Raw genomic sequence first — 57,671 nt, 5'->3', positions numbered from 1 at the left:
GCGAGTGGTATCTGCACCTGTTCGCGCCCGAGCAGCCCGACTTCGACTGGCACCACCCGGACGTGCACGAGGAATTCCGCTCGGTGCTGCGGTTCTGGCTGGACCTGGGCGTGGACGGGTTCCGGGTCGACGTGGCACACGGCCTGGTCAAGGCCGAGGGACTGCCGGACATCGGCCACGGCGAGCAGCTCGCGCTGCTGGGCTCGGCGCCGATGCCGTACTTCGACCAGGACGGCGTGCACGAGATCTACCGCGACTGGCGGCGGATCCTGGACGAGTACCCGGACGCGCGGATCGCGGTGGCCGAGGCGTGGACGCCGACGCTGCGGCGGGCCGCGCTGTACCTGCGCCCGGACGAGCTGCACCAGGCGTTCAACTTCAAGTACCTGAGCACCCCGTGGGACGCGCAGGCGCTGCGCGCGGTGGTCGACGAGTCGCTGACCGCGATGGGCGAGGTGGACGCGCCCGCCACCTGGGTGCTGTCCAACCACGACGTGACCCGGCACGCCACCCGGTTCGGCAACCCGGCGGAGCTGGGCACCCAGCAGCGCGAGCCGGGCGACCGGGAGCTGGGCCTGCGCCGGGCGCGGGCGGCCAGCGTGCTGATGCTGGCGCTGCCCGGATCGGCGTACCTCTACCAGGGCGAGGAGCTGGGGCTGCCGGACGTCACCGACCTGCCGGACGACGTACGGCAGGACCCGTCGTTCTTCCGCGCCGCCGGGCAGGACGGCTTCCGGGACGGCTGCCGGGTGCCGCTGCCGTGGTCCGGGAGCGAGCCGCCGTACGGCTTCGGGCCGGCGGCCGGCGGGCCGAGCTGGCTGCCGCAGCCGCCGCAGTGGGCGGAGCTGAGCGTCGAGGCGCAGACCGGGGACCCGGACTCCACGCTGGAGCTGTACCGGGCGGCGCTGGCGCTGCGCCGCGAGCACCCGGCGCTCGGCGCGGGCAGCGCGGTGCGCTGGCTGGACGCGCCCGAAGGGGTGCTGGCCTTCCGGCGCGACGCCGCGGAAGGCGGCGCGTCGGCAGCGGCCGGCGCGGGCTTCGTGTGCACGGTCAACTTCGGCTCCGCGCCCGTGACGCTGCCCCGGCCGGGCCGGCTGCTGCTGTCCAGCGGGGTGGCGCCGCAGGCCGGCGGGGCGGCACCCGAGGTCACCGGGACGGACGGGGACGGGACGGGTGATCCGGCCGGAACCGTCGAGATCGCCCCGGACACGGCAATCTGGTGGGCGATCTGACGTGGTGGCCCCGCGTCCCCTAGCATCCGGTGGTGTGACCGCGCGGCTCGCTGACATCGCAGCCCAGGCGGGGGTCAGTGAAGCGACGGTCAGCCGCGTGCTCAACGGCAAGCCGGGGGTCTCCGCGTCCACCCGCGAATCGGTGCTGGCCGCGCTGGACCTGCTCGGGTACGAGCGGCCGGTGCGGCTGCGGCAGCGCAGCGCGGGCCTGGTCGGGCTGATCACCCCGGAGCTGGAGAACCCGATCTTCCCGGCGTTCGCCCAGATCATCGGACAGGCACTCACCCGGCAGGGCTACACCCCGGTGCTGGCCACCCAGACGCCCGGCGGCTCCACCGAGGACGAGCTGGTGGAGATGCTGGTCGAGCGGGGGGTCGCGGGCATCATCTTCGTCTCCGGGCTGCACGCGGACTCCACCGCCGACACCGAGCGGTACGACCGGCTGCGCGGCCAGGGCGTGCCCTTCGTGCTCATCAACGGCTTCTCGGAGAAGATCGACGCCCCGTTCGTCTCACCGGACGACCGGGGCGCGGTCCGGCTGGCCGTCACCCATCTGGCGGCACTCGGGCACCGCAGAATCGGGCTCGCGGTGGGGCAGAAGCGTTTCGTCCCGGTGCTGCGCAAGATCGAGGGCTTCCTCGCCTCGATGAGCGACGTGCTGGGCATGCCCGAACAGGAGGCGCAGACCCTGGTCCAGCACTCCCTGTACACCCTTGAGGGTGGTCAGGCGGCGGCCGCCGCGCTGATCTCCGCGGGCTGCACGGCGGTGGTCTGCGCCTCCGACATGATGGCGCTCGGCGCCGTGCGGGCCGCCCGCCAGCAGGGCTTCTCGGTGCCGGGTGACGTGTCGGTGGTGGGGTACGACGACTCGCCCCTGATCGCCTTCACCGACCCCCCGCTGACCACGATCCGGCAGCCCGTGGCCGCGATGAGCCAGGCGGCGGTCAACGCGCTGCTGGAGGAGATCGGCGGCACCCCGGCCCCGCACAGCGAGTTCGTGTTCATGCCGGAGCTCGTGGTCAGGGGCTCGACGGCGGCCGCGCCGGACGGCCGGAACACCCCGCCGGCGGCGCCGCGGCCCGCCGATCGGAGGACCCCGGGCGTGTCGGACTCGACCTGAACCTGATCGAAACGGCAGCGTACGTCTGGCAGACTGGTATGCCATGGGGGAACTGACCGCAAAGACGATGAATGGCCGTTCGGCCGCCGCGTCGCGCTCCGCCCGAACCGCCGGAACCGACGCCGGCTCCGGCACCGAGGGAGCTACCGGCGTGACCCGGACGGAGGAGAAGTCCACGCTGCTCGCGCGGCTCCGCACCCCGCGCAACCCCCGCCTGTGGTTCGAGATCCTGCTGATCGGCGCGAGCTACTGGCTGTACTCACTGGTGCGCAACGCGGTCCCGGAGCAGCAGTCGACCGCCCTGAAGCACGCCAAGTCCGTCTGGTCCTTCGAGGGCCACCTGGGCCTGGACGTGGAGCGCTCGGTCAACCACGCGATGAACTCCGTGGACTGGCTGATCGTGGGGATGAACTACTACTACGCCACGTTGCACTTCATCATCACGATCGGTGTGCTCGTCTGGCTGTACCTGCGCCATCCCGGGCGGTACGGGCCGGCCCGGCTGGTGCTGTTCGTCACCACCTGGCTGGCCCTGGTCGGCTTCTACGCCTACCCGCTCGCGCCCCCGCGGCTGATGACCAACGGGCACTTCATCGACACGGTGAAGGTCCACAACACCTGGGGCTCGATGTCCCAGGGCAGCCTGTCGCACGTGTCCAACCAGTTCGCGGCGATGCCGTCGATGCACATCGGCTGGTCGCTGTGGTGCGGCATCACCCTGGTGACGCTGGCCAGGCCGCTGTGGGCGAAGATCCTGGGCGGTCTGTACCCGGTGGCGACCCTGCTGGTGATCGTCTCCACCGGCAACCACTTCTGGATGGACGCGGCCGGCGGGGCGCTGTGCCTGGCCGTCGGCTACACCGTGGCGTACCTGCTGTACGGGCGGTGGGTGTACCGGCTGCCGCGGGCGGCCGAGCCGCTGCCGGTGAAGTAGCGGTACCTGCCGGGCGCCGCCGGTAGCACGCGTAACGGCTCTCACCCCTCGTAGAAGATCCGCTCCACCACGGCCCGGGCCCGGCGGGTGCGGCGGCGGTAGTCCTCCAGCATGTCGCCGACGTGGCCGGCCGGGTGGCCGAGGTAGCGGGCGACCGCCGCCAGCTCGCGGGTCTCGCCGGGGAAGGTGTCGCCGGGCCGGCCGCGGACCAGCATCACCGCGTTGCGCACCCGGGTGGCCAGCACCCACGCCTCGTCCAGGACGGCCGTGTCGGACGCGCTCAGCAGGCCCTCCTCGCAGGCCGCGGCGAGCGCCTGCCGGGTGCCGGTGGTGCGCAGCGACGGCAGCCGGGCGGCGTGCTGGAGCTGGAGCAGCTGGATCGTCCACTCGATGTCGGACAGGCCGCCGCGGCCCAGCTTGGCGTGGATGGTCCGGTCGGCGCCGCGCGGCATCCGCTCGGACTCCATCCGGGCCTTCAGCCGCCGTATCTCCCGGACGTCCTCGGCCGACAGACCGCGTTCGGGGTAGCGCAGCGGGTCGATCAGCGCGGTGAACCGCTCCCCCAGCCCCTGGTCGCCGGCCACCGGGGCGGCCCGCAGCAGCGCCTGGCTCTCCCAGACCAGCGACCAGCGCCGGTAGTACGCCTCGTACGACGCCAGGGTGCGCACCAGCGGCCCGCTCTTGCCCTCCGGGCGCAGGTCGGCGTCCACCAGCAGCGGCGGATCGACGGTCGGGATCTGGAGCAGGCGGCGCATCTCGTTGGCGACGGCGAGCGCGGCCCGGCCCGCCTCGCCGGGGTCGGCGCCCTCCAGCGGCTCGTGCACGAACATCACGTCGGCGTCGGAGCCGTAGCCGAGCTCGCGGCCGCCGAGGCGGCCCATGCCGATGACGGCGAAGCGGGTGGGCAGCCGGTAGGCGTCGTTGTCGGTCACGGCGTTGACCGCGGCCCGCAGCGCCCCGGCGAGAGTCGCGGCGGTGAGCGCGTACACCGCGGCGCCGACCCGGTCGACCAGCAGGGACGGGCTCAGCGGGCCGCCGCCGATGTCCTCGCCGGCCGCCGGGGAGGTGTCCCCGCCGTCGTCGCCGAAGGTGTCGATGAGGTCGCCGGCGGTGGTACGGAACAGCTCACGGCGGCGTACCCCGCGTACCGCGGCGATGGCCTGCTCGGGGGTCTGGCCGCGGCCGGCCGCGGCCAGCACCTCCTGCTCCAGGGCGGTGGGGTCGCGCGGAGTCAGGCCGTCGGGCGCGCCGAGCATGGCGACCGCCTCGGGGGCGCGCATCAGCAGGTCGGGGGCGAGCCGGCCGGCGGACAGTACCCGGGCCAGCCGCTGGGCGGCCGCGCCCTCGTCGCGCAGCAGCCGCAGGTACCAGGGGGTGCGGCCGAGCGCGTCGGAGACCTTGCGGAAGTTCAGCAGGCCGGCGTCGGGGTCGGCGGAGTCGGCGAACCAGCCGAGCAGCACCGGCAGCAGGGTGCGCTGGATGGCCGCCTTGCGGGTGACGCCACTGGCCAGCGCCTCCAGGTGGCGCATCGCGGCGGCCGGGTCGGCGTAGCCGAGGGCCTGGAGCCGGACCAGGGCCGCGTCCGTGCTCAGCCGGGTCTCGCCGCCGAGCTGCGCCACCGCGTCCAGCAGCGGCCGGTAGAACAGCTTCTCGTGCAGCCGCCGCACCTCCATGGCGTGCCGCTTCCACTCCCGGTTCAGCTCGGCCACAGGTTCGGCCCGCAGTCCCAGGCCCCGGCCGAGCCGGCGCAGCGACGCCTCGTCCTGCGGCACCAGGTGGGTGCGGCGCATCCGCTGCAACTGGATGCGGTGCTCCATCAGGCGCAGGAAGCGGTAGGCGTCGTCCAGGGCGGCGGCGTCGGCCCGGCCCACGTAGCCGCCGGCGGCCAGCTCGGCCAGCGCCGTCAGGGTGGTGGCGCTGCGCAGCGAGGAGTCGGTACGGCCGTGCACGAGCTGGAGGAGCTGGACGGCGAACTCCACGTCGCGCAGACCGCCGGGCCCGAGCTTCAGCTCGCGGTCCACCTGGGCGACGGGGATGTTCTCCACCACCCGGCGGCGCATCTGCTGCACGTCGGTGACGAAGTGCTCGCGGTCGGCGGCCTGCCAGACCATGGGGCGGATCGCGGCGACGTACTCCTCGCCGAGCGCGGCGTCCCCCGCGACCGGGCGGGCCTTGAGCAGCGCCTGGAACTCCCAGGTCTTGGCCCACCGCTTGTAGTACGCGAGGTGGCTGCACAGGGTGCGCACCAGGGGGCCGTTCTTGCCCTCGGGGCGCAGGTTCGCGTCCACCGGCCAGATGGTGCCCTCGGCGGTGGTGTCGGAGCAGACCCGCATCATGCGGGCGGCCAGCCGGGTCGCGGCCTGCACGGCCGCCCCCTCGTCCCGCGCGGGCTCCTGCCCGTCCGGGCTCTCCGGGGGCTCCGGGACCTCGGCGACGAAGATCACGTCCACGTCGGAGACGTAGTTCAGCTCGTGGCCGCCGCACTTGCCCATCCCGATGACGGCGAGCCGGCAGGCCGCGGCGTCCTGCGGCTGCTCGGCCTCGGCGATGGCCAGCGCCGCCCGCAGCGTGGCGGTGGCCAGATCGGCCAGCTCGGCGGCCGTACGGACCAGGTCGCTCGTGCCGCACACGTCGCGGGCCGCGATGCCGAGCAGGCTTCGGCGGTAGGCGGCGCGCAGCGTGTCCGGGGTCCGCGCGTCGCGCAGCCCGCGCTCGAAGTGCGCGACCCCAGGATGCAGGTCGTCGGAGTCGTACGTGACCAGCGCGTGCCAGTCCCTCGGGTGCCGGGCCAGATGGTCGGCCAGCGCCTCGGAGGCGCCGAGCACCCCCAGCAGCCGGTCCCGCAGCGGCTTCGCGCTGGTCAGCGTGTCCAGCAGCGCGCGTCGCTCCCCGTCCCCCAGCGCCTCGGCCAGCCGCACCAGCCCGTGCAGCGCCTGATCCGGGTCCGCCGTCGCCCCCAGCGCGTCCAGCAGCACCGGGTCCCCCCGCACCCCCGCGAGCTCCGGCTGCTCCAGCAGCCGCTCGGCCGCCGCGGGATCCGTGAACCCGTGCCGCAACAACCGCGTGAACGTACTGCTGCGACGCCCCTGCGGCAACGTCATCTCCACTCCCGCCTCCACGTCCTCCCCACGTTAGCCGTCCGCCAGGCAGCGGCGCCCCTCAGGAACCAGCACGGCAACGCAGCGCAACGGCTCGATGACCGTGCGGCGCCAGGGGTTTCTCGGGAGTTCACCGGGGGCAGGTGCCGCCACATCCACCGGGAACCTAGCTTTTGGCATGCACATTTAAGTGAACCAGCAGGCCCAGGCCGCAAGGCCGCACCGGTCAGGGCCCGGACCAGGCCCGCGACCAGGCCCGAGACCAGGGCCCCGCAGGGGGAAAGCTTCGCACCGCCAAACGCCAACCCACCGGAGGTCTCCGTGTTCGGCTGGAATTCGATCCGTCGCCGTACCGCTGTCACCGCCACGATCGGTCTCGTCGCCGCGTCCGCAGGGCTCTGGGCCGGCCTGGGCAGCCAGGCCCACGCCGCCGGTCCCGTACCCACCCCGGACCACACCGTCGTGGTGGTCATGGAGAACCACGCCTACAGCCAGGTCATCGGCAGCTCCAGCGCGCCGTACATCAACAACACGCTGAAGGCCGGCGGCGCCAACCTGACGCAGAGCTTCGCCATCACCCACCCGAGCCAGCCCAACTACTACGCCCTGTTCTCGGGCGCGACCCAGGGCATCACGGACGACAGCTGCATCACCCCCGGCTTCAGCTCGGCCGCCAACCTCGGCTCCGAGGTGATCGCGGCCGGCGGCACGTGGGGCAGCTACAACGAGTCCCTGCCCAGCCAGGGCTCGACGACCTGCAAGAGCGGCAACTACGCCCAGAAGCACAACCCGTGGTTCGGCTTCAAGAACGTGCCGACCTCGACCGCCAAGACCTTCGCGCAGTTCCCGACCGACTTCACCACGCTGCCGAAGATGTCCTTCGTGACCCCGAACCTGTGCAGCGACATGCACGACTGCTCGGTGTCCACGGGTGACACCTGGATCAAGAACAACCTGGGGGCGTACGCCACCTGGGCCAAGACCCACAACAGCCTGCTCGTTGTCACCTTCGACGAGGACAACAGCCTGAGCGGCAACCGCATCCCGACCGTCCTCTACGGCCAGCCCGTCACCGCGGGCAGCTCGTCGGCCACCACGTACAACCACTACAACCTGCTCCGTACGCTCGAGGACCTCGCGGGCACCTCGACGCACGCGGGCCAGGCCGCGTCCGCGTCCGACATCACCGGGATCTGGGCCGGCTGACACATGTACGTCAGCGAGAGCCGCGGCAGTACGCCCGTGGTGACCGCTCCGACCGCCCGGGGCATGTTCCCCGGGCGGTCGGCTGTCACCCACACGGTGCTCGCGCTCGGCGCGGTGAGCCTGATCACCGACGTCTCCTCGGAGATGGTCACCGCCGTGCTGCCGCTCTACCTGGTCACCGGGCTGGGACTGTCCCCGCTCGGCTTCGGTCTGCTCGACGGCGTCTACAACGGCTTCAGTGCCCTGGTCCGGCTGGTCGGCGGCCATCTCGCCGACCGCGGCGGCCGGCACAAGCAGGTGGCCGCCCTGGGCTACGGCCTGTCCGCCCTGTGCAAGCCCCTGCTGCTGGTCGTGCAGACCCTGCCGCTGATCGGCGCGGTGCTCGCCGTCGACCGCACCGGCAAGGGGCTGCGCACCGCGCCCCGGGACGCGATGATCTCGCTGTCCGCCACCGAGGAGAACCGCGGCCGGGCGTTCGGGGTGCACCGGGCGATGGACACCGCGGGCGCGCTGCTGGGCCCGCTGGTCGCTTTCCTGATCCTGCGCCGGGCCGCCGAGGGCTATCACGCGGTGTTCACGGTGAGTTTCTGCGTGGCCGTGCTGGGCGTGCTGGTCCTGGTGCTGTTCGTGCCGTCCCGCGCGACCGGCCCGGACACCTCGAAGCAGTCCGCGCAACGCCCTTCCCTGCGGGCGGCGGTGGGCCTGCTCGGCCGCCGCGAGCTGCGCGGTCTGACCCTGTGCGCGGTGGCGCTGGGTCTGGCCACGGTGAGCGATTCCTTCGTCTACCTGATGCTCCAGCGGCGGCTCGGCGTGCCCGACCGCTGGTTCGCGCTGCTGCCGCTGGGCACCGCGGCGGCCTTCCTGCTGCTGGCGGTGCCGCTGGGCCGCTGGGCCGACCGGGTGGGCCGCTGGCGGGTGTTCGTCGGCGGCCACTTCGCGCTGCTGGTGGCGTACGGCCTGATGCTGTCCCACCTGCGGGCCGGCGTACTGCCGTACCTGGTGCTGGCCCTGCACGGCACCTTCTACGCCGCCACCGACGGCGTGCTGATGGCGGCGGCGACCGGTTCCGTACCGGCGGCGCTGCGGTCCAGCGGCCTGGCCCTGGTGCAGACCGGCCAGGCGGCGGCCCGGTTCGTCTGCTCGCTCGCGTTCGGCGCGGCGTGGACGGCGTGGGGCGACCGCTCCGCGCTGACCGGTGCGGCGCTGGCGCTGATGGTGAGTGTGGCGCTGTCGCTGCGGCTGCGGCCGGCCTCGCAAAGCGGAGCAAGGAGGGGAGCCGATGGCTGACACGACCGAGGCCGGGGAGGTGTTCGGCGGCGAGACCGGGGAGGTGTCCACCGGCCCGGCCGGCCTGGGCAACCGCGGCAAGCTGCTGGTCCTCGTCGCCGCCGTCCTGGTCCTGGCCTGCGTGGCCGGGGTGTCGGTGTGGCGGGCCGCGGACCGGGCCGACCGGAAGAACCAGGTCCAGGCGGGCGGGCCCGCGGTGCGCTCCGGTACGGTCTCGCTGGCCGCCTCGGGACCGCACCGGATCGTCTTCCGCTCGATGGCGTGGGGCCCGCACCGCGACGAGCTGACCACGGTGCCCGCCAACGCCCCGAACGGCCCGCGCACCGCTTCCGGTGTCAAGTGCCTGCGGTTCTATGCCGCCGGCGGCACCGGGATCTGCCTCCAGGCTGAGCGCGGGGCGGTCACCGACAGCTACCGGGCGATCGTCCTGGACGCCGGGCTGCACGAGGTCCGGCACGTCGACCTGGCCGGTATCCCCACCCGGGCCCGGGTGTCCCCCAGCGGCCGGATGGTCGCCTGGACGGTGTTCGTCGGCGGGGACTCGTACGCGGGCACCGACTTCTCCACCCGCACCTCGATCCTCGACGCCCGCACCGGGGAGCTCCAGTCCACTCTGGAGGACTACGCGGTCGACCGGGACGGCAAGCGGGTACGGGCCGCCGACGTCAACTTCTGGGGGGTCACCTTCGCCGACGACCGGCACTTCTACGCGACCATGGCCACCGGCGGGCACACGTACCTCATCCACGGGGACGTGACCACGAAGACGGCCGTCACGCTGCGGACCAACGTGGAGTGCCCGTCGCTGTCGCCCGACGGCACCCGGATCGCCTTCAAGAAGCGGGTGGCCGGGGCGTCCCCCGACGCGCCCTGGCGGCTGTACGTGCTCGATCTGGCGACCATGCGGGAGCATCCGGTGGCCGAGCACCGCAACGTCGACGACCAGGCCGTCTGGTCGGACGACTCGACGCTGGTGTACTCGCTCCCCGGTGACTACGGGTCCGACCTCTACACGGTCCCGGCGGACGGCTCGGGGGCGCCGCGGCTGCTCACCGCGTCGGCCCTGGCACCGGCCTGGCTCGGCTGACTCACCGCGGCCGACTCACCGGCGGGGGCGGCTGCTCATGGCCGGCCATCGCCCGCACCTGCCGTTCGCTCCAGTGGCCCGCTGCGCCGGGGCAGCGGGCCAGGTAGCGGGCGATGGCCGCCGGGTCCCAGTCGCCGGCCTCCAGCAGACCGGCGACCAGGTGCCGCAGGTACGGGCGGGAGGGCGGCACGAGGTCGACCTCGGACATGCGCCAGGGCGCGGTGAGGGTGAGCAGCGGGTGGCCCTCGCGGCGGCCGGGGCACACCAGCGTCTGGTAGCGGCCGGGGCCGAGCACCTGGCGCCCGGTCTCCAGAGCCTCGGTGAGGTCCAGGTCGGTCCCGGGTGCCGCGTACATCTCCTGGGCGGCGAGGTCGGCGAACTGCCCGGCGGTGATCAGGTGGGCGCGGGCCAGCACCTTCCCGGCCGCCGCGGGGTCGTAGAAGGCCCGCCCGCCGCCCCACACCGGGGAGCGCGTGGCGAAATAGAGCGCCCCGGGCAGTTCCAGCCCCATCGCCCCCCGCGGCGGCCGCGCGTCCCGGCACCCCGGATACGCCCTGCCGCCCCCGGCCGGCCGCCCGCCCGCCAGATAACAGGCCAGCCGGGCGGCATGCATGTTCGACCCGTAGGCCACGTACCAGACCCGCACCGATCCACTGTCCCTCACCCGCCCCCGCCGCCCGCCCCCGACCCGCGGGGGCGGCGCGGGACGGCCCTGCCTACAGGTTCGGCAGGTTCTTGCGCAGCTCGAAGGCGGTGACCTCGGAGCGGTACTCCTCCCATTCCTGCTTCTTGTTGCGCAGGAAGAAGTCGAAGACGTGTTCGCCGAGGGTTTCGGCGACCAGTTCGCTGCGCTGCATGAGGTCGATGGCCTCGCCGAGGTTCTGGGGGAGGGGCTCGATGCCCAGGGCGCGGCGTTCGGCGTCGGACAGGGCCCAGACGTCGTCGTCGGCGCCGGCGGGGAGTTCGTAGCCCTCCTGGATGCCCTTCATGCCGGCGGCGAGCAGGACCGCGTAGGCGAGGTAGGGGTTGGCGCCGGAGTCCAGGGAGCGGACCTCGATCCGGGTGGAGCCGGTCTTGCCGGGCTTGTACATGGGGACCCGGATGAGGGCCGAGCGGTTGTTGTGGCCCCAGCAGATGTACGAGGGGGCCTCGCCGCCGGCGCCCGCGGTGCGCTGGGAGCCGCCCCAGATCCGCTTGTAGGAGTTGACCCACTGGTTGGTGACCGCGGAGATCTCGCCGGCGTGCTTGAGCAGGCCCGCGATGAAGGAGCGGCCCACCTTGGAGAGCTGGAACTCCGAGCCGGACTCGTAGAAGGCGTTGCGGTCGCCCTCGAACAGCGACAGGTGCGAGTGCATCCCGGAGCCGGGGAACTCCGAGAACGGCTTGGGCATGAAGGTGGCGTGCACGCCCTGCTCCAGGGCCACCTGCTTCATCACCAGCCGGAAGGTCATGATGTTGTCGGCGGTGGACAGCGCGTCGGCGTACCGCAGGTCGATCTCCTGCTGGCCGGGCGCGCCCTCGTGGTGGGAGAACTCCACCGAGATGCCCATCGACTCCAGCATGGTGATGGCGGTGCGGCGGAAGTCCATGCCGACGTTCTGCGGGGTGTGGTCGAAGTAGCCGGAGTTGTCGGCCGGGGTGGGCGCGGAGCCGTCCAGCGGCTTGTCCCGCAGCAGGAAGAACTCGATCTCGGGGTGGGTGTAGAAGGTGAACCCCAGGTCGGAGGTCTTGGCCAGCGCCCGCTTGAGCACGTAGCGCGGGTCGGCGTACGACGGCGAGCCGTCGGGCATCAGGATGTCGCAGAACATCCGGGCGGTGCCGGGGGCCTCCGCGCGCCAGGGGAGCACCTGGAAGGTGCTGGGGTCGGGCTTGGCGATCATGTCGGACTCGTAGACCCGGGCGAAGCCCTCGATGGCCGAGCCGTCGAAGCCGATGCCCTCGTCAAAGGCCTGTTCGAGCTCGGCGGGGGCCACGGCGACCGACTTCAGATAGCCGAGCACGTCGGTGAACCACAGCCGTACGAAGCGGATGTCCCGCTCCTCCAGGGTGCGGAGCACGAACTCCTGCTGCTTGTCCATATCCATCCATCCTTGCCGGTCAGGCACCTCGGTCCCCCGCCGCAGCGACAACAGGGGGGATCTTGAGCAGCATTGCACCACACGATTTCGCCCTCGTTGCCGGCAAGGAGCCGGCGGGCGTCGGCTCCCCGTGGCGCTGCTCACCCCCATACTGCCGGTCATGGGCGTCGCGCCGCGAGCGCCTGTCACCCGCCGGTCGTACGCCGGTCCCGCGCCGGTCGCGCTTCGGTCGCACGCCGGTCGGCGCCGCCGCCCCGGGGGCAGTCGGCGCCGACACAACTCCGGCTGTAGCCAACCGGTTTCGGCAATATATCGATACTGTTTCGCAAAAAAAGGATGACTTGCAGAGAATCCGCAAACGGACCGCAAAAAACTTGCGCCACCTGTACTAGAATCGACGCCATGACACGACGACTTGCCGAGGTGGCGAAGAAGGTCGGGGTGAGCGAGGCCACCGTCAGCCGGGTGCTGAACGGGAAACCAGGCGTCTCCGATGCAACTCGCGCCGCCGTCCTCACCGCCCTTGACGTGCTCGGATACGAACGGCCCACGCAGCTCCGCGGTGAACGCGCCCGGCTGGTCGGCATGGTCATGCCCGAGTTGCAGAACCCGATTTTCCCGGCTTTCGCGGAAGTGGTCGGCGGTGCGCTGGCCCAGCAGGGTTTCACGCCCGTGCTGTGCACCCAGACCGCGGGCGGGGTCTCCGAGGCCGATTACGTGGAGTTGCTGCTCCAGCAGCACGTCTCCGGCGTGGTCTTCTTCGGCGGCCTGTACGCGCAGGCCGAGTCCCCGCACGACCACTACGCGCGGCTGGCCGAGCGCAACCTGCCGACCGTGCTGATGAACGCGGCCATCGACCACCTGGACTTCCCCCGGGTCTCCTGCGACGACGCGGTGGCCGTCGAGCAGGCGATGAACCACCTGATCTCGCTCGGCCACCAGCGGATCGCGCTGGTGCTGGGCCCGCCGGACCACGTGCCCTCGCGCCGCAAGCTGGCCGCCGCGCGCCGGGTCGACCCTTCGGTGACCGTGGAGCACGCGCTGTTCACCCTGGAGGGTGGCCAGGCCGCGGCCAGCCGGCTGCTGTCGCGCGGCATCACCGCGTTCATCTGCGCCTCCGACCTGCTGGCCCTGGGCTCCATCCGGGCCGCGCGGCGCCGCCGGCTGTCGGTGCCGGAGGACGTGTCGGTCATCGGGTACGACGACTCGTCGCTGATGAACTGCACCGAGCCGCCGCTGACCACGGTCCGCCAGCCGATCGAGGCGATGGGCCGCGCCGCGGTGGACCTGCTGGCCGGTGAGATCAGCGGGGCCTCGGTGGACCACGACGAGCTGTTCTTCGAGCCGGAGTTGGTGGTGCGCGGCTCCACCGGACCGGCCCCGCACCCGGCCCGCATCCCGCACCCGGAGGCGCGCACGGGCGCCTGACCCGCCGGGCCGGCGCCCGTACCCCGAACCAGCGGCACGACAACAGCACGACCAGCGGCAGGAACACGAGCCGGCGCACCAACGGGGGCGCCGGCCCTGCGGCATGCCCGAAAACCCGCACACCACCCGCGCCCCTGGGGTCGCTCGGGCCACAATGACGCCGGTGCCGGACGCTGCCGCCCGCACCGGCGTTGTTGCGTGCGACCTGCAACAGCCCCGTCGTGACCGAGTCGTGTCTTTGCGAAATTCGCGCGACATCTTGCGGACATCTATCAGGTTAAGTACGTTGCCGGAGTCCCAGATCGCAGTCCAACGACGCGCAGTGGTTCAGGGGAAGGGTTTGATCATGAGCAGAATCGGCTACCGCAGACTGGTGGCAGTCGCTCTGGTCGCCGGCATCGGGCTCACCGGTGCCGCGTGCTCCAGCAGCAAGAAGGACGACTCCGGGAGCAAGTCCAGCAGCGCCACCGCCGGAACCCCGTTGGACCCGAAGACCAAGGTGTCCATCGCGGTCGACTGCGAGCCGCCGACCACCAAGAAGGCCGAGCGCCAGCAGTGGATCGACGACGTGGCCGAGTTCAACAAGACGTACCCGAACGTCACTGTGAAGAGCAAGGACGCGTTCCCCTGCGAGGACCCGGCCAAGTTCACCGCGCAGCTCCAGGCCGGCAGTGAGACCGACACGTTCTACACGTACATGACCGACCTACAGCAGGTGCTGGACGCCGGTCAGGCCGCGGACATCTCCGCGTACGTCAACGACAAGACCGTGCCGAACCTGCAGTACATCGACCCCGGTGTGATGAACGTCCTCAAGGACGGCGGCAAGCTCTACGGTCTGCCCACCTCGAACTACCAGATGGGCCTGATCTACAACCGCAAGATCTTCTCCGACGCGGGTCTGGACCCCAACAAGCCGCCGACCACCTGGGACGAGGTCCGGCAGGACGCCAAGGTGATCCAGGACAAGCTGGGCTCCAAGGGCATCAACGGCTACATGGACAACAGCGCCGGCAACCAGGGCGGTTGGCACCTGGTCTCCGAGATGTACGGCGAGGGCAGCCGCGCGGTCGACGAGAGCGGCACGAAGGCCGCCTTCAACAACGACCAGACCAAGGGCATCCTGCAGACCCTGCACGACATGCGGTGGACCGACAAGAGCATGCCGGCCACCCCGGGTCTGCAGTGGGGCGACGTCCAGAAGGCCATGGGCACCGGCAAGATCGGCATGTACGTGGGCGCGCCCGACGACATCCCGCTGGTCGTCCAGCAGTACAAGGCCAAGTTCGAGGACATCGGCATGGCGCCGATCCCCGGCGGCAAGACCTCGCTGTTCGGCGGCGCCGACTACATGTTCAAGAAGTCGGACAGCCCGGACCAGATCAAGGCCGGCATCGCCTGGGTCAACTTCAAGTTCCTGACCCTGAACAAGGGCCAGTTCAACTACCCGCGCAACAAGACGGACGGCCTGCCGGTCGGTCTGCCGCAGCCGTTCTTCTTCACCGGCAGCGCCAAGGACCAGGACACCGCGGCCAAGAAGGCCAGCGCCACCGTGCCGGTCGACAACTTCAAGAGCTACGTCGACGCCCAGGTCCCGGTCGTGCCCGAGCCGCCGAACGCGCAGAAGATCTACACCGTGCTCGACTCGGTCATGTCCGGCGTGCTGACCAACCAGGGCGCTGACATCTCCAAGCTGCTCTCCACCGCCGAGACGCAGGTCAACCAGCTCCTGGCGGCCAGCCAGTAAGACGCCAGCCGCGCTCGCGGGACCGGCCGCCCCGACCGGGGAGGCGCCGGCCCCGCGAGCGCGGCACCGGACCCCGGCACCACCTTCAGCGGAGGAGCACCCATGGCGGCGACGACCGTCCCCGACAACACCACCAAACGCCATGCCGGTCGGGCGTCAGGGCCGGCCGGCGGTGCCGCGCGCACGGGCCTGGGCCGCAAGGTGCGGCACAACCTCCAGGCCCACGGCTTCCTGATCGGCGCGGTGCTCTGCTTCCTGATGTTCTCCTGGTACCCGATGGTCCGGGAATTCATCATGAGCTTCCAGGAGAAGAAGCGCGGCGTCACCACCTGGGTCGGCTTCAAGAACCTGGACCGGGTCTACCACGACCCGTATTTCTGGACCGCCTGGAAGAACACCGCCGAATTCACCGGGTACGCTCTGGTGATCGGTTTCGCGGTGCCGTTCGTCGTGGCGATCGTGCTCAACGAAATGCGGCACGCGCAGGCGTACCTGCGCATTCTGGTGTACCTTCCGGTGATGCTGCCACCGGTGGCCGGTGTCCTGCTCTTCAAGTACTTCTACAACCCGGACTACGGGCTGTTCAATCACGTCCTGAAGTTCTTCCACCTGCCGACCTCGCAGTGGCTGGACTCCTCGCACACCGCGATGATCTCGGTGGTGATCGCGGCCACCTGGATGAACATGGGCGCGGCCACCCTGATCTATCTGGCGGCGCTGCAGAACATACCCGGCGAGCTGTACGAGGCGGCCGACCTGGACGGCGCCGGACTGCTGGGGAAGATCTGGCACGTCACCATCCCGCAGACCCGGATGGTGCTGTCGCTGATGCTGCTGCTGCAGATCGTGGCGACCATGCAGGAATTCACGAACGTGTTCCTGCTCACCAAGGGCGGCCCGCAGAACTCCACGATGACGGTCGTCTACATGGTCTACCAGTACGCGTTCAACTACAACAATTTCGGCAGCGCCGCGGCGCTGGGCCTCTTCCTGCTGCTCGTGCTGATCGTCTTCTCCGGTCTGTACACGCGGCTGAGCCGGAACGCCGACTAGGAGGGCACGGACGATGGCAACGTACTCCCCGCAGAACCGGACCCTCATTTCCTCGGCCACGCTCAGCCGACGCAAGGGAAAAATCCTCTACCGGACCGTGCTCACCGTGGTGCTGGTATTGTTCACCCTGGTGTTCCTCGGACCGCTGTACTGGATGGTGACCGGCGGTCTGAAATCGGCCTCGGAAGTGGTGGCGAACCCGCCGACGTACTTCCCCAAGCATCCGAAGCCGGGGAATTACCACACCGCCTGGAGTGATTTCACCATTCCGCGGCTGCTGTTCAACACGCTCTACTACGCGTTCGGCGCGCTGCTGTTCCAGCTCATCTTCGACGTGGCGGCCGCGTACGCGATCTCCAAGCTCCGCCCCATCTTCGGCAAGCTGATCCTCGGCGGCATGCTCGCCACGCTGATGATCCCGGCCGCGGTGCTGGTGGTGCCGCAGTACATGACCGTGCTGGACCTGCCGGTGCTGCACGTCAACCTGATCGGCACGCCGTGGGCGATCTGGCTGCCCACGGTCGCCAACGGCTTCAACATCTTCCTGCTCAAACGATTCTTCGACTCGATCCCCGAGGACTTGATGCACGCGGCGGCCATCGACGGCGCCGGCCCGCTGCGCACCCTGTGGTCGATCGTGCTGCCGATGTCCCGCCCGATCCTCGGCGTGGTGTCGATCTTCGCGGTGGTGAACGTCTGGAAGGACTTCCTCTGGCCGATGCTGGTGGAGCCCGACCCGAAGAAGCAGCCGATCAACATCGGCATCAACTCGCTCTCCCAAGGCATCCCGGAGAACGTGATCATCGCCGGCCTGGCCATCGCCTCCGTGCCGACGCTGCTGATCTTCCTGCTCTTCCAGCGCAACATCATGTCCGGCCTGACCGCGGGCAGCCTGAAGGGCTGACCCGAAGGACTGAGCCGCGACCCCGGACAGCCTTCCGTAGCACCACCCCGAAGCACTCCGCCGCCGGCCCTCATGTCCACATCCCCGCCATCCGGGGCCGGCGGCGGGGTCCCACCTGCCCGAAAGGACGTTGACGTGGCAGACACCCCTCAGCCCGAGGCCGACGCGAACTGGTGGCGCGGCGCGGTCATCTACCAGGTCTATCCGCGCAGCTTCGCCGACAGCAACGGCGACGGCACCGGTGACCTGGCAGGAGTGCGGTCCCGGCTGCCGTACCTGGCCGAGCTGGGCGTCAACGCACTGTGGTTCAACCCCTGGTACCCCTCGCCGATGGCCGACGGCGGCTACGACGTGGCCGACTACCGCGACATCGACCCGATGTTCGGCACGCTGGCCGAGGCGGAGAAGCTGATCTCCGAGGCGCTGGCGCTGGGTATCAGGACCATCATCGACATCGTGCCCAACCATGTCTCGGCGGCGCACCCGTGGTTCCGCGAGGCGCTGGCGGCCGGTCCCGGCAGCCCGGCCCGCGAGCGGTTCTGGTTCCGGCCCGGGCGCGGCGAGCACGGCGAACTGCCGCCGAACAACTGGCCGTCCCAGTTCGGCGGGCCGGCCTGGACCCGGACCACGAATACCGACGGGACGCCCGGCGACTGGTTCCTCAACCTGTTCGACTCCGAGCAGCCGGACCTGAACTGGAACCACCCGGACGTACGGGCGGAGCACGAGGACGTGCTGCGGTTCTGGTTCGACCGGGGCGCGGGCGGGGTGCGGATCGACTCCGCGGCGATGGTCACCAAGGACCCGCTGCTGCCGGACCTGACCGACGACCCGGCGGCCCCGCACCCGTACGTGGACCGCGACGACCTGCACGACATCTACCGCTCGTGGCGGCGGATCGCCGACTCCTACCCGGGGGCGCGGATCCTGGTCGGCGAGGTGTGGATGCCCGACGCCGAGCGGTTCGCCCGCTATCTGCGGCCGGACGAGATGCACACCGCCTTCAACTTCGACTTCCTGTCCTGTCCGTGGGAGCCGGAGCGGCTGCGCATCTCGATCGACACGACGCTGGCCGCGCACGAGCCGGTGGGGGCGCCGGCCACGTGGGTGCTGTGCAACCACGACGTGACGCGGACGGTGACCCGGTACGGGCGCGAGGACACCGGTTTCGACTTCGCCACCAAGGCGTTCGGGATACCGACCGACCTGGCCAAGGGCACTCGGCGGGCGCGGGCGGCGGCGCTGCTCACGCTGGCCCTGCCCGGTTCGGTCTACCTCTACCAGGGCGAGGAGCTGGGCCTGCCGGAGGTCGAGGACATCCCCGTCGAACGCCTCCAGGACCCGATGTACCTGCGCGGCGGCGGCTCCGACCCGGGCCGCGACGGCTGCCGGGTGCCGATCCCGTGGTCGGGTACGACGCCGCCGTTCGGCTTCAGCCCGGCCGGGGCGGCCGAGCCGTGGCTGCCGCAGCCGGCCGACTGGGCCGCCCGTACGGCCGAACTCCAGTCCGGTGACCCCGACTCCATGCTCGCCCTGTACCGGTCGGCGATCGGCTCGCGCGCGGCCGAGCCGGGGCTGGGCGACGGCCCCTTCACCTGGCTCGACACCCCGGCCACGGTCCTGGCCTTCCGCCGCACCCCCGGCTTCGTCTGCGCCGTGAACCTCGGCCCCGACCCGGTCGCCCTCCCGCCGCACACCGCCGTGCTGCTCGCTTCGGGCCCGCTGACCGCCGAGCAGACCCTCCCCCAGGACACGGCGGTCTGGTTGCGCAGCTGATCCCGCCGCTCCTCCCCGAGCCGCGCCCCCACCGGATGCCGAGGGTCATCCGCTGGGGGCGCCCTCTTTGTGAGCGCGCCCACTGTGCCGGCGTGCCCTCTTCGTGAACGTGACCTCTTCGCGCACGCGCCTTCGCGAACGCGCCTTCGCGAACGCGCCTTCGCGAACGTGACCGGGACCACCGCGACATCGCGTCGTTGTGACGATAAAATGAGGGGGTGCCTCAACTACGCCTTGCCCTGAATCAGGTCGACTCCACGGTCGGTGACATCGCCGGGAACTGCGAAGAGGTGGTGCGCCGTACGCGGTACGCCGCCGAGAAGGGGGCGCACCTGGTCGCGTTCCCGGAGATGATGCTCACCGGCTACCCGGTGGAGGACCTGGCGCTGCGGTCGTCCTTCGTGGAGGCGAGCCGGGCGGCGCTGGTGCAGCTGGCCGGGCGGCTGGCCGCCGAGGGGCTGGGCGACCTGCCCGTGGTCGTCGGCTACCTGGGCCGCAGCCAGAACGCGCAGCCGCGGTACGGCCAGCCGGCCGGCGCCCCGCAGAACTGCGCCGCCGTGCTGCACCAGGGCAAGGTCGCACTGCGGTTCGCCAAGCACCACCTGCCCAACTACGGCGTCTTCGACGAATTCCGCTACTTCGTGCCGGGCGACACCATGCCGGTGATCCGGGTCCGCGGGGTCGACGTGGCGCTGGCCATCTGCGAGGACCTGTGGCAGGACGGCGGCCGGGTGCCGGCCGCCCGCACCGCCGGCGCCGGCCTGCTGCTGTCGGTCAACGCGTCCCCGTACGAGCGCGACAAGGACGACACCCGGCTGGACCTGTGCCGCAAGCGCGCCCAGGAGGCCGGCTGCACCCTGGCGTACCTGGCCATGGTCGGCGGCCAGGACGAGCTGGTCTTCGACGGCGACTCGATCGTGGTCTCCGAGCGCGGCGAGGTGATCGCCCGCGCCCCGCAGTTCACTCAGGAGTGCGTGCTGCTGGACCTGGAGCTGCCCGCGGCCCGCCCCGAGGTGCCCACCGGCCGGGTCGACGACGGCCTGGAGATCACCCACGTCACCCTCTCCGAGCAGCCGGTGGACCCGTACGAGCCGCAGTACACCGGCGTCGAGGCCGAGCGGCTGAGCGACACCGCCGAGATCTACGGCGCCCTGGTCACCGGCCTGCGCGCGTACGTCCGCAAGAACGGCTTCCGCTCGGTGCTGATCGGCCTGTCCGGCGGCATCGACTCGGCGCTGGTCGCGGCCCTGGCCTGCGACGCGATCGGCGCCGAGCACGTGTACGGCGTCTCGATGCCGTCGGCGTACTCCTCGGACCACTCCCGCGACGACGCCGCCGAACTCGCCCGCCGCACCGGGCTGAACTACCGCACCGTGCCGATCGCCCCGATGTTCGACGCCTACCTGGGCGAGCTGGAGCTGACCGGGCTGGCCGAGGAGAACCTCCAGTCCCGGCTGCGCGGGGTGACCCTGATGGGCATCTCCAACCAGGAGGGCCACATCGTGCTCGCGCCGGGCAACAAGAGCGAGCTGGCGGTGGGCTACTCGACGCTGTACGGCGACTCGGTCGGCGCGTACGGCCCGATCAAGGACGTCTACAAGACGACCGTGTTCGCCCTGGCCCGCTGGCGCAACGCCGACGCGGCCGCCCGCGGCCGGACCCCGCCGATCCCGGAGAACTCCATCAGCAAGCCGCCGAGTGCGGAGCTGCGGCCCGGCCAGGTCGACACCGACTCGCTGCCGGACTACGACCTGCTGGACCGGGTGCTGGAGCTGTACGTGGACCGGGACCAGGGCCGCGAGCAGATCGTGGCGGCCGGCTACCCGGCCGAGGTGGTGACCCGGGTGCTCAAGCTCACCGACACCGCCGAGTACAAGCGCCGCCAGTACCCGCCGGGCACCAAGATCTCCCCCAAGGGCTTCGGCAAGGACCGCCGGCTGCCGATCACCAACCGGTGGCGCGAGGGCGAGGGGTCGTAGGACGGGGAGTCGTACGACGCGGGGTCGTAGGGCGCGGGGTCGTAGGGCGTACGGGCCTGCGGGTCACGGCAGTTGCAGGCGGGCGGCGACCGGCAGGTGGTCGCTGCCCGTCCTGGGCAGGGTCCACGACGACCTGGGCTCGATCCCCTTGACCATGATCTGGTCGATCCGGGCCATCGGGAAGGACGCGGGCCAGCTGAAGCCCATGCCGTTGCCCGCCGCGCCCTGGGTGGAGCGCATCTGCGAGGTGACGGCGGCCAGCGAGCGGTCGTTCATGGTGCCGTTGAGGTCGCCGAGCAGCACCACGCTGTGCAGCGGCTCGTCGGCGATCGCCCGGCCGAGCGCGTCGGCGGCCCGGTCCCGCTGGCCGGCGGTGAAGCCGGCGTCGAAGGTGACCCGTACCGACGGCAGGTGCGCCACGTATACCGCGACCGGGCCGTGCGGGGTGGTCACCGTGGCCCGCATCGCCCGGGTCCAGCCCATCCTGATGTCCACCGGCCGCACCGCGTGCATCGGGTACCTGCTCCACAGGCCGACCGTGCCCTGCACCGAGTGGTACGGGTAGGCCGCCGCCAAGTCGTGGGCGTACCGCGGCGCCTGACTCTCCGGCAGCTCCTCGAGCGCCACGATGTCGGCGTGCGCGACCACCAGGTCGCGAGCGGTGCCGTCGGGGTCGAGGTTGCCGGCGTTGACGTTGTGGGTGAGGACGGTCAGGTCGCCGCCGGGCGCCTCCTTGTCGGTGAGCAGACCGCCGAACAGGTTCAGCCACACCGCGAACGGCAGCACTATGGCGATCAGTCCGGTCGCCGAGCGGCGCACCACCGCCAGCACCAGCAGGACCGGCAGGACCAGGCCGGACCAGGGCAGGAAGGTCTCGGTCAGGCTGCCGAGGTTCCCTATCCGGTTCGGCACGTGGGAGTGGAAGGACAGCAGCAGCGTCAGCAGCACCGCCAGGACGGCCACCACGATGCCGCGCCGCCACATGCCCGCCGGCCGCCACCAGCGCAGGAACCCGTGCAGCACGGCGCCCGCCCGCCCGGAGGCGGCGGACCGGCCCAGCACGGCGGAACCGTCCGGGGTCCTCTCGGTCGCGTCCGTCCTGCCGTGCGCTTGGGTCATATGGAACCTCGCTGCCGTGCCGGGTGCTCTGCCGACCATAGGGGATCGACATATGAAGCGACGGGTGGCGGGGGGCGGTGGGTTCCGGTTTGTGCTGCGTTCGGGTGGGCTGTGACAGGACGGTCACAGGGCGCGGGAGGGCCAACGGCCGGGTGTTTCAGGCGTGCTGCGGGCCCGGCGTTTCACGCGTACCGCGGGCCCGGCGTTTTACCGTCTTGCGGCCGGGCGCCCTGGAGGAACCAGTCCACGATCCGCTCGGCGAGGGTGTCGTCCTGGAGCAGGTCGGGACGGATGGTGGCCCGGTAGAGCACCGGGCCGGCCACCATGTCCATGGCCAGTTCCAGGTCCTCGGCGATCTCGGGGCGCAGTTCGCCCTCGGCGACTCCGCGCTCCAGCAGCCGGGCCAGCGTCCGGCGGCGCGGCACGATCGCGGTCTCGTAGTAGCGCTGCCACAGCTCCGGGCTGCTGTGCAGGTGCAGCAGCATGTTGCGCAGCAGCGCGTTCTCCTGCTTGGCCAGGGTGCGGTGGCGGATCGCCTCGATGCTGGCGATCAGGTCCTCGCGCAGGCTGTGGCCGGCCGGTTCGGCGGGCGGCGCCTCGACGGCGGCGAGCACGTCCAGCAGCAGAGCGTCCTTGCCGGGCCAGCGGCGGTAGACGGTGGCCTTGCCGACGCCGGCCTGCCGGGCCACGTTCTCCATCGACAGGTCGGCGAACGAGGTGCCCTCGGTGAGCAGGCGCAGCACTGTGTCGATGACCGCGCGGTCGACGGCCGCGCTGCGCGGGCGTCCGCGCCGGGCGGCCGTCGGACCGGGCGTCTGCGTCACTGCTCGGCACCCACCTTCTCCGGCTCGGGCGCGCTGCCGGGAGCGGGGGCGGCGGCCCGCCGGCCCGGAAGGTACAGCAGCGTGACCAGGGCGCCGACCAGGCCGACCGCGGCGGAACTGATCGCGGTGACGTGCATGGCGTGGATGAAGGCGTCGTCGGCCGGGCCGACCAGGGCCTGCCCCTTGGGCCCGAGCTTGTCGGCGATCGCCAGGGTGGCCTCGATGGACTCGCCGGCCGAGTGCCGGGCGCCGGGCGGCAGCGTGCCCAGGTGGTCCTGGACGCCGTTGCGGTAGAGGGTCGACATCACCGAGCCGAGCACGGCCACGCCGAGGGCGCCGCCGACCTGGCGGAAGGTGTTGTTCACCGCGGAGCCGGAGCCGGCCTTCTCGCGCGGCAGCGAGGACATGATCATCACGGTGGCGGGCGGCATCACGTGGGCCATGGCGGTGCCCATCACGAAGAACGCGACCTCCATGATCCAGATGGGTGTGGTGCGGCCCATCACGACGAAGCCCAGGAAGGATATCGAGGTCAGCGTCATGCCGCCGACGCAGACCGCGCGGGCGCCGAACCGGTCGACCAGCAGCCGGGCCCGCGGCGCGAAGATCATCTGACCGGCGGCCAGCGGGAGCAGCAGCAGACCGGAATCCAGGGCGCTGTAGCCACGCACGGACTGGTTGTAGAAGACCATGAAGAAGGTCACGCCCATCAGCGCGAAGAAGATCAGGCCTATGGCGGCGACCGAGGCGGAGAACTGCCGCTTGCGGAAGTACGACATGTCCAGCGCCGGGTGGTCGCTGCGCGCTTCCCACCAGATGAAGGCGGCCAGCACCACCGCGCCGCCCACCGTGGTGCTCCACACCTCGGTGCGGCCGAAGTCGCCGTACTGACCGCCCTTGATGATGCCGTAGACCAGCAGCACCAGTCCGGCGATGGACAGCAGCACGCCGACCGGGTCGAGCTTGCCGGGCCTGGGGTCCCGGGACTCCGGCAGCAGGACGATCATCGCGATCACGCCGGCCACCACGACCGGCACGTTGACCAGGAAGACCGAACCCCACCAGAAGTGCTGGAGCAACACGCCACCGGTGATCGGGCCGATCGCGATGGCCAGGCCCACCACACCGGACCAGATGCCGATGGCGCGGGGCTGCTCGTCGCGCTCGAAGACGTTCATGATGATCGCCAGCGTGGCGGGCAGGATCAGCGCGCCGCCCAGGCCCATCACCGCGCGGAAGGCGATGAGCTGGCCGGCCGAGCCCGCCATGGCGGAGGCCGCGGACCCGGCACCGAACACGACCATGCCGGCCAGCAGCACCTTCTTGCGGCCGAGCCGGTCACCCAGCAGGCCGGCGGTGAACAGCAGCCCGGCGAAGACCAGGGTGTAGGAGTTGATGGCCCACTCGAGGGCGCTCTGCGAGGCGCCGAGGCCGGTGGGGGCGGGCTGGGCGATGGTCTTCATCGCCACATTCAGGATGGAGTTGTCCAGGACGACCACGAGCACGCTGAACAGCAGCGTCGCCAGGATCGCCCATCGACGGCGGTGTACCGCCTCGGGGACGGCGGAAGTCTGGGGTACGGCCATGCCTTCAGGGTACGGAGATTAACGATACGGTGCCGTCTCGTATCGTAAAGTTGCGGTAAAGGCGGACTGCCCTTTCCGGACCGGGGCGGGCGTGTCAGCATGGAGGGAATCCGGGGACGCCGTCAGGGCGCCTCGAGATGACCTGAAGGAGCCGTCACCATGACGCAACTTCCGGCTGCCCAGCAGCCCCCGCGCGCCGCGGACCAACCCAAGGCCCTCTACGGAGGCGCCGGCACCCGCCGCATCACCGTGCGCGACCTGCTGGCCGCCAAGGAGCGCGGCGAGAAGTGGCCCATGCTCACCGCCTACGACGCCATGACCGCCTCGGTCTTCGACGAGGCCGGCATCCCCGTGCTGCTCGTCGGCGACTCCATGGGCAACGTGCACCTGGGCTACGACACCACCGTGCCCGTCACCATGGACCACATGGCGATGCTCGCCGCAGCGGTCGTACGCGGCACCCGCCGCGTCCTCGTCGTCGGCGACCTCCCCTTCGGCTCCTACCAGGAAGGCCCGGTCCAGGCCCTGCGCAGCGCGACCCGCCTGGTCAAGGAGGCCGGGGTCGGCGCGGTCAAGCTGGAGGGCGGCGAACGCTCCCTCGCCCAGACCGAGACCCTCGTCCAGGCCGGCATCCCCGTGATGTCCCACCTCGGCCTGACCCCCCAGTCCGTGCACACCCTCGGCTACCGCGTCCAGGGCCGCGGCGACGAGGCCGCCCACCGCCTCGTGCGCGACGCCAAGGCCGCGGAACAGGCCGGCGCCTTCGCCGTCGTCCTCGAACTCGTCCCCGCCGAGGTCGCCGCCGAGGTCACCCGCTCCCTCCACATCCCCACGATCGGCATCGGCGCCGGCCCCGACACCGACGCCCAAGTCCTCGTCTGGACCGACATGGCCGGCCTCACCAACGGCAAGGTCCCCCGCTTCACCAAGCAATACGCCGACCTCCGCGCCACCCTCACCACCGCCGCCCAGTCCTTCGCCTCCGACGTCCTCTCCGGCACCTTCCCCGCCGAGGAACACACCTTCCACTGATCGTCTGCGCAAGGCTCCTGCCCCGGGGGTACGGTTTTCCGTTCTCCCGGGGTGGGGGTGGGGCCCTTCGAGGGGCGGAGCCCCGGCAGACGCGGCCGGGGCGGGGGCGCCCGCCTCGCAAGGCGCGTCCCGAAGGGGCGGAGCCCCGGCGGACGCGGCCCCGCAGGGGCGGCGGCTCGGGCAGGTTGAAGGCCCGGCGAGGGCGCCCCGCAAGGGGCGCGGAGTCTGGGGGTGCCCCCACGCGACCAGCCACGACGGCGCGGCACAGGCCGGGACCGCGGAATCGCGACGGCGCCGAGCCGCCCACGGGAACAGCCGAGCTCCTTCCCAGGCGGGCCCGAGAAGAGGGGCACGGGTCCCCCCCCGGTCAGGTATCCCGAGCCCAAGCCGGAAAAAACGTTCACCCCACATCAAGGCTGAGTAATCCGTCACCCAATTACGTACGTAAGGGCATGACCCTCACCATGCCGCCCGCCCGCACCCACCCCCGGCCCTGACCATGCGGAGCACAGCCACACTGCGCGAATTCGACCCCGAGCGGCCGGTACGGCAGTATGCGGGCGTGGACGGACCACCCCCACCCGAGGGACCTCAGGGCGGACCTCCGGAACCGGATTCGGTTCCGGAGGAAGAGCTGATGCGGGCGCTGTACCGCGAGCACGCCGGCGCCCTGTACGCCTACGTGCTGCGACTGGTCGCCGGCGACCGCTACCTGGCCGAGGACGTCGTCCAGGAAACGCTGCTGCGGGCCTGGAAGAGTGCCTCGAAGCTGGACACCTCGGCCAAGTCGCTGCGGCCCTGGCTGGTGACGGTCGCCCGGCGCATCGTGATCGACGGTCACCGCAGCCGCCAGTCCCGGCCGCCGGAGACCTCGCCGGCGGCGCTGGAGCAGGTCCCGGCGCAGGACGAACTCGAACGTTCGCTGCGGCTGATGACCATCTCGGACGCGCTCGGCGCCCTGTCGGCGGCGCACCGGGAGGCCCTGGTCGAGACGTATTTCAAGGGCCGTACCGTCAACGAGGCGGCCGAGCAGCTCGGCCTTCCACCGGGCACCGTACGGTCCCGGGTGTTCTACGGTCTGCGCGCCCTGCGGAACGCGCTGGAGGAGAGAGGGGTGACCACTTCATGACATCCCATATCGATGTGGGCGCCTACCTGCTCGGCGCGATGGACGACGAGGAGATGACCCGGTTCGAGGAGCACCTGGCCGAGTGCGAGGTGTGCGGCCGGGAGCTGGACGAACTGAGCGGTGTGCTGCCGGTGCTGGCGGAGCTGCGCGCGGACGGCATCGGCTACGACGAGCCGCCCAGCGGGGACGTGCTGCTCCAGCGGCTGCTGAACGAGGTGTCCGGGGAACGGCGCACCCGCAAGCGACGCCGGCTCGTGGCGGTGGCCGCGGCCGCCGTGCTGGTGGTGGGCGGACCCACCGTGGCCGTCCTCGCCTCCTCGGGCGGCGACAGCGGCAGCAGCGTGGTCGCCACCCCCACCTTCGCCGCCGACCGGCACTCCGCGAGCAACCCCGCGACCGGCGCGTCGGCGATGGTGGGGATCGCCGACAAGGGCTGGGGCAGCGCCGTGGACCTGCGGCTGACCGGGGTGACCGGGCCGCTGACCTGCAGCCTGATCGCGGTCGGCGCCGACGGCAGCCGTCAGACGGTGGCCACCTGGTCCGTGCCCAACAGCGGCTACGGCACCAACGCCCAGCCCAGGCCGCTGATGGTGCACGGCGCGGCCGGTCTGCACGAGAAGGACATCAACCACTTCGAGGTCCGTGCCACCGGGGGCACGCTGCTGGTCAGCGTCCCCGTGTGAGACCCCGCGCGGCAGCCGGCTGCTGCCGCGTCGTCACCCGTGCCGCCCGGACCGGCCGCGTGCCCCGGTCGGACGGTACGGGCCCGGGAGCGCCCGGTCGGACCTTCGCGGACAGGTCCGGCCGGGCAGGAGCGGACTGGGACGGGTCCGCTCCCGTTCGGGTGGATCGGGTGGATGGGGTGGGTCGGGCAGGTCCGGGCGGAGGCGGGCGACTCCGTCCCGGCGGGTGTTTCGTGGCGATTTTCCCGGTACATGGCCATCGTGCGCCGCGGCGCCGACATATCGCCGACACCACGCCGATACGGCAGGGGGGGCGCCGATACGGAGGTGTCGGTGGCGTGTGGGTGCCGTGTCGGCGGGGCCCGCCAGGGTGGTGGGCATGACGACGCGACCGACTGACACCAGCGGGACCGCCGCCGTCGAGGTACGGGGTCTGGTCAAGCACTACGGCACGACCAGAGCTCTCGACGGGGTGGATCTCGACGTACGCCAGGGCACAGTGCTCGGCGTCCTCGGCCCGAACGGGGCCGGCAAGACCACGCTCGTACGCGTGCTGTCCACTCTTGTGCGGCCGGACGCCGGCACCGCCCGGGTGGCCGGGTACGACGTACTCACCCAGCCCCGGCAGCTGCGCCGGGTGATCGGCCTGACCGGCCAGTACGCCTCGGTGGACGAGAAGCTGTCCGGCCGGGAGAACCTGTACATGATCGGCCGGCTGCTGGACCTGTCCCGCAAGGAGGCCCGGGCCCGGGCGGACGAACTGCTGGAGCGGTTCTCGCTGACCGAGGCCGCGCGGCGGCCGGCGATGCAGTACTCCGGCGGCATGCGGCGCCGCCTCGACCTGGCGGCGAGCATGATAGGCCGCCCCGCCGTGCTCTACCTGGACGAGCCGACCACCGGCCTGGACCCGCGCACCCGCAACGAGGTGTGGGACGAGGTCCGCTCGATGGTGGCCGACGGGGCCACCGTGCTGCTCACCACCCAGTACATGGAGGAGGCCGAGCAACTGGCCGACGAGCTCACGGTGGTGGACCGCGGCCGCGTGATCGCCACCGGTGAGGTGGCCGAGCTCAAGGCCCGGGTCGGCGGTCGGACGCTGCGGATCCGGCCGGCCGACCCCCGGGACGCGGCCGCGATGACCGCCGCACTCGCCGAGGCCGGGCTGTCCGGGGCGGCCGGGGTGACCGAAGCGCCCGGCGAGGGGACCGGCCGGGACGAGGGCGTGGTGAGCGTGCCGGTGCTCAGCGACGAGCAACTGACGGCCGTGGTGGGCCTGCTGGCCGCCCGCGGCTTCGCCATCGCGGGCATCGGCACCCATCTGCCCAGCCTGGACGAGGTGTTCCTGGCCATCACCGGCCAGAAGGCCGACGGCAGCGCGAAGGCCGGCCCGGCCAGCGCGGGGGACGGCACGGCCAACGGCCGGCCCGGGTCCGGGAACGGGGAGCGGACGCCGGGGACGGCGCAGGAGACGGAAGACGTGGAGGTCTCGGTATGAGCGCGACAACGGCGGCCGGGCCGGCCACGAAGACGGCGGCAATGCCGGTCGCGGCCGGCGAGGGCCGGATCGGCCTGCGCAGCAACCTGCGGCACATCGGCGCCCTGGCCCGCCGGAACATGCTGCAGATCAAGCAGGACCCGGAGTCGATGTTCGACGCCGTCCTGATGCCGGTGATCTTCACCCTGCTGTTCGTGTACGTCTTCGGCGGCGCGGTCTCCGGCAAGGGCCACCAGCACGAATACGTGAACTATGTGGTCCCCGGGCTCATGGCGATGATGGGCATGAACATCTCCATGGCGGTGGGGACCGGGATCAACGACGACTTCCAGAAGGGGGTCATGGACCGGTTCCGCACCATGCCGATCGCCCGGTCCTCGGTCCTGATAGCCAAGATCGTGGTCGAGGTCGGCCGGATGCTGATCGCCATCGCGATCCTGCTCGGCATGGGCTTCGCGCTGGGCATGTCCATCGGGACGGATGTGCCGCACCTGTTCGCGGCGATAGCGCTGTCCACGGTCTTCGGCGCATCGCTGATGTGGATCTTCATTCTGCTGGGCCTGACGATGAAGACGGCCCAGGCGGTCCAGGGGGTGGCCATGCTGGTGCTGATGCCCTTGCAGTTCGGCAGCTCGATCTTCGCCAAGCCGACCACCATGCCGGGCTGGCTGGAAGGGTTCACCAAGGTCAATCCGCTGTCCAACCTGGCGGACGCGGCCCGGGCCCTGGTCAACGGCGGCGCGGTGGCGCACTCGGTGTGGATGACGCTCGCCTGGTCGGTCGGCATCACCGCGGTGACGGCACCGCTGGCGGTGGCACGGTTCCGCAAGAAGACCTGACACGCCACGCCCCGGCGCGGCGCTCTCGGCGGCCCGAACGGCCACGAGTTCGCCGCGCCGCCGGCCGTAGGGGCGGCCCGCACCTGGACACTCGGAGCTCCGGCTCCGGGTGCCCAGGTGCTGCGGGTTCGGGGCCGCCCGGGCCGGGTCAGTCCACGTCGCCCATGAGGTCGACGGTCTCGCGCGGACCGAGGGCGCTGCCCTCGGCGTAGGCGGCCTCGTACTCCTGGGGGCCGAGCAGGTCGCGGAGCCGGGTCCGGGCGGCATCGGTGCGGAGGGCTTCGGCGGGAGGAATGGCCGAGGGGCGCAGCCGGTCGTGGGCGCCGATGAGGACCGCGGCACGCCGGGCCCGGGCCAGGCGGCGGGGGCGGGCTCCGTCGCCGGCCGGCTCGGGTTCGCCGGCGCCACCGGCGCCGACACCGACACCGGCGCCGACACCGGAGCTGTCGTCGGGATCGGTGTCGGTGTCGGCGAGCAGGATCAGGAGTTCCACGGCGCCGGGCACGAGGACGATGCCGATGCGGGGGGTGATGACGTCGGCGAGGGGGTGGCCGGAGAGTTCCGTCAGGCCGGCCGAGAGTTCGGCCATGCCGGTGGCCGGGTCGCCGAGGAGGCCGACGAGGTAGCCCCGCATCGCGCTGAGCAGGCTGGTGATGAAGCCGGGCACGCCGGCGGGAGTGCGGTGGTCGCGGTGTTCGCGGATGGTGGCGTCGATCACTTCCAGCGAACCGGTCATGTCGCCGCGGTTGCGCAGCACGTTGGCGAGCAGGACCCGGCCGTAGAAGGCGGCGCCGTCGGAGGCCGCGCCGAAGCGGTCGGCCTCCTCGATGCCCTGACGCAGGAGGCGTTCGCCCTCCTCGGGCTCGCCGCAGTTCACCAGGGCGTCGCCGAGGCGGACGGTGAAGACCGGGACGTGCTGGAGGGAGCCGATGTCGCGGGAGAGTGCGATGCCTTCGCGGCAGCAGGCGGCGGCGCGATGCCAGTCCCCGCCGTTGCCGGCAGCCTCGGCTTCGGCGGCCAGTGTCTCGGTGGTGCCCCACCGGTCGCCGAGCCGGGCGAAGATGCGCCGGCTCTCCTCGATGTCGCGCAGCGCCTGGTCCAGCCGTTCGGTGAGGTCACTGTCGATCTTGGCCCGCAGCTGCAGGGAGAACGCCAGCTCCCAGTCCCGGCCGTGGGTACGGCAGGCCTCGACGGTCTCGCTGACCAGCCGGTGCAACTGGTCGAAACCGCCGGAGAAGAACGCGCCGAAGGCCCGCATGATGCCGGGCAGCCGAGCCGACTGCGGCAGGTGCGGCGGATAGGCGTCGATCAGGGCCTTGCCGACAGTGACGAGTTCGGGATCGGTCCACCAGTCGCTCTGGTCCTCGTCGCTCGCCGCCATGGCCACCACCCGCACCCAGCGGCGGGCCTCGACCAGCCGTTGCCCGGTCAGCGGCGGCGGGTCGTCCAGCGGCCCGCGATCCAGCGGTTCCAGGACCGGCGGCTCATGGAACGGGTCGGGACCGAGCGCCGCCACGGCGGTCGGCCACACCCGGCGTTCGGAGACGTAGTTGCGCACCTCCCAGAACCAGGCGCAGCCGAGCGTGAGCACCAGGGCCTCCTGCTCGTCGCCGGCCTCGACGGCCCGGCGCAGCGCGGCCCGCACATTCTCGTGGTCGCGTTCCAGCCGTTCCAGCCAGATCCCCTGCTCCGCGCCCCGCAGCCGGGGATCGGCGGTCCGGGCGAACTCACGGAAGAAGATGATGTGACGCCGCTCCACCGCGCCCTGTTCACCCGAGCCGGCCAGCCGGTCGGCCGCGTACTCCCCTATGGTCTCCAGCATCCGGTACCGCTCGCCGTCCCCGGTGAGATCGGCCAGTACCAGCGACTTGTCGACCAACGAGGCAAGAAGCGCCGCGGTGTCGGCCGAGTCGATCCGCGGCGCCGCCCCGGAGCCGCCCGCGCCCTCGGGATCCGCGCAGATGGTCTCGGCGGCCTCCAGCGTCCACCCGCCCCGGAACACGGCGAGCCGGCGCAGCAGCACCCGCTCGGCGTCGTCCAGCAGATCCCACGACCAGTCCACCACCGCCCGCAGCGTCTGCTGACGCGGCAACAGCGTCCTGCTGCCCCCGGTGAGCAGCCGGAACCGGTCGTCCAGCCGGTCCGCGAGCTGCCGCGGCGACAGGCTCCGCAGCCGCGCCGCCGCCAGCTCGATCGCCAACGGCAACCCGTCCAGCCGCCGGCACAGTTCGGCACACGCCACCGGGTCGTCCTCCACCGAGAACCCCGGCCGCGCCGCCGCCCCCCGGTCCGCCAGCAACCGCAACGCCGTCGGCTCCGGCAACGGGTCCAACGGCCGCACCAGCTCCCCCGGCACCCCCAACGGCTCCCGGCTCGTCGCCAGCACCGACACCCCCGGGCACGCCGCCAGCAACCGCTCGGCCAGCGCCGCCGCCGCATCGATCACGTGCTCGCAGTTGTCCAGCACCAACAGCAAGCTCCGCCCCGCACAGTAGTCCGCGAGCTGCTGCACCGGATCCTTCGCCTTGGTCTCCGCCGCTATGGCGGCCTCCGCCGCCCCCGTGGCATGCACCAACGTCTCCCGCAACCCCAGCGAGTTGACCACCGCCTCCCCCAAGGTCGCCGGATCACTCACCGGCGCCAACTCCGCGTACCACACCCCATCCGGCCACCGCCCCCCGACCAGATCCCCCGCCTCCTGCGACAACCTCGTCTTCCCCGTCCCCCCGGGCCCCGTCAACGTCACCAACCTCGCCCGCTCCAAATCCCCCCGCACCGCCACCAGGTCGGCCTCCCGCCCCACAAAACTCGTCAACCGCGCCCGCGCATTGCCAACGACCCGCCCCGTACCAACCCCATCACCATTTCCACCACCGGCCCCATCGCCGATCCCCCCACCGCCGCCGGTGCCGCCCACATCACCCCCAGGCAGCCGACCGCCCCCGACAGGGGAGGCATCCGAACGGCCGGAAGCGGAACCGCCGCCCCCCGCCGACCGGGAGGGGTCGGAGGGGTGGGGGTCCGAAATGCTGCCGTATATTTGTGAGCCGCCAGGCTCGTAAATATACGATTTCGGACTCCCACCCCGGAGGCCCCGACCCCCGCCCGGCGAACCCGAACCGGGCGAACCCGCACCCGCCCCGCCCGGATTGAGCAGCTCCGCATGAAGCGCCCGCAGCTCCCCCGATGGATCCGCCCCGAGCTGCTCGGCCAACTCCACCCGCACCGCCTCGAAAGCGGCCAGCGCATCCGCCCCCCGCCCCGCATCCCGCAACGCCCTGATCTGAAGCGCCCGCAACGGCTCGTCCAACGGATACGCGGCCACCAACTCCGCCAGCTCCGGCAGCAGCCGCTCCGCATGCCCGAGCGCAAGCTCCGCACTGATCCGCTGCCGCACCGCGTCCTGCCGCAAAGACTCACTGCGCACCGCCGCCGCGCCCCGCTCCGGCAGATCCGCGAGCGCGGGCCCGCGCCACAGCGCGAGCGCGTCGGCGAGCAGACCCGCGGCCTTGACGGGGTCGTCGTCGGCCAGCGCAGCAGCCCCTTCCGAGGCGAGGCGCTCGAAGCGGTAGAGGTCGACCCCGTCCGGCGCCGCCTCCAGCCGGTATCCGCCGTCGACCGAGCCGACCGCCTCGTGGCCGAGCGTCTTGCGGAGCCGCCCGATCAACGCCTGAAGCGCGCCGACCGCGTCGGCCGGCGGCTCCCCGCCCCACACCTCGTCGATGAGCGCGGCCACGCCGATCACCCGGCCGGGCCGCAGCGCGAGCGCGGTGAGCAGCGCGCGCAGCCGACCGCCGGCGAGCACGACGGGGGTGCCGTCGTCCCGCAGAGCCTGCGTTGTACCGAGGATCGTGTATCGCACGGGCCCATTGTTACGGAGTGCGCCCGCACCCCGCCCCGAGTTGTCCACAGGCCCGTCGGGCCCGGAACCCCGGCCGTCCGCTGTGCGTTTTCCCGGCGCGGCCTGTGCCGTCGCCCCGCAGGATGACATGATCAGGCGGCCTGTCCTCCCGACCGACCCCGCCGACCCGCCGGCCAGCGCGCCGACCAGCCGACCACGGAGCCCGTCCCATGAGCGTCACCCCGATCCGCCGAGCCCAGCACGGCGACAGCCGCATCAGCCCGATCTTCCTGGCCATCGCCGCGGTGATGGTGGCGTCCGGCTGGGCGGTGTGGCGGGAGTTCGCCTCGAACAAGGGCTTCGCGGTGTTCCTGTTCGTCGTCTCGGGCTGGTTGGTGTCACTGTGCCTGCACGAGTACGCGCACGCCCGCACCGCACTGCACAGCGGTGACATCTCCATCGAGAGCAAGGGTTACCTGACCCTCAACCCGCTGAAGTACACCAACGCGCTGCTGTCGGTGATCCTCCCGGTGATCTTCGTGATCGCGGGCGGCATCGGCCTGCCGGGCGGCGCGGTCTTCATCGAGCGCGGCCGGATCCGCGGCCGGTGGCGGCACAGCCTGATCTCGGCGGCGGGCCCGCTGGTCAACGTGCTCTTCGCGATCGTGCTGATGCTGCCCTTCGCGCTGGGCAAGGCCGATTCGTGGCCGACCGACTTCATGGCCGCGCTGGCCTTCCTGGCCCGGCTCCAGGTCACCGCCGCGATCCTGAACCTGCTGCCGGTGCCCGGCCTGGACGGCTACGGCATCTGGGAGCCCTGGCTGTCGTACAACATCCGCCGCCAGGTCGAGCCGTTCGCGCAGTTCGGCCTGCTTGCCGTGTTCGGCGTGCTGTGGATCCCGTCGGTGAACATCAAGTTCTTCGACGCGATCAACTCGGTGATGGGCTGGTTCAACGTCCACGCCATCTACATGGACTACGGCTACACGCTCTTCCGGTTCTGGAAGAACCAGGGCTGACGAACCGGGGCCGACCGAGCCGACCGAGCCGACCGAGAAGGACTGGCGGAGAAGGAGAAGGAGCCGCTCAGCGGGCGGCCCGAGCGGCGGCCCGCGCCTTGTCCCTGCGCCGGTAGAACCACCACATGTTGCTGGTCACGCCCGCGAGCAGGATCCACACGACGCCCAGCCAGCTTCCGTGTGCGAAGGAGACCACCGCGGCGACGACGGCCAGCAGGCACAGGATCAGGGCGTAGGTGGCGAGGCGGGGCATGGCGGGCGGGCTCCTGTCCGGCGGGACGTACGGGCGGCCGGACGGCTGCGGCGTACGGCTGGTCGTACGCCATTGTCCCCCATGCCCCGCGGCCACCCGTACGGACCCGGCCCGTACGCGCCCGCGGCGGCGCGGCGGACCTACACGTCGGTGACGCGCAGTCCCGCGTGGGCCTTGTAGCGGCGGTTGACCGAGATCAGGTTGGCGACCAGCGATTCCACCTGGTGGGCGTTGCGCAGCCGGCCGGCGAAGACACCGCGCATGCCGGGGATGCGGGCGGCCAGCGCCTGCACCACATCGGTGTCGGCGCGGGACTCGCCGAGCACCATGACGTCCGTGTCGATCGCCTCGACCTGCGGGTCCTGGAGCAGCACCGCCGACAGGTGGTGGAAGGCGGCGGTGACGCGGGAGTCCGGCAGGAGGGCGGCGGCCTGCTGGGCGGCGCTGCCCTCGTCGGGCACGAGCGCGTAGGCGCCCTGCTTGTCGAAGCCGAGCGGGTTGACGCAGTCCACCACGAGCTTGCCGGCCAGGTCCGCGCGCAGCGCCTCCAGGGTGCGGGCGTGACCCTCCCAGGGGACCGCCACGATCACGATGTCGCTGCGCCGGGCGCACTCGGCGTTGTCGGCGCCCTCCACGCCAAGGCCGAGTTCCGCGGCGGCGGTCTGCGCGCGTTCGGCGGCGCGCGAGCCGATGATCACCTTCTGGCCGGCCCGGGCGAGCCGGTAGGCCAGGCCGCGGCCCTGGTCGCCGGTGCCGCCCAGCACGCCCACCACCAGGCCGGACACGTCCGGGAGCGCCCAGGGGTCCGGGGCCGGGGCCTTCTTGCCTTCCTCAGCGTTCGTCATACCGGCGATCCTGCCAGGTCCGCGGCTCCCACGGCGCGCCGGACGGCCGCCGCCGCGCCGCACCCGGTCCGGCACCATGGGCGCGTGCGACCGGCGTGGCCGGTTGCTCGCGCAGTTCCCCGCGCCCCGCCGGCGCCATGGGCGCGTACGACCGGCACCCTTGCCGCCCACCGGAGTCCGCCGCCATGGCGCCGGGAAATTCCGTTGCCGCAGCCGTGCCGGCGCCAGGATCATGCGGCCCCGTGACCACCACCGACGCCGACGACCCCGACACCGCGCCCGTACCCGGCGCCAAGGACGACACCAAGGACGACACAAGGGACGTCGACGCCAAGAACGCGGGCAAAGCCGAGGACGCGGACGCCGGGACGGCCGTACGGGCCGCGCGCCGTCGCCCCGGCCGCGCCCTGCTGCCCGATCTCGCCCCCTGGCACGGCTCGCGCGACTTCCGGCTGCTGTGGATCGCCGGAGTGGTGACGAACTTCGGCAGCTTCCTGACCTTCGTCGCGCTGCCGGTGCAGCTGAAGGACCTGACCGGGTCGGCGGCGGCGGTCGGCGCGATCGGCGCGGTGGAGCTGGTGCCGCTGGTGGTGTTCGGGCTGTACGGGGGCGCGCTGGCCGACGCGGTGGACCGTAAGCTGCTGATCAACGCGACCGAGGCGGCCCAGGGCCTGCTGGCGGCCTGCCTGCTGGTCAATACGCTGCTGCCGCGTCCGGTGCTGTGGCCGCTGTATGTGGTGGCCGCGCTGTCCAGCGCGCTGACCGGGCTCCAGCGGCCGGCGCTGGACGCGGTCGTGCCGCGCATCGTGCCCAGGGACCAGCTCGCCGCGGCGGCCGCACTCAACAGCCTGCGCTGGCAGGTGGGAGCGATAGCCGGGCCCTCGCTGGCCGGACTGGTGATCGCCTGGGCGGGGCTCGGCTGGGCGTACGGAGCGGACTGCGTGACCTTCGCGGTGTCGCTCGGCTGCGGGCTGGGACTGCGCCGCTTCCCCGCCGCTCACGACGCCCGGCCGCCGTCGCTGCGCGGCATCGCCGAGGGCGCGCGCTACGCCTGGAGCCGCAAGGAGCTGCTGGGCACCTATGCGATCGACCTGGCCGCGATGTTCTTCGCCTACCCGGTGGCGGTCTTCCCGTTCCTCGCGGACGAGCTGGACGCCCCCTGGTCGCTGGGCCTGATGTACGCGGCCGGGTCGGTGGGCTCGCTGCTGGTGAGCGTGACCAGCGGCTGGTCGTCGCGGATCCGGCGGCACGGCCGCATGGTGGTGCTGGCGGCGGCCGGTTGGGGGCTGGCCATGGCGGTCGCCGGGTGGTGCGGCTCGGTGTGGCTGGTGCTGCTCTTCCTGGCGGTGGCCGGCGGCTGCGACATGGTCAGCGGGATCGGACGCGCGACGATGTGGAACCAGACCATCCCGGAGAGCCTGCGCGGACGGCTGGCCGGCATCGAGCTGCTCTCGTACTCGCTGGGGCCGCAGCTCGGCCAGGTCCGGGCGGGCGGTGTCGCGGCGGCCGGCTCGGCCCGGCTGTCCGTCTGGTCCGGCGGCCTGGCCTGCGTCGCCGCGGTCGGCCTGCTGGCTGCCGGGCTGCCCGCCCTGCTGGCCTACGACGCAGGCACGCCGCCGCCGGCCTGATCCCGTACGCGCGGGCCTCGCCGACTGGCCCGCACCACGCACTCGCCGGTGGTCCGGACACGACAGCGGCTGCCCCTTCGGGCCGGTGGCGACCCGCGCCCCGGTGGGGGTACCTCCCAGGCCGAAGGCTCTGGGGGAGCGCCGAGCGCGCCCACGCGGCGCCAGCCGCAACCGCATACAGCCTCGCGCCCCTGGCTGTTCCCGGCGAACCGCGGCCGGCGCAGACCGGACTCACCCCGGGTATGTGTCCGGCCCCACCCCCGTACCCGCCCGCTACCCCCGGTCGTTCCAGCGCGGATCCGTGTCCCACTCCCGGTTCCGCTCCTGCGCGATCTGCATCGCGTGCTCGGCCTCGGCCTTGGTCGGGTACGGGCCGAAGCGGTCCTTCGAGGGGCACTCGGGCCCCTCCTCGGCCTTCTTGTGCTTGAGGCAGTAGAACCACTCGCCGGGCTTGCCGGCCGGTTTGCGCTCCTTGAACAGCGCCATGGTGTCCCTCCTCCTGCTCGGGCTCCCCGCAACGCCCCTGTAGCGGCCAGCTTGCCCCATGAGCCGCCGATACACTCGTCGGCATGACTGCTGTGTCACCGCTCGTACCCGGCACCCTCTCCCCCACCCGCCGGGTGCCCACCTCGATCCCCCGCCCGGAGTACGTGGGGCGGCCGGGTCCGGCGCCGTACACCGGCCCCGAGGTGCAGGAGGCGGACACCGTGGAGAAGATGCGGATCGCCTCCCGGATCGCCGCGCGGGCGATGGAGGCGGCGGCCGCGGCCATCGCGCCGGGGGTGACCACGGACGAGCTGGACCGGATCGCCCACGAGTACATGGTGGAGCAGGGCGCCTATCCGTCGGACCTGGGCTACCGCGGCTTCCCCAAGTCCATCTGCACCTCGCTCAACGAGGTGATCTGTCACGGGATTCCCGACTCGACCGTGCTGCGCGACGGCGACATCGTCAACCTGGACGTGACCGCGTACATCCACGGGGTGCACGGCGACACGAACGCCACGTACCTGGTGGGCGACGTGGACGAGGAGTCACGGCTGCTGGTCGAGCGCACCCGCGAGTCGCTGACGCGGGCGATCAAGGCGGTCCGCCCGGGGCGGCAGATCAACGTGATCGGGCGGGTCATCGAGTCGTACGCGAAGCGGTTCGGCTACGGGGTGGTGCGGGACTTCACCGGCCACGGCATCAACACCTCGTTCCACTCCGGGCTGATCATTCCGCACTACGACGACCCGCGCGCGACCACGGTGATGCAGCCCGGGATGACCTTCACCATCGAGCCGATGCTGACCCTGGGCACTCACGAGTACGACGTGTGGGACGACGGCTGGACGGTGGTCACCAAGGACCGCCGCCGGACCGCGCAGTTCGAGCACACCATGGTGGTCACCGCGGACGGCGCCGAGGTGCTGACCCTGCCCTGACCGCCGGGGACCGGGCGAACGCGGGGCGCTGCCGGTAGGGTTGGCGCGTTTCCCGGCACATATGCGCCCCGCTGAAGGAGTCCGACGCGCCATGATCCGACGCAGGTTGTGCCTGGGGGCCGCGGCGGTGGCGCTGAGCCTGCCGCTGGCCGGGTGCGTGACGGTGCACGGCGAACGCGCGCTCATCGCGTCGGCCCGGCCGGCCGAGGCGGCGAAGGCGCTGGCGGACTTCGCGGCGGCGAACAACGCGGCGACCAGGACGTACGATCCGGCGCGGGTGACCGCTACGGAGGCCGGGCCGCTGGGCGCGATCGACGAGGCGGGGGTGCGGGCCCGGCACGTCAACAACCCGTCGGGCAATCCGTCGGCGACACCGCTGGTGTTCTCGGGCACCAAGTACCTGATACCCCGTCAGCGCGGCTGGCCGAAGTTCTTCGTGGCCGACACGGCGACCAACCGCGGCACCGCGCGCTGGCTGCTGGTCTTCCGGCGGTCCGGCCCGGAGCAGGCGTGGAAGGCCGACTTCCTGGCGGTGTACGCGCCGGGAAGCCTGCCGGCGCCGGCGACCGACAAGGACGGTCACGCCGAGGCGGTACCGCTGGCCGGCAGCGATCTGCTGGTCCAGCCGGGGCAGTTGAGCGCCGCCTACGCCGGCTATCTGCAGGACGGCGCGGGGGCGCAGTCCTTCGCGCCGGGCGCGGTGACCTCGCAGCTGCGCGCCTCCCGCGCCAAGGAGTCGCACACCCCCTCGTCCGTCACCCAGTACCAGGACCAGCCGGTGCAGGGCGGCGAGTTCGACCCGGTGGCGCTGCGTACGAAGAACGGCGGCGCGCTGGTGTTCTTCGGCACCCGTCACCAGTCCCGCGCCACCTACCGGCCGGGTTACCGGCTGACCCTGGACCCGAGCACCAGGGCGCTGATGTCCGGCACGCCGCGCACGTCGGTGACGCTGTCGCGGATGGCGCAGCACGTCGCCTTTGTGCCGGGCGGCGGCGGTACGGGCCAGGTGGTGATCCTCAGCCGGCTGGTGGGGCTGGTGTCGGCCAAGGGCGCGTAGGCGCCCCTGTTTCCGCTTCAGCGGGCGCTCAGCGGCGCCTGCCCGCCGCCTCTGCGCCGTTTTCGGCCCCGTCCTCGGCCTCCTCGTCATCGGCGACCTGCGCGCAGGCGTCGGCGAGGATGTCCAGCACGGGCAGCGGGTCGGGCAGCGGCAGGTCGGGGCCGAGGCCGTCGAGCCAGGTGACGCCGGTGCCGTCGAGCATCCGGGAGGGCGGCAGCAGCACGTAGCTGCCGCGGGTGTGCCAGCGGATGCCGGGGTGCTCGTCGGGCGTCTCGGGGTTGCTGTCCAGGGCGCAGGGCCACCACTCGTCCTCGTCGGCGGTGGCCCGGGTGAGGGTGAAGAACAGCAGCCGTTCCTCGCCGAGCGCGGCGACCGGGCCGAGGGTGGCGGCGTCGGCGGTCAGCCGCTCCAGGGCCAGCCGTCCGGCGTCGGCGGGCACGTCGAGCACGTCGTGCTCCGCGCCGGTGGCGGTGACGAAGTTGGCCAGCGGGTTCGTCCGCAGCCAGTGGTCGATCTTCTGCGGGTCGGTGGTGGCCTGGGTCTGCCAGGCCGGGGAGATCGGGTGCAGGCCGGGGATCGGACAGCCGACGCGGTCGCAGGAACAGCCGAAGCCGTCCGGGTGGGCGGCCGGGGCCACCGGGTAGCCGGCGCCGGCGGCGGCGCGGGTCATCTCGTCGCGCTCGGGGGCGGGTCCGGCGGGCAGTCCGCCGCGGGCGGAACGGGCGCTGCGCGAGCTTCTGGGGGGCCGGGTCGGGCGGGCAGAACCTGTCGCACTGTCCGCGCCGCCGCGCCGCAGCCACTCGGACAACCTGTTCCTGCCTGCCATCGAGCTCCTTCCGTCGCCCCCTGCCGGTCGCGGTACGTACACGGTACGCGGACGGCGAGGGACATCCTCCCTCTTGCCCGGAATGAACACCCACGCGGGGTGGAATGCTTCCCGGGCACGATGTGCCGACATTCTGTCGGGAACACCTCGCGCTCCGCCTCTCTTTCGCGTTTCCTTCACGCCCCTGCGGCCGGCCGACCGTCGACCGCGGGGGCGAGCACGTACGGCGTACCGCGGGTCCCTCACACAGGGCGCGCGGCGCGACGTACGAGGACCGTGCCTCAGCCACCCCCGAGGAGTCCCCCTTGCGCACCGCCACCCCGCGCCGCTACCTGATGTGTCCACCCGTGCACTACACGGTCTCGTACTCGATCAATCCGTGGATGGACCCGACCGAGCCGGTGGACCCGGCTCTCGCCCTCCTCCAGTGGGAGGACCTGCGCGACCGCTACCGGGCCCTGGGCCACACCGTGGAGATCCTCGACCCGGTGCCGGGGCTGCCGGACATGGTGTTCGCGGCGAACGGCGCCACCGTGGTGGACGGCCGGGTGCTGGGGGCGCGGTTCGCCAATCCGGAGCGGACCGGGGAGGCGCCGGCCCACCTGGCGTGGTTCCGCGGCCACGGCTTCCCCGAGGTGCGGGAGCCGGCGCACGTCAACGAGGCGGAGGGGGACTTCGCGGTCACCTCCTCCTGGCTGCTGGCCGGGCGGGGCTTTCGCAGCAGCCTGTCCTCGCACCCCGAGGCGCAGGAGTTCTTCGGCCGCCCGGTGATCGGCCTGGAGCTGATCGACCCGCGCTTCTACCACCTGGACACCGCGCTGGCGGTGCTGGACGAGGCCGGCGACGAGATCATGTACTACCCGGGCGCCTTCTCCCCGGGCACCCGCGCGGTGCTGGCCCGGCTGTTCCCGGGCGCGCTGCTGGCCGCCGCGGAGGACGCGGCCGCCTTCGGCCTCAACGCGGTCAGCGACGGCCTGCACGTGCTGCTGCCGCACACCGCCCGGGGCCTGCGCGCCCCCTTGCGCGAGCGCGGCTTCGAGCCGGTGCCGGTCGACATGTCGGAGTTGCACAAGGCGGGCGGCAGCGTGAAGTGCTGCACCCTGGAAATCCGCCCGGCCCACGCCGGCGTGCCGGCCCCGCTCCCCCAGGCCGCCCCGGCAACCGCGTCCATCAGCGCGACGATCACGGCAACGTCAGCCGCGTCCGGCACCGCGACGATCGTCCCGCCGGCAACCGTGGCGGGCATCGCCACGAGCGCCACCGGTGACCCCGGCCCGGCCGCCCCGGAGGCGACACCGGTGGCCTGACCCGCGCGCGCCGAAGCCCCCCGGGCCGGGGCCCGCGGCTCACCGTCCGCACGGCCCCGGCCCGCCCGGGCCGGGTCCGCAAGTATCGTGCCGCCCATGACTTCGCACGACGATTACGCCGACGACTACGACGTGGTGGTCGTCGGGGGCGGCCACAACGGGCTGGTCGCCGCCGCCTATCTGGCCGGGGCCGGGCGCCGGGTGCTGGTGCTGGAACGGCTCGGGCACACCGGCGGGGCGGCGGTGTCCGCCCGGGCCTTCGCCGGGGTGGACGCCCGGCTGTCCCGCTACTCGTACCTGGTGAGCCTGCTGCCGCGGAAGATCGTGACGGATCTGGGGCTGCGGTTGGCGGTGCGCCGGCGGCGGATCTCCTCGTACACCCCGCACGGCGACACCGGGCTGCTGGTGGACGCCGGGGACGAGAGCCGCACCCGGGAGGCGTTCGTGCGGCTGACCGGCTCGGACCGGGACTTCGCGGCCTGGCAGCGGTTCTACGGGATGACCCGGCGGGTCGCCGAGCGGGTGTTCCCGACGCTGACCGGGCCGCTGCCGACCCGGGCGGAGCTGGAGCGGATCGTGGACGACGGCGCGGCCTGGGAGGCGCTGTTCGAGCGGCCGCTCGGTGCGGCGGTGGAGGCGGCGTTCGACGACGACGTGGTGCGCGGCGTGGCGCTGACCGACGCGCTGATCGGCACGTTCAGCCACGCCCACGACCCGTCGCTGCGGCAGAACCGCTGCTTCCTGTACCACGTGATCGGCGGCGGCACCGGCGACTGGGACGTGCCGGTGGGCGGCATGGGCGCGCTCACCGACGCGCTCGCGGACGCCGCCCGCGCGGCCGGCGCGCGGATCGTGACCGGCGCCGAGGTCACCGCGATCGCCACCGACGGGACCCGCGCGGAGGTGACGTACGGCGACGGCCGGACCGTGGGCGCGCGGGACGTGCTGGTCAACGCGTCGCCGTACGCCCTGGCCGGCCTGCTCGGGGATTCGCTGCCGGAACGGCCGGAGGGGGCCCAGCTCAAGGTCAACATGCTGCTGCGGCGGCTGCCGCGGCTGCGGGACACCGCGACCGACCCGCGCGAGGCGTTCGCCGGCACCTTCCACGTCGCGGAGTCGTACGCGCAGTTGCAGAGGGCGTACGAGCAGGCCGCCGCGGGCCGGGTGCCGGACGCGCCGCCCTCGGAGATCTACTGCCACAGCCTGACCGACTCCTCGATCCTGTCGCCGGAGCTGGCGGAGCGGGGCACGCACACGCTGACCCTGTTCGGGCTGCACGCGCCGGCCCGGCTGTTCGAGCGCGACCCGGGCGCCGTCAAGGACGAGCTGCTGGCCGCCACCATGGCGCAGCTCGACGCGGTGCTGGCCGAGCCGCTGGCGGACTGCCTGGCGGTGGACGGCGACGGGCGGCCCTGCCTGGAGGCGAAGTCGCCGCTGGACCTGGAGCGCGAGGTGGGGCTGCCCGGCGGGCACATCTTCCACCGCGACCTGTCCTGGCCGTACGCGGCCGGCGACGACGTGACGAGCACCACCGGACGCTGGGGTGTCGGGACGGACCGTGCGAACGTCTTCCTGTGCGGCGCGGGCGCGGTCCGCGGCGGCGGGGTCAGCGGAGTCCCCGGGCACAATGCGGCGATGGCGGTACTGGAGAAGGCACGATGACGAAGCGGCCCACGACCGACGAGCCGACCCGGCGCGCAGCGAGGCTGCCGCACCGCAGGCGGGACGAGACGGACGGCGCCCGCCGCACCATCGGCCGCCAGTGGCGGCGCGGCGGCAAGTGGCACACCCTCGACGACGGGGGCACGGGCCCGCGGCCGCACCGGGACTTCACCGATGTGGTGGTGGACTGCGCGGTGTACGATAAGGGCCACCGGCTGGCGTCGCTGCCGCCGCAGGAGGCGCTGGCGCAGGCCCGGCAGTGCGGCGGCTTCGCCTGGATCGGCCTGCACCAGCCGGAGGCGGAGCACCTGGAGGAGATCGCCGAGGCGTTCGGGCTGCACCCGCTGGCCGTCGAGGACGCGGTGCAGGCCCATCAGCGGCCCAAGCTGGAGCGGTACGGCGACACGCTGTTCATGGTGCTGAAGACCATCGTGTTCGTGGAGCACGAGAAGCTGACCGCGACCAGCGAGGTGGTCGACACCGGCGAGCTGATGATCTTCCTGGGGGCGGACTTCGTCGTGGTGGTACGGCACGGCAGCGCGCCGGGCCTGGCCCGGGTGCGGCGTGCGCTGGAGGGGCGGCCGGAGATGCTGGCGCACGGCCCGGCGGCCGTCGTGCACGCGATCGCCGACCAGGTGGTGGACGACTACCTGGACGTCGCCGACGCGGTCGAACTCGACGTGGAGGAGCTGGAGTCGGACGTCTTCTCGGCCATCCACGGTGACGACGCGGAGCGGATCTACCAGCTCAAGCGGGAGCTGATCGAGTTCAAGCGGGCGGTGAACCCCATGGCCCGGCCGCTCCAGCGGCTCAGCGAGGAGGAGCCCGAACTGGTCGGCCCGGAGCTGAACCGCTACTTCCGCGACGTCGCCGACCATCTGTCGCACGTCCGCGAGCGCCTGGTCTCCTACAGCGAGCTGGTGGACGGCCTGCTGTCCGCCAACCTCAGCCAGCTCACGGTCCAGCAGAACGTCGACATGCGCCGGATCAGCGCGGCCGCCGCGATCCTCGCCATCCCCACGATGATCGCCGGCTTCTACGGCATGAACTTCCGCCACATGCCGGAGCTGCACTGGGAGTACGGCTACCCGATCATGATGGGCGTCACGGCGGCGTTGTCGTGGCTGTGCTACCGGCTGTTCAGGAAGTACGGCTGGCTGTAGGCGGCCAGGTGTCGCCCCACTCGGCGTCGCGCGCCTCCTTGTACGCCGCGCCCTGGCGCTTGGTGACCGTGGCGCGGGTCAGGCCCGGCTCCGGGGCGCACAGCTCGAGCAGCACCTGGCCCTTGCGGATCTGGGGGTGGCGCACCACCCGGGCGGCGGCCGGGCCGGCGGGGGCGGGCAGGGCGCCGGGGCGGACGGCGGCCACGTAGGAGAACTTCTCGTCCTCGTACGGCAGCGAGCCGCCCTTGAGCCGGCGGTGCAGGGAGGTCCGCGGGACGCGGGCGGCGAAGTGGCACCAGTCGCCGCCGGCCATCGGGCAGGCGGCGTCGTGCGGGCAGGGCGCGAGGACGGTGTGGCCGGCCGCGATCAGCAGATCGCGGGCCTCGATGATCCGGGCGTAGCCCTCGGGGGTGCCGGGTTCGGCGATCACCAGGGCGCCGCGGGCCGCGCCGGCCGCCGCCCGGACGAGCGCGGCGCGGTCGGCGGGGGTGAGTTCGCCGAGCACGTAGGAGACGGTGACCAGATCGGTTTCGGGCAGTTCCGGCGCGCCGCCGGACAGGGGCGCGCGGCTCCAGCGCGCGGCGCGCACCGGGGCGGCCTCGGCGCCGGCGGCCAGGGCGCGGCCGAGCTCCAGGGCGGCCGCTGACCAGTCCAGGACGGTGCTCTCGTGCCCTTCGTCCGGCCAGGCGTCGGCCACCGCCCAGGTCGCGGCGCCGGTCCCGCCGCCGAGATCCAGATGGGTGCGCGGAGCCCAGTCGCCGGCCCGCAGCCGGAACGCGCCGAGGGCGGACCGCACCGCCGCATAGGTCGCGGGCATGCGGTAGGCGGCATAAGCGGCGGCGGCGTCGGCGTCCCGCAGCACGGGCGCGGCGGTCTGCGTGGCTCCCCGGTACTGCTCGATCAGCCGCCCGACCTGGGCGGACGCCTGGCCGGGCGCAGTGGCGTCGAGTTGCTCATCGAGCGCCGCCCGAAGGTCGTCGGGCAGTGGGACGGTGGACACGAGAGACCACTGTAAAGGGCGCCGCCCATTGCCCCGCACTCCTTACGGTCGGTGGCCGGAACACCGCATTCAGTATGTTGATCAACTCATCACATCAGCCCGAATCTGTGCAATCCGCAGCGCGGATGCCCAATGATGACCTAGCCTTCCCATTTGTTACGGAGTCGCCGCTCTTGGGGAAGTGCGGCGGCACCAGTCGGAGCTATGCGCCTGGGGGGTCCATGCGGCGTATCGAGGAAGATCCGGCAATACCGGTCAGATCGGGGCCGGACGAACCGGCCGGGTCCGGGACGGTCCAGCGGACCGCACCGGGCGGCGACGGACCGGCCACTGGCACACCCGGCAGCGGGACGCACGTCACCGGGACACCACCTGACGCGGTGACAGCCGGCGCGGGGACACCTGCCACCGGCACACGCGACACGGACAATCCGACATCGAGGCAGCGGGGCCGGACCCCGCACGCCACCGGCTCCAGGGCACCGGGTGACACCGGTGCCCTTGGCACGCCGGGGCATGCTCGTGGGGTGCCCGGGCCGCCGCTGCGCCGCGCCTACCGCAGGGTGCGCGGCAAACACGGCCTGCACCGGGTGCACAGCACCTACGGCGACAAGGCCGCCTGGTACCTGCCGCTGGCGCTGCTGATCGACGCCGCGGGCATCGCGCTGCCGGTGCTGCTGGTGCTGCGGCACTTCCGCCAGCCCCACCCGCTGGCCTGCGCGGTGGTCACGGCGGCTGCCTGGCTGTCCATCCGCGCGGTCCGCCGCCGGTACGCGGCCGATGTGCTCGGCGAGAACCGCGGGGTGCTCGCGGTGCTCGCCGACTGGCTGGTGCTGCTCGGGGTGCTGGCCGTGCTGCGGACAGCCTTCGGGGAGATCGTCGAGCCCTCGCGGGCGCTGCTCGGGGTGACCGCCGCGCCGGTGCTCACCGCGGCCGGCCGCGCGGTCACCCACCGGCACCTGATCGCCGACCGCCGCTCGGCCCAGGCCGTGCGCCGGGTACTGGTCATCGGCGAACCGGCCACCGCCGACCACGTGGTCGGCCACCTCGCGGCCCGTACCGAGCACGCGTACGTGGTGGTCGGCGTGGTCCCGGTGGGCGGCGCCCGGCTGGCCTGCGGGGCACCCGTGGTCGCCCGGCTCGGCGCGATCGACCCGCCCCAGCCCAGCGGCGACTCCGCCCTCGTCCTGGGCGCGGTCCGCGAGGCCGACGCCGAACTCGTCCTGCTCGCGCCCGGGCCGCGGCTGTCCGCCGAGCGCCTTCGCCGCCTGTCGTGGGCGCTGCACGACGCCGGCATCCCGCTCGCGGTGCTGCCCGGCCTGGTCGACGTGGCGGTACGCCGGGTCCAGCTCGACGCCCCGGCCGGCCTCGCCATGCTGCACATCGCCCCGCCGATCCGGCGCGGCGCCCAACTGGCCCTCAAGGGCGCGCTCGACCGGACCGGCGCCGCCCTCGGCCTGCTGCTGCTCGCCCCGGTCCTCGGCGCGATCGCGCTGGCCGTCCGCCTCACCTCGCCCGGCCCGGTCTTCCACCGCCAGACCCGCTACGGGCGGCACGCGGCACCGTTCACCATGTGGAAGTTCCGCACCATGGTCGCCGACGCCGAGGCCCGCAAGGCCGAACTCACCGGCGCCAACGAGAACGACGGCCTGATGTTCAAGATGCGCCGCGACCCCCGGGTCACCCCGGTCGGCCGCTTCCTGCGGCGCACCTCCCTGGACGAACTCCCCCAGCTCTTCAATGTCCTCGCCGGCACGATGTCCCTGGTCGGCCCGCGCCCGCCGCTGGCCGACGAGGTCGCCCACTACGACGAGGTGGAGCTGCGCAGGCTTTCCGTCAAACCCGGGATCACCGGGCTCTGGCAGGTCAGCGGGCGCAGCGAGCTCTCCTGGGACGAGACCGTCGCCCTTGACCTGCGTTACGTCGACAACTGGTCCTTCACGGTCGACGTCGACGTCATCGCCCGCACCTTCCGGGCCGTCGCCGACGGCCGGGGCGCCTATTGAGTCGCAGCCGCACGCCCTACCAGCGCGCAGGCGTGGTGGAATGCGGAGAGGTGGTGGCCCCGGTTCCGACGGGGCCACCACCCTCTGTCCTGTCGACCCGGCTCCGTCAGGCCGGTTCCGCCGGGGTCAGCCGGCGCAGACGGTCACGTGGACCGTGTCACCCGCGTGGACGACCGTCGGGGCATGCGGCGAGACTGCGACGACCGTGGCCTGCTTGCAGCCGGCCACCGGGGTCCGCGAGAAGTCGGGGGTGAGCCGGAGCTTGACGAGCGCCGCCCTGGCCCCGGTCGAGCTCACGCCGGCCAGCGGGAGGGTGACGGTCTTTCCGTTGCTGGAGCCGTACAGCACGGTGGTGCCGTCGGCGCCGGCGGTGGAGGTGGCCGCGGCGGCCGGACGCGCGGCGTGCGAACCGCCGACGGCCCCGGCGGCCAGCGCGGTGCCTCCGCCCACCACGACGAGGGCGGCGGCGATGCCCGCGACGGCCGTGGCCCGCTTGCGGCGGGCCCCGCGCGCGATGGCGGCCGTGTCGAAGTGCGGCGCGTCGGAGCCGCTTGCGAAGTCGTTCATGGCGTTCACCAATTCCTGCTCGAAGGGGGAGTACCCCGTGCCGGCGGAAGGCCGCGAACTCTGTGAACTCATCGGATTCCTTCCGTGGGCCGCTGTGGTGAAGGGCCGGAGAGTGCGGGGAACTGGCCTCTGAGCTTGTCGATGCCGCGAGCGAGCTGGGAGCGCACCGTGCTCGGTGAGATCCTCAGGTCGGCCGCGATCTCGTCGTCCGACAGGTCATGGAAGTACCGGAGTACCACGACCGTCCGCATGCGCATCGGCAGACCCTGGAGGGCCCGGACCAGCTGGTCCCTCGTGTCCACCTGCCCGTACTGGTCCGCGAGGGCGGCACGGTCGCCGCCGTCCTGGTGCGGGACCGTGCGGCGGAACCTCCGCCACCGGTCGTTGGCCAGGTTCACCATGATCCGCCGCACGTACGCTTCCGGAGCGTCCTTGGCGGCGATGGTGCGCCACTTGCGGCAGGCCCGCTCCAGGGTCTCCTGGACCAGGTCCTCCGCGGCCTCGCGGTTTCCCGTCAAGACGAGGGCCCCGCGGAACAGTACGGCCGACCGGGCGACGACGAAGCCGTGGAAGTCCTGGAAGTCGTTCTCCGACTCCGTCGGCCCCGGCTCGCCGCGTCCGGTACGGACATCGTGCTCGGTTGCCAGATCCACATCTCCTCCCTTCCTGTCACCCCTCCTCGACGGGAAAGCGGTCTCGTGTGCTGCACGCGCATCGTGAGACCTGGGTCACAGTGACGGGAGTCCGGATGGCGGCACTGCCTAGGGCGCGACTTTTTCCGACGCGTCCCGCCACTCGCGATACACCGAGGCAATGCCCTCGCGCAGTGCGACGGCCGGGCGCCAGCCCATGTCGTTCAGCCGGGAGACGTCCAGCAGTTTTCGGGGCGTGCCGTCCGGCTTTGACGTGTCCCAGGAGATGGAGCCCTCGTAGCCGACGACGTCGCGGACGGTCTCGGCGAGGTCGCGGATGGACAGGTCCTCGCCGCAGCCGATGTTGATGGGTTCGTCCTGGTCGTAGACGCGCAGCAGAAGGGCGAGAGCCGAGGCGAGATCGTCGACGTGGAGGAATTCACGGCGGGGGGCGCCGCTGCCCCACAGGGTGACCGTGGGGGCGCCGGAGCGCGCGGCCTCGTGGAAGCGGCGGATGAGGGCCGGCAGGACGTGGGAGGTCGCGAGGTCGAAATTGTCGCCGGGGCCGTAGAGATTCGTGGGCATGCAGGAGATGTACGCGGCGCCGTACTGCCGGCGGTAGGACTGGATCTGCACGACCCCGGCGATCTTGGCGACGGCGTACGCCTCGTTGGTGGGCTCCAGCGGACCGGTGAGCAAGGAGTCCTCGCGGATGGGCTGTTCGGCCAGCCGCGGGTAGATGCAGCTCGAGCCGAGCAGGAGGAGGCGGGGCACGCCGGCCGCGTGGGCGCCGGCGATCACGCTGAGCTGGATGGCGAGGTTGTCCTCCAGGAACTGCACGGGCTTAGTGGAGTTGGCCATGATCCCGCCGACCCGGGCGGCGGCCAGCACCACCGCGTCGGGCCGGGTGTCGCGCAGATACGCGGCGGTGGCGGCGGAATCGCGCAGGTCGAGGTCGGTCCTGGGGCGAATGAGCACCTCGTGGCCGTCGGCGGTCAGGCGGCGGGCCACGGCCGAACCGACCAGTCCGCGGTGCCCGGCGACGAATATCCGCGCCCTGGCCGGGAGGAGATCTGTCATGCTAAGTGATTCTGCCAGCACTCTGCGTCCGCCCGGAGGGTGACGGCGTGGTTTCCGGCCGGGTGGCGTGACGGCGCAAGCGACCGCATCCGGAGGGACCTCCCGTGGCCAAGACCGCCCTCATCACCGGCGTGACCGGGCAGGACGGCTCGTACCTCGCCGAACTGCTGCTGTCCAAGGGCTACACCGTGCACGGCATCGTGCGCCGCTCGTCGTCGTTCAACACCGAGCGGATCGACCACATCTACCAGGGCCCGCAGGAGCGCGACCGGTCGTTCGTCCTGCACCACGGCGATCTGACCGACGGGGTGGCGCTGGTGAACCTGCTGCGCGACCTGCTGCCGGACGAGGTGTACAACCTGGGCGCCCAGTCGCACGTACGGGTCTCCTTCGACACGCCCCTGTACACCGGGGACGTGACGGGCCTGTCCACGCTGCGGCTGCTGGAGGCGATACGCGCCAGCGGCTGCGAGGCCCGGGTCTACCAGGCGTCCTCCTCGGAGATGTTCGGCTCGGCCCCGCCGCCGCAGAACGAACGCACCCCCTTCCACCCGCGCAGCCCGTACGGCTGCGCGAAGGTCTTCGGCTACTGGACAACCGTCAACTACCGCGAGGCGTACGGGATGTACGCGGTCAACGGGATCCTGTTCAACCACGAGTCGCCGCGCCGGGGCGAGACCTTCGTCACCCGCAAGATCACCCGCGCGGTGGCCCGGATCAAGGCGGGCCTGCAGAACCGGCTCTACCTCGGCAACCTCGACGCGGTCCGGGACTGGGGCTACGCGCCGGAGTACGTGGAGGCGATGTGGCGGATGCTCCAGCGGGAGGAGCCCGACGACTACGTGGTGGCCACCGGACAGGCCGCGACGGTACGGGAGTTCGTGGCGTACGCGTTCGGGCACGCGGGCCTGGACTGGACCGAGTACGTGCGCTTCGACCCCAAGTACCAGCGGCCCAGCGAGGTGGACGCGCTGATCGGCGACCCGGCCAAGGCCCGCGACCTGCTGGACTGGCAGGCCCGGGTGAAGGTGGCGGAGCTGGCCCGGATCATGGTGGACGCCGATGTCCGCCGGGTGGCCGACGAACTCGCGGGCGCGACCGTACGGATCGACCGGTGAGCCGCGAGCACACGGACGGCGCGAACCGTACGGACGGCGCCGCGAACCGTACGGACCGGATGCCGCTGGTGGTGATCATCCCGACCAGGGACGAGGCGGAGAACATCGCCCGGGCCGTCTCCTCGGTGATCGGGGCGGTGGCGGCGGTGGTCGTGGTCGACTCCCACTCCACCGACGACACCGTGAAGATCGCCGAGGAACTGGGCGCGCAGGTGGTGCCGTACGCCTGGGACGGCCGCTACCCGAAGAAGAAGCAGTGGTGCCTGGACCAGGTGCGCACCGACATCCCGTGGGTGCTGTTCCTCGACGGGGACGAGACGGCGAGCGCGGAACTGCTGGCCGAGCTGCGGGAGCGGTTCGCCGCCGGGCCGCCGGCCGAGGCCGCCTTCGACGTGCGGCTGGGCTACTGGTTCGGCGGCCGGCGCCTGCGGCACGGCCACACCATCGTCAAGCGGGCCCTGCTGGACCGCACCCGCTGCCGCTTCCCCGAGCCGGCCGACCTGGACGCGCCGGGCATGGGCGAGCAGGAGGGCCACTACCAGCCGCTGGCCGAGCCGGTGGGGCGGCTGCGGGCCACCATCGAGCACGAGGACCTGGACCCGGTGCGCACCTGGTTCGACCGGCACAACCGCTACTCGGACTGGGAGGCGTGGCTGGAGCTGAACCCGGCGGTGCGCGAGGACATCCGGCGGGCCAAGACCCGGCAGGGGCAGCTCTTCCACCGCGCGCCGTTCAAGCCACTGGTGTCGTTCCTCTACGCCTACGTGCTGCGGCGCGGCTTCCTGGACGGCCGGGCCGGACTGGACTACGCGCTCGCGATGACCTTCTACCGCTGGCAGATCGGGATGAAGACCCGGGAGCTGCGGCGGGGCGGGCGATAACGGACGAGGGGCCGCGCAGGTATGAGCGGCGGGGCTCAGCGGCGGGCCCGGGACCGTACCTCCTCGTACACCTCCAGCAGCCGGCCCACCACCGCGTCGATCGAGAAGCGGTCGCGGACCAGGTGCCAGGCGGCGGCCGAGGCGCGTTCGTTGGCCGCGGGGTCGAGCAGGTCCAGGACGGCGCGGGCGATCAGGGGGCCGTTGTCGGCGTCGGGGCGGCTGTCGGTCAGGCGCCCGGCGCCGGCCGCCTCGATGTCCGGGGACAGGCCGCCGGTACGGGTGGCCACCACCGGCAGGCCGACGGACATCGCCTCCAGCAGCGAGACGGCGAAAGGCTCGACGACGGACGGCAGCACGTACACATCACTGCGGCGCAGCCGGTCGAGCACCTGCGCGTGGCCGAGCGGCCCTGCGTACTCCAGGGCCGGGCCGACGCCGAGCCGCTCGGCCTGGCGGCGCAGCTCCGGGGTGAGCGCCCCGGTGTCGGGGCCGGCCAGGACGAAGCGGGCGCCGGGGTGGCGGGCGAGCACGTGCGGGACGGCGGCGACGAAGTCCTGGGGGCGCTTGCGCTGCTGGACCCGGGCCAGGTACAGGACGGTCGGCGGGCGACTGGTGCGGGCGGGGCGGCGGTCCTGGAGGGCGACGCCGTTGACCAGGCGGTGGAAGGTCCGCAAGCGGGTGCCGGGCACCACGGCCTGCACGCCGTCGCGTTCCTCGGCGGTCAGGTGCAGGATCGCGTCGGCGCCGCGCAGCACCCGCTTGAGCGCCAGTACGTCCACCGCCTTGGCGAACGCCTTCTCGGTGGGGTCGATCATGCCGTGCGTCTGGAGCACCAGCGGCACCCGGGCCCGCAGCGCGGTCAGCGCGAACGGCAGGGTGATCAGGTCCCGCATCAGGTGGACGTGGACCACGTCGGCGCCGCGCACCAGGCGGCCGGCCCGGGCCAGCAGCGCGGGCGAGGTGATCCCGCTGACCTCGAAGGCGGGCAGCACATGGCGGGCCCGGTGCAGGAAGGACGGCACGCCCTCGACGCTGCCGGGCAGCGGGCCGGGGAAGCCGTCGCCGAGGGTGGCGATCCGGGCGTCCACGCCGCGTTCGCGCAGGCCCCGCGACAGGTTCAGCGCCACCCGGGTCGGGCCGCCGAAGTCGTTGGTCGGCGTGTGCAGCGTGACCACGTGCAGGACCCGCACCGCCGTGTCCCCTCCCCGTCCCCCGGGGTTCCCGTCCGGGCCCGCCCGCGGGCCCTTCCGCCCCCGTCGGCCCAGCCTATCGGCGTGTCCCCGGGCAACCGATGAGATTCGCGGAGCCGATCCGTCATAAGGAGCACGCGGGGATCCGCCCCGCGCCACAGACGGAGGAGGCAGTGATGGTCGCCAGGGGTTTCACCACGTCCCTGTGGTTCGACGGGCAGGCCGAGCAGGCCGCGGACTTCTACCTGTCGGTGTTCAAGGACGGCGAGAAGGGCCGGGTCGGCCGCTACAGCGAGGCGGGTCCCGGTGAGCCCGGCTCGGTGCTGGCGGTGGAGTGGACCGTCAACGGGCAGCGGTTCGTCGGCATCAACGGCGGTCCGCAGTTCCACTTCGACGAGGCGATCTCGTTCCAGATCCACTGCGAGGACCAGGAGGAGGTGGACTACTACTGGACCAGGCTCATCGAGGGCGGCGGCTCGGAGGGGCCGTGCGGCTGGCTCAAGGACCGGTTCGGGGTGTCCTGGCAGGTCGTGCCCTCCATGCTGATCGACCTGATCAGTGACCCCGACCCGGCGAAGGCCACCCGCACCACCGAGGCGATGCTGAAGATGAAGAAGCTCGACATCGCCGAGCTGCGCCGGGTCCACGACGGCCTCTGAGCACTCGTACCCGAGCGCGCTCCCGGCCCGCCCGTACGCCCCCGGACCGGCACCACCCGCCCCTAGACTCACCGGCAGGCGGGACCTCACCACGAGGCGCGGGAGGGGGCGGTGGCGTGGCGGTCGGGGCGCCGGGCGCGGTACGCGGACTGCGGACGCCCGCAGGGACGGGCTCCGGGGTGTCCCGGGCCGCGCTGTCCCGGGCGCTGGCGGTGCCGCTGGTCGTCGGCCTGGTGGTCGCCCTGCCGGGTTATGTGACCGCGCAGGCCGGCACCGGGCAGCGCGACACCGGCTTCTGGCTGCAACTGACGCTGACCGTCTACGCCGGGGCCCGGCTGTCGGCGATGGTGCTTACCCGCCGAGGGCGCCTGGTCCAGGGCGCCTTCTGGCTGTTCTGCTACGTCGCGATGGGCGTGGCGCCGCTGACCCAGGCGGTGATCGGGCAGGTGCCGACCCCGGTGGTGGGCCCGCCCTCGGACACCACCTGGGCGGTCGCCCTGGTGCTCATCGGGTGCGTGGCCTTCGACGCGGGGGCACTGCTGGCCCGGCACCGGCCGGCCCCCCGGTGGCGACGGCCCCGCCCGCCGGCGTCGGTGTCGCGGCGGCGGCTGTGGCTGCTGGTCGCGGTGGCGTACGTGGGCGGCGTCGTGTCCATCGTGAAGCTGGGCGGGCCCGCGGTGTTCTTCACCAGCCGGCAGGGCATCAGCGACTCGGTGCGGGCCAGCGGCCTGACCGGCGCCGCGGGCACCAGCCAGGTGGGCGCGGCCCTGGTCCGCGGCTTCGGCACCGTCCCGGCCCTGCTGGCGCTGCTGATCCTGCTGCGCTGGACGCTCACCTCCAAGGCCGCCCGCCGCAGCCCCGCCGCGGTGCTCGCGCTCGCCGGGCTGGTCGTGCTCAACGTGATCGTCAACAACCCGATCTCCAACCCCCGTTACTGGTTCCTGACGGTGGCGTTCGCGCTGGTGTTCACCGCCTTCCCGCGCAGCCCGGCGGTCTACCGCGCGGCCCTGGTCACCGGGGTGGTCGCGGCGCTGCTGCTGTTCCCGTTCCTGGACCGCTTCCGGTACGACACCGGCGCCACGCACCGCGCCCGGTCCACCGGTTCGGTGCTGGAGCCGCTGACGCTCAAGGACTACGACCAGATCGGCATGTTCGCCAACACGCTGACCTTCGTGAAGTCCGGCGCCGGGCACTCCGACGGCCGCCAGCTCGCCTCGGACGTGCTGTTCTTCGTGCCGCGGTCGGTGTGGCACGGCAAGCCGCTGGACTCCGGGGTGCGGGTCGGCCAGTGGATGGGGATGACCAACACCAACCTGTCCTCCCCGCTGTGGGCCGAACTGTGGCTGGACTTCGGGCCGCTGGGGATGACCGCGGGCTTCGTGGCGGTCGGGTACGCGGCCGCGCGCACCGACCGCCGCTACGCCCGGCGCACCCTGGAGGAGGGCGGGCCGGGCGCGCTGGCGGCCGTGGTGGTACCGGTCGTGGCCGGCTACTCGTTCATCCTGCTGCGCGGGCCGCTGCTCCAGGCCGCCGGGCGGATCGGGGTGGCCGCGGTGTGCCTGCTGCTGGTGACGACCTTCACCTCCGACCGGCGGAAGCTGCTGCGCTGACCCGCTCGCGGCGGCGCACGGCCTTGGCGTTGTGCCGGATCACCACGATCCGCCACCACAGCGCGATCGCCTTGAGCGCCGAGCCCAGGCACAGCCCCCAGGCCGCGCCGAGGACGCCGTCCAGACCGTAGCCGGCCAGCATGAAGACGACCGAGGCGAGCGAGAAGACCACCTGGATCGGCAGGGTCGCCCGGGGCTGGAGCACCCGCAGCGTCAGCAGCGCGCTGGTGCCCAGCGCGATCCCGGCGTATTGGCTGCCGGAGGCCGGCAGCAGCGCGGAGGAGGCGGCCCAGGTGTCGCCGAGAAGCTGCCGGCCGGCACTGTCGGGCAGCGCCATCAGCAGCACCGTCCACGCGGCCGCCGACCAGGACAGGGCCGCGCCCAGCACGGTGGTGGCCCGCAGCTTGTCGTCGGTGTGGTCCACCCGGGCCAGCAACGGCGGGCCGAACGCGGTCGCGGAGTTGTAGAGCACGTTCATCGGCCCGTACAGGGTGGTGGCGCCGCGCAGCGCCCCCACCGCCAGCGGGGCGGCGACGAGGCCGAGCCCGATGACGGCGAGTTGGCTGGTGGCGTTGCCCACCCCGAACTCGATCACGAACCGCTGCCCGAGGTGGCCGCGCCGCAGGTACGGGCCCAGGTCCGGGCGGGTGCCGGCGATCCGCGGGCGCAGCAGGACCAGCCCGGTCAGCAGGGCCGGCAGCGCGGACAGCCCCCACACCCCGACCAGCCGCACCGCCCCGGCGCCGTGCGGCTGAACGGCCAGCGCGGGCACGGCCACGAGCAGCCGTACGGCGTCGGTGGCCAGGGCGTACTGCGGCAGCCGCAGCGCGGAGAAGCAGTAGCGCATGCCGTCCTGAGTGAGCACGATCGGCAGCACCAGGCCGAGTACGGCCAGGCCGCGCGCGGTGGGTCCCGGCACCAGGTACAGCACCATCGCCATCGTCACGCCGATGACCCCCGAGGCCAGCGCGGTGAACTCCACCGCCGAGCGGCACGCCGCGCGCACCCGGGCCGAGCCCCGCTCCAGCACCAGGGCCTGGCCGACGTACGACACATTCATGCCCAGCAGCACGGTGAAGACCATGTAGACCATGGAGAACACCGAGAACGCCGCCGCCGAGGAGAGCCTGGCGGCCATCACGAGGACGGCGATGTTGGTGATCGCGGCCACGCCCTGATCGGCGACCGAGCTGATGATGGCCGAGCGGGTGCGGATGGTCTCGCCCGCGGCGGGCTGCGGGTCAGGTGTTCCGGGAGCGGTCGGTGCGGGTGGGCGCGGGGCGCCGGCGGCGGTTTGGGGCCGGTCGGTGCCCGGCGGTCGCGGGTCGGCGCCGGCTGTCCGCGGGCCGGGGAGGGCGGCCGGCCCGCCGGGGGCGGCGGCGCGCGGATCGTAGCTCACCGACCACGGATCGACGGTGTCGGCGGTGCGCGAGTCGGTGCTCACCAGCCACGAGTCGGCACCGAACGCCCGCGGATCACCGATCCGGGCCGTGGCCTGCGGGTCGGTGCCGCCCGGGCGCGCTTCCGTCTGCGGCTGCCACGCGTCGGTGCCGTTCGTCCACGGTGCGGCGACAGCCGGACGCGCCGGGGTGCTCGCGGGCCAGGAACGGGTTGCGCCTTGCGCCTGCCCGGTGCCGTTCGTCCACGGCTCGGCGGCGGTCGGGGCCACGTCGGTGCTCGCCGGCCCAGGACCGGTTCCATCCGATGCCTCGGCCGCGCCGTACGCCCAGGACTCGGCAACGGACGCGGACGCGTCGGTGCTCACCGGCCCAGGACCGGCCGTATCCGGCCCGTCGTCCGTGCCGTACGTCCAGGACTTGGCAGCAGGCGAGCCCGCCTCGGTGCTCGCCAGCCCAGGACCGGCCGCATCCGCTCCATCGTCCGTGCCGTACGTCCAGGACTTGGCAGCAGGCGAGCCCGCCTCGGTACTCACCGGCCCAGGACCGGCTACATCCGGCCCGTCATCCGTGCCGTACGTCCAGGACTCGGCGGCAGGCGCGGGCGCGTCGGTGCCCGCAGGCCGAGGACCGGTGCCATCCCGCCCCTCGCCCGCGCCATACCTCCACAGCTCGGCAACGGGCGGGCCCGCCTCGGTACTCGCCAGCCCAGGACCGGCCGCATCCGCTCCCTCGTCCGCGCCGTACGCCCAGGACTCGGCGGCAGGCCCGGGGGCGTCGGTGCCCGCAGGCCGAGGACCGGTGCCATCCCGCCCCTCGCCCGCGCCATACCTCCACAGCTCGGCAACGGGCGGGCCCGCCTCGGTA

Annotated in this window: 45 protein-coding genes and 1 pseudogene (1 of these 46 running past the window's edge); 29 read left to right on the top strand and 17 right to left on the bottom strand. The window is 72.5% G+C overall.

Annotated features, from left to right (window positions below):
• The 3 genes in view from ITX44_RS12635 to ITX44_RS12625 are tightly spaced (at most 43 nt apart) and all read left to right on the top strand, a layout consistent with a single transcriptional unit that may run on beyond the window.
• A protein-coding gene (locus tag ITX44_RS12635; protein ID WP_205357258.1) for a glycoside hydrolase family 13 protein crosses the window boundary here: on the top strand, window positions 1-1,232 show its 3' portion. Its footprint begins 598 nt before the window's first position; only the last 1,232 of its 1,830 coding nucleotides appear in the window; the start codon falls outside the window, past its left edge; the stop codon is at window positions 1,230-1,232.
• A 34-nt stretch (window positions 1,233-1,266) separates the two neighbouring features.
• Window positions 1,267-2,352, top strand: coding sequence for a LacI family DNA-binding transcriptional regulator (locus ITX44_RS12630; protein WP_205357257.1), 1,086 nt, complete (start codon window positions 1,267-1,269; stop codon window positions 2,350-2,352).
• 43 nt (window positions 2,353-2,395) lie between these two features.
• Window positions 2,396-3,286, top strand: a complete 891-nt coding sequence (locus tag ITX44_RS12625) for a phosphatase PAP2 family protein (protein WP_205357256.1) — start codon at window positions 2,396-2,398, stop codon at window positions 3,284-3,286.
• A 41-nt stretch (window positions 3,287-3,327) separates the two neighbouring features.
• Here ITX44_RS12625 and ITX44_RS12620 read toward each other — a convergent pair whose 3' ends face one another.
• Complete coding sequence (locus tag ITX44_RS12620; protein ID WP_205357255.1) at window positions 3,328-6,387, bottom strand: bifunctional [glutamine synthetase] adenylyltransferase/[glutamine synthetase]-adenylyl-L-tyrosine phosphorylase; 3,060 nt, start codon at window positions 6,385-6,387, stop codon at window positions 3,328-3,330.
• A gap of 318 nt (window positions 6,388-6,705) precedes the next feature.
• On the opposite strand from ITX44_RS12620, the gene ITX44_RS12615 reads away from it, so the two are divergent.
• The 3 genes from ITX44_RS12615 to ITX44_RS12605 all read left to right on the top strand — a co-directional run bounded on the left by ITX44_RS12615 (window position 6,706) and on the right by ITX44_RS12605 (window position 9,964).
• Window positions 6,706-7,590 carry an alkaline phosphatase family protein gene (locus ITX44_RS12615; RefSeq protein ID WP_205357254.1) on the top strand — a complete coding sequence of 295 codons (885 nt, stop codon included), beginning with the start codon at window positions 6,706-6,708 and terminating at the stop codon, window positions 7,588-7,590.
• A 3-nt stretch (window positions 7,591-7,593) separates the two neighbouring features.
• On the top strand, window positions 7,594-8,877 hold the full coding sequence (locus ITX44_RS12610) for an MFS transporter (RefSeq protein WP_205357253.1): 1,284 nt from the start codon (window positions 7,594-7,596) through the stop codon (window positions 8,875-8,877).
• Between the two features lie 64 nt (window positions 8,878-8,941).
• A complete protein-coding gene (locus tag ITX44_RS12605) occupies window positions 8,942-9,964 on the top strand; it encodes a TolB-like translocation protein (protein ID WP_236060518.1) in 1,023 nt (340 codons plus the stop codon).
• Between the two features lies 1 nt (window position 9,965).
• Here ITX44_RS12605 and ITX44_RS12600 read toward each other — a convergent pair whose 3' ends face one another.
• Window positions 9,966-10,577 carry a histone deacetylase gene (locus tag ITX44_RS12600; RefSeq protein WP_205357556.1) on the bottom strand — a complete coding sequence of 204 codons (612 nt, stop codon included), beginning with the start codon at window positions 10,575-10,577 and terminating at the stop codon, window positions 9,966-9,968.
• A gap of 103 nt (window positions 10,578-10,680) precedes the next feature.
• Complete coding sequence (gene glnA2 / locus ITX44_RS12595; RefSeq protein ID WP_205357251.1) at window positions 10,681-12,042, bottom strand: gamma-glutamylpolyamine synthetase GlnA2; 1,362 nt, start codon at window positions 12,040-12,042, stop codon at window positions 10,681-10,683.
• A gap of 402 nt (window positions 12,043-12,444) precedes the next feature.
• Here glnA2 and ITX44_RS12590 point away from each other — a divergent pair, with 402 nt between their 5' ends.
• The 6 genes from ITX44_RS12590 to ITX44_RS12565 all read left to right on the top strand — a co-directional run bounded on the left by ITX44_RS12590 (window position 12,445) and on the right by ITX44_RS12565 (window position 20,929).
• On the top strand, window positions 12,445-13,470 hold the full coding sequence (locus ITX44_RS12590; protein WP_205357250.1) for a LacI family DNA-binding transcriptional regulator: 1,026 nt from the start codon (window positions 12,445-12,447) through the stop codon (window positions 13,468-13,470).
• 346 nt (window positions 13,471-13,816) lie between these two features.
• Window positions 13,817-15,217, top strand: a complete 1,401-nt coding sequence (locus ITX44_RS12585; RefSeq protein ID WP_205357249.1) for an extracellular solute-binding protein — start codon at window positions 13,817-13,819, stop codon at window positions 15,215-15,217.
• A 102-nt stretch (window positions 15,218-15,319) separates the two neighbouring features.
• Window positions 15,320-16,270 carry a carbohydrate ABC transporter permease gene (locus tag ITX44_RS12580; protein ID WP_205357248.1) on the top strand — a complete coding sequence of 317 codons (951 nt, stop codon included), beginning with the start codon at window positions 15,320-15,322 and terminating at the stop codon, window positions 16,268-16,270.
• 13 nt (window positions 16,271-16,283) lie between these two features.
• Window positions 16,284-17,174, top strand: a complete 891-nt coding sequence (locus ITX44_RS12575) for a carbohydrate ABC transporter permease (RefSeq protein WP_205357247.1) — start codon at window positions 16,284-16,286, stop codon at window positions 17,172-17,174.
• A 135-nt stretch (window positions 17,175-17,309) separates the two neighbouring features.
• A complete protein-coding gene (locus tag ITX44_RS12570; RefSeq protein ID WP_307795239.1) occupies window positions 17,310-18,950 on the top strand; it encodes a glycoside hydrolase family 13 protein in 1,641 nt (546 codons plus the stop codon).
• A gap of 218 nt (window positions 18,951-19,168) precedes the next feature.
• The gene (locus tag ITX44_RS12565) at window positions 19,169-20,929 is read left to right on the top strand and encodes an NAD+ synthase (protein WP_205357245.1); all 1,761 of its coding nucleotides are present in this window, start codon (window positions 19,169-19,171) and stop codon (window positions 20,927-20,929) included.
• 63 nt (window positions 20,930-20,992) lie between these two features.
• Here the strand turns inward: ITX44_RS12565 and ITX44_RS12560 are convergent, their stop codons facing one another.
• The 3 genes from ITX44_RS12560 to ITX44_RS12550 all read right to left on the bottom strand — a co-directional run bounded on the left by ITX44_RS12560 (window position 20,993) and on the right by ITX44_RS12550 (window position 24,458).
• A complete protein-coding gene (locus tag ITX44_RS12560) occupies window positions 20,993-21,913 on the bottom strand; it encodes an endonuclease/exonuclease/phosphatase family protein (RefSeq protein ID WP_372440910.1) in 921 nt (306 codons plus the stop codon).
• A 317-nt stretch (window positions 21,914-22,230) separates the two neighbouring features.
• Window positions 22,231-22,872 (bottom strand): TetR/AcrR family transcriptional regulator, encoded by a 642-nt coding sequence (locus tag ITX44_RS12555; RefSeq protein WP_205357243.1) that lies wholly within the window; start codon window positions 22,870-22,872, stop codon window positions 22,231-22,233.
• Window positions 22,869-24,458, bottom strand: coding sequence for an MFS transporter (locus ITX44_RS12550; RefSeq protein ID WP_205357242.1), 1,590 nt, complete (start codon window positions 24,456-24,458; stop codon window positions 22,869-22,871). Before ITX44_RS12550 ends, ITX44_RS12555 begins: the two co-directional genes overlap by 4 nt.
• Window positions 24,459-24,617: 159 nt before the next feature.
• On the opposite strand from ITX44_RS12550, the gene panB reads away from it, so the two are divergent.
• From panB to ITX44_RS12525, 5 genes are all read left to right on the top strand, one after another.
• Window positions 24,618-25,490, top strand: a complete 873-nt coding sequence (gene panB / locus ITX44_RS12545; protein WP_205357241.1) for a 3-methyl-2-oxobutanoate hydroxymethyltransferase — start codon at window positions 24,618-24,620, stop codon at window positions 25,488-25,490.
• Window positions 25,491-25,989: 499 nt separating this feature from the next.
• Complete coding sequence (locus ITX44_RS12540; protein WP_205357240.1) at window positions 25,990-26,619, top strand: sigma-70 family RNA polymerase sigma factor; 630 nt, start codon at window positions 25,990-25,992, stop codon at window positions 26,617-26,619.
• Complete coding sequence (locus tag ITX44_RS12535) at window positions 26,616-27,302, top strand: anti-sigma factor family protein (RefSeq protein WP_205357239.1); 687 nt, start codon at window positions 26,616-26,618, stop codon at window positions 27,300-27,302. Before ITX44_RS12540 ends, ITX44_RS12535 begins: the two co-directional genes overlap by 4 nt.
• A gap of 379 nt (window positions 27,303-27,681) precedes the next feature.
• Window positions 27,682-28,797: an ATP-binding cassette domain-containing protein gene (locus ITX44_RS12530; protein WP_205357238.1), complete on the top strand. Its 1,116-nt coding sequence runs from the start codon at window positions 27,682-27,684 to the stop codon at window positions 28,795-28,797.
• Window positions 28,794-29,636 carry an ABC transporter permease gene (locus ITX44_RS12525; protein ID WP_205357237.1) on the top strand — a complete coding sequence of 281 codons (843 nt, stop codon included), beginning with the start codon at window positions 28,794-28,796 and terminating at the stop codon, window positions 29,634-29,636. Before ITX44_RS12530 ends, ITX44_RS12525 begins: the two co-directional genes overlap by 4 nt.
• A gap of 148 nt (window positions 29,637-29,784) precedes the next feature.
• Here ITX44_RS12525 and ITX44_RS40940 read toward each other — a convergent pair whose 3' ends face one another.
• Window positions 29,785-33,498, bottom strand: a complete 3,714-nt coding sequence (locus tag ITX44_RS40940; RefSeq protein ID WP_307795237.1) for an AfsR/SARP family transcriptional regulator — start codon at window positions 33,496-33,498, stop codon at window positions 29,785-29,787.
• Between the two features lie 209 nt (window positions 33,499-33,707).
• Between ITX44_RS40940 and ITX44_RS12515 the strand changes: the two genes are divergently transcribed.
• A complete protein-coding gene (locus tag ITX44_RS12515) occupies window positions 33,708-34,496 on the top strand; it encodes a site-2 protease family protein (protein WP_205357236.1) in 789 nt (262 codons plus the stop codon).
• A 67-nt stretch (window positions 34,497-34,563) separates the two neighbouring features.
• Here ITX44_RS12515 and ITX44_RS12510 read toward each other — a convergent pair whose 3' ends face one another.
• Window positions 34,564-34,749 (bottom strand): hypothetical protein, encoded by a 186-nt coding sequence (locus tag ITX44_RS12510; RefSeq protein ID WP_205357235.1) that lies wholly within the window; start codon window positions 34,747-34,749, stop codon window positions 34,564-34,566.
• Between the two features lie 140 nt (window positions 34,750-34,889).
• Complete coding sequence (npdG, locus tag ITX44_RS12505; RefSeq protein ID WP_205357234.1) at window positions 34,890-35,594, bottom strand: NADPH-dependent F420 reductase; 705 nt, start codon at window positions 35,592-35,594, stop codon at window positions 34,890-34,892.
• 407 nt (window positions 35,595-36,001) lie between these two features.
• Here npdG and ITX44_RS12500 point away from each other — a divergent pair, with 407 nt between their 5' ends.
• Window positions 36,002-37,222, top strand: a complete 1,221-nt coding sequence (locus ITX44_RS12500; protein ID WP_236060515.1) for an MFS transporter — start codon at window positions 36,002-36,004, stop codon at window positions 37,220-37,222.
• 273 nt (window positions 37,223-37,495) lie between these two features.
• On the opposite strand, the gene ITX44_RS12495 is transcribed toward ITX44_RS12500, so the two are convergent.
• On the bottom strand, window positions 37,496-37,708 hold the full coding sequence (locus ITX44_RS12495) for a hypothetical protein (RefSeq protein ID WP_205357232.1): 213 nt from the start codon (window positions 37,706-37,708) through the stop codon (window positions 37,496-37,498).
• Between the two features lie 83 nt (window positions 37,709-37,791).
• Between ITX44_RS12495 and map the strand changes: the two genes are divergently transcribed.
• Both map and ITX44_RS12485 read left to right on the top strand, forming a co-directional pair.
• Window positions 37,792-38,649 carry a type I methionyl aminopeptidase gene (gene map / locus ITX44_RS12490; protein ID WP_205357231.1) on the top strand — a complete coding sequence of 286 codons (858 nt, stop codon included), beginning with the start codon at window positions 37,792-37,794 and terminating at the stop codon, window positions 38,647-38,649.
• Window positions 38,650-38,740: 91 nt separating this feature from the next.
• A complete protein-coding gene (locus ITX44_RS12485; RefSeq protein WP_236060487.1) occupies window positions 38,741-39,706 on the top strand; it encodes an SCO2278 family lipoprotein in 966 nt (321 codons plus the stop codon).
• A 28-nt stretch (window positions 39,707-39,734) separates the two neighbouring features.
• Here the strand turns inward: ITX44_RS12485 and ITX44_RS12480 are convergent, their stop codons facing one another.
• Window positions 39,735-40,532, bottom strand: a complete 798-nt coding sequence (locus ITX44_RS12480; RefSeq protein WP_205357229.1) for a bifunctional DNA primase/polymerase — start codon at window positions 40,530-40,532, stop codon at window positions 39,735-39,737.
• A gap of 335 nt (window positions 40,533-40,867) precedes the next feature.
• Between ITX44_RS12480 and ddaH the strand changes: the two are divergent.
• From ddaH to corA, 3 genes and pseudogenes are all read left to right on the top strand, one after another.
• Window positions 40,868-41,644 (top strand): annotated as a pseudogene (ddaH, locus tag ITX44_RS12475) (dimethylargininase); the annotation flags it as partial.
• 291 nt (window positions 41,645-41,935) lie between these two features.
• Window positions 41,936-43,501 (top strand): phytoene desaturase family protein, encoded by a 1,566-nt coding sequence (locus ITX44_RS12470; RefSeq protein WP_205357228.1) that lies wholly within the window; start codon window positions 41,936-41,938, stop codon window positions 43,499-43,501.
• Window positions 43,498-44,664, top strand: a complete 1,167-nt coding sequence (gene corA, locus ITX44_RS12465; protein WP_205357227.1) for a magnesium/cobalt transporter CorA — start codon at window positions 43,498-43,500, stop codon at window positions 44,662-44,664. The genes ITX44_RS12470 and corA overlap by 4 nt, the downstream gene beginning before the upstream one ends.
• Here the strand turns inward: corA and ITX44_RS12460 are convergent.
• A complete protein-coding gene (locus tag ITX44_RS12460; protein WP_205357226.1) occupies window positions 44,642-45,664 on the bottom strand; it encodes a small ribosomal subunit Rsm22 family protein in 1,023 nt (340 codons plus the stop codon). The two genes, corA and ITX44_RS12460, sit on opposite strands and share 23 nt — an antisense overlap.
• A 563-nt stretch (window positions 45,665-46,227) precedes the next feature.
• On the opposite strand from ITX44_RS12460, the gene ITX44_RS12455 reads away from it, so the two are divergent.
• Window positions 46,228-47,670, top strand: a complete 1,443-nt coding sequence (locus ITX44_RS12455) for a sugar transferase (RefSeq protein WP_307795267.1) — start codon at window positions 46,228-46,230, stop codon at window positions 47,668-47,670.
• Between the two features lie 126 nt (window positions 47,671-47,796).
• On the opposite strand, the gene ITX44_RS12450 is transcribed toward ITX44_RS12455, so the two are convergent.
• The 3 genes from ITX44_RS12450 to ITX44_RS12440 form a co-directional block, all read right to left on the bottom strand.
• Entirely contained in the window at window positions 47,797-48,309 is a 513-nt protein-coding gene (locus tag ITX44_RS12450) for a hypothetical protein (RefSeq protein ID WP_205357224.1), read from the bottom strand.
• Entirely contained in the window at window positions 48,306-48,890 is a 585-nt protein-coding gene (locus ITX44_RS12445; RefSeq protein WP_372440893.1) for a SigE family RNA polymerase sigma factor, read from the bottom strand. Before ITX44_RS12445 ends, ITX44_RS12450 begins: the two co-directional genes overlap by 4 nt.
• A gap of 108 nt (window positions 48,891-48,998) precedes the next feature.
• Window positions 48,999-49,949, bottom strand: a complete 951-nt coding sequence (locus tag ITX44_RS12440) for a GDP-L-fucose synthase family protein (protein WP_205357223.1) — start codon at window positions 49,947-49,949, stop codon at window positions 48,999-49,001.
• Window positions 49,950-50,053: 104 nt separating this feature from the next.
• Between ITX44_RS12440 and gmd the strand changes: the two genes are divergently transcribed.
• Together gmd and ITX44_RS12430 are read left to right on the top strand one after the other, a co-directional pair.
• Entirely contained in the window at window positions 50,054-51,067 is a 1,014-nt protein-coding gene (gene gmd, locus ITX44_RS12435; protein WP_205357222.1) for a GDP-mannose 4,6-dehydratase, read from the top strand.
• A 59-nt stretch (window positions 51,068-51,126) separates the two neighbouring features.
• On the top strand, window positions 51,127-51,948 hold the full coding sequence (locus ITX44_RS12430) for a glycosyltransferase family 2 protein (RefSeq protein ID WP_205357553.1): 822 nt from the start codon (window positions 51,127-51,129) through the stop codon (window positions 51,946-51,948).
• 35 nt (window positions 51,949-51,983) lie between these two features.
• On the opposite strand, the gene ITX44_RS12425 is transcribed toward ITX44_RS12430, so the two are convergent.
• The gene (locus ITX44_RS12425; RefSeq protein WP_205357221.1) at window positions 51,984-53,138 is read right to left on the bottom strand and encodes a glycosyltransferase; all 1,155 of its coding nucleotides are present in this window, start codon (window positions 53,136-53,138) and stop codon (window positions 51,984-51,986) included.
• A 176-nt stretch (window positions 53,139-53,314) separates the two neighbouring features.
• On the opposite strand from ITX44_RS12425, the gene ITX44_RS12420 reads away from it, so the two are divergent.
• Window positions 53,315-53,797: a VOC family protein gene (locus ITX44_RS12420; protein WP_205357220.1), complete on the top strand. Its 483-nt coding sequence runs from the start codon at window positions 53,315-53,317 to the stop codon at window positions 53,795-53,797.
• Between the two features lie 116 nt (window positions 53,798-53,913).
• Window positions 53,914-55,407 carry a hypothetical protein gene (locus tag ITX44_RS12415; RefSeq protein ID WP_372440892.1) on the top strand — a complete coding sequence of 498 codons (1,494 nt, stop codon included), beginning with the start codon at window positions 53,914-53,916 and terminating at the stop codon, window positions 55,405-55,407.
• Here the strand turns inward: ITX44_RS12415 and ITX44_RS12410 are convergent.
• Window positions 55,376-56,623, bottom strand: a complete 1,248-nt coding sequence (locus tag ITX44_RS12410; RefSeq protein WP_205357551.1) for an MATE family efflux transporter — start codon at window positions 56,621-56,623, stop codon at window positions 55,376-55,378. The two genes, ITX44_RS12415 and ITX44_RS12410, sit on opposite strands and share 32 nt — an antisense overlap.
• Between the last annotated feature and the right edge of the window lie 1,048 nt (window positions 56,624-57,671).

This window comes from Actinacidiphila acididurans, assembly GCF_016918855.1.
GTDB classification, from domain to species: Bacteria; Actinomycetota; Actinomycetes; order Streptomycetales; family Streptomycetaceae; genus Actinacidiphila; species Actinacidiphila acididurans.
This window is presented reverse-complemented; position numbering and strand designations above follow the sequence as displayed.

Coding starts and splice junctions, on each gene's coding strand:
- ITX44_RS12430 (WP_205357553.1), top strand. CDS start 51,127: ATGCCGCTGGTGGTGATCATCCCGACCAGGGACGAGGCGGAGAACATC.
- ITX44_RS12560 (WP_372440910.1), bottom strand. CDS start 21,913: ATGTGGCGGCGCGGCATCGTGGTGGCCGTCCTGGCGGTGCTGCTGACG.
- ITX44_RS12480 (WP_205357229.1), bottom strand. CDS start 40,532: ATGGCAGGCAGGAACAGGTTGTCCGAGTGGCTGCGGCGCGGCGGCGCG.
- ITX44_RS12495 (WP_205357232.1), bottom strand. CDS start 37,708: ATGGCGCTGTTCAAGGAGCGCAAACCGGCCGGCAAGCCCGGCGAGTGG.
- ITX44_RS12575 (WP_205357247.1), top strand. CDS start 16,284: ATGGCAACGTACTCCCCGCAGAACCGGACCCTCATTTCCTCGGCCACG.
- ITX44_RS12420 (WP_205357220.1), top strand. CDS start 53,315: ATGGTCGCCAGGGGTTTCACCACGTCCCTGTGGTTCGACGGGCAGGCC.
- panB (WP_205357241.1), top strand. CDS start 24,618: ATGACGCAACTTCCGGCTGCCCAGCAGCCCCCGCGCGCCGCGGACCAA.
- ITX44_RS12625 (WP_205357256.1), top strand. CDS start 2,396: ATGGGGGAACTGACCGCAAAGACGATGAATGGCCGTTCGGCCGCCGCG.
- ITX44_RS12485 (WP_236060487.1), top strand. CDS start 38,741: ATGATCCGACGCAGGTTGTGCCTGGGGGCCGCGGCGGTGGCGCTGAGC.
- ITX44_RS12525 (WP_205357237.1), top strand. CDS start 28,794: ATGAGCGCGACAACGGCGGCCGGGCCGGCCACGAAGACGGCGGCAATG.
- ITX44_RS12510 (WP_205357235.1), bottom strand. CDS start 34,749: ATGCCCCGCCTCGCCACCTACGCCCTGATCCTGTGCCTGCTGGCCGTC.
- ITX44_RS12530 (WP_205357238.1), top strand. CDS start 27,682: ATGACGACGCGACCGACTGACACCAGCGGGACCGCCGCCGTCGAGGTA.
- ITX44_RS12610 (WP_205357253.1), top strand. CDS start 7,594: ATGTACGTCAGCGAGAGCCGCGGCAGTACGCCCGTGGTGACCGCTCCG.
- ITX44_RS12620 (WP_205357255.1), bottom strand. CDS start 6,387: ATGACGTTGCCGCAGGGGCGTCGCAGCAGTACGTTCACGCGGTTGTTG.
- ITX44_RS12535 (WP_205357239.1), top strand. CDS start 26,616: ATGACATCCCATATCGATGTGGGCGCCTACCTGCTCGGCGCGATGGAC.
- ITX44_RS12580 (WP_205357248.1), top strand. CDS start 15,320: ATGGCGGCGACGACCGTCCCCGACAACACCACCAAACGCCATGCCGGT.
- ITX44_RS12600 (WP_205357556.1), bottom strand. CDS start 10,577: ATGCATGCCGCCCGGCTGGCCTGTTATCTGGCGGGCGGGCGGCCGGCC.
- ITX44_RS12440 (WP_205357223.1), bottom strand. CDS start 49,949: ATGACAGATCTCCTCCCGGCCAGGGCGCGGATATTCGTCGCCGGGCAC.
- map (WP_205357231.1), top strand. CDS start 37,792: ATGACTGCTGTGTCACCGCTCGTACCCGGCACCCTCTCCCCCACCCGC.
- ITX44_RS12585 (WP_205357249.1), top strand. CDS start 13,817: ATGAGCAGAATCGGCTACCGCAGACTGGTGGCAGTCGCTCTGGTCGCC.
- corA (WP_205357227.1), top strand. CDS start 43,498: ATGACGAAGCGGCCCACGACCGACGAGCCGACCCGGCGCGCAGCGAGG.
- ITX44_RS12470 (WP_205357228.1), top strand. CDS start 41,936: ATGACTTCGCACGACGATTACGCCGACGACTACGACGTGGTGGTCGTC.
- ITX44_RS12450 (WP_205357224.1), bottom strand. CDS start 48,309: ATGAGTTCACAGAGTTCGCGGCCTTCCGCCGGCACGGGGTACTCCCCC.
- ITX44_RS12515 (WP_205357236.1), top strand. CDS start 33,708: ATGAGCGTCACCCCGATCCGCCGAGCCCAGCACGGCGACAGCCGCATC.
- npdG (WP_205357234.1), bottom strand. CDS start 35,594: ATGACGAACGCTGAGGAAGGCAAGAAGGCCCCGGCCCCGGACCCCTGG.
- ITX44_RS12590 (WP_205357250.1), top strand. CDS start 12,445: ATGACACGACGACTTGCCGAGGTGGCGAAGAAGGTCGGGGTGAGCGAG.
- ITX44_RS12550 (WP_205357242.1), bottom strand. CDS start 24,458: ATGGCCGTACCCCAGACTTCCGCCGTCCCCGAGGCGGTACACCGCCGT.
- ITX44_RS12540 (WP_205357240.1), top strand. CDS start 25,990: ATGCGGAGCACAGCCACACTGCGCGAATTCGACCCCGAGCGGCCGGTA.
- glnA2 (WP_205357251.1), bottom strand. CDS start 12,042: ATGGACAAGCAGCAGGAGTTCGTGCTCCGCACCCTGGAGGAGCGGGAC.